Below are 44,672 nucleotides of genomic sequence, written 5' to 3'. Positions count from 1 at the left end.
TTGATTTATGACGGAAGTCTAGTACGCTAATGCTAATCCATAAATATGCTGATTCTTTACGGTAAATAATCCAGACCATAATGTAAAAAATACCGACAATAATATTGATGAGAAAACCAATAGTAATTAATGTCCGTTGATTAAATTGATATTTATTAAAAAGAGGTAACACTTGATTATAGGTGTCAAGATGAATTCGACCTAGATTCGCTTCTTGAATAGGAGAGCTTGCAACATAAATCCAAAGCGTATTATTTTTCTGTTGTATTTCTGATCGAGGAAGTGACCAAATACGAGGTACATTCCAACTGCGAGATAAAGGTTCAATTAAAGATTGATCTTGCCAAAGTAAGTCATTATTTAAATATACTTTGCCAGCCATATTGATGTGACTAATAACCAGACCAAGAGGTTCTTTTGCATCTGGACATTGATCAGACCAGTGTATTTGATACCAAATATCACCTTTATAATTTGGCCAATGAAACTTTGTGAAATCTGGAAATTTGTGTACATTTACCCATCCAGTTGAAGGGCGTATATCTTGATTTTGTGGAAGCGCTTTAGCTGTTTGAACTGAGGTGATTTGAGGTTTGCAAATTTGTTTAATATTTTTTGTATTTGCATGTATTTGGCAACTAAAAGATATTAGACACAGTATTACTAAGCTAATAAGCCTAAATTGCGTGCAGTATGAATGGCTTTTGATCTGTTGCTTACAGACAATTTTCGATAAATATTCTTTATATGGCATTCGATTGTATATTTTGAGAGAAATAGCGATTCGGCAATTTCTCTATTACTCATCCCCAAGGATACTAAATTTAAAATTTCTTTTTCTCTTTTAGAGAGTAAATCATTCTGAACCGTATTAGTATCTTTTTCTATTGATTGAAAAGAAATTTTTTCTAAAATTCGTTGAGCAATAAATGGATCTATTGGTGCTCCACCACGAATTACACTACGGATAGAGAGTAAAATTTCAAAGTCATCACGCTCTTTTAAAAAATAGCCTGTAGCACCATTTTTGATTGCGTGCAAAATCGTTTCTTGAGTATTGCATGTTGATATAATTAAAGATGGAATATCAGGATTAAGTTGGTTGAGTAGACTAATAATTTCTAGACCAGATCCATCTGGTAACCCCAAATCTATTAAGGCGAGTCCAATTTGATGCTGTGAAATTTGGTATTTAGCATCTTGAATTGACTGAGAGAAAATAAAGTCCTTTTTTTTATAACCCAATTCAATCAATAGATTTTCCGCGCGTTGTTGCATGGAAATATCATCTTCTAAGACTAAGACAGGTGTTGGTAAGATCATTTCATGTTGTTCCATAAAATATATTCCTTTTCCTGTAGTTTATTTAAGAGAAAATCAGATAGTAGAGACTAAGTATTAGTGTGTTTTATTTTTCACTGTAGCTCAGTTACTTATAAAAAGACAAATCATATTTATAAGGATCTATTTGTGAGTTTATACACGATATTTCAACATATAGTTACAGTTTTTAAGAAATAGAAAAAGATTTGAAAAACTTTAATTTGCAAAAATAAACTTAATTTATTTTATATAAGATGTTGTATTTAATATTAAATTTATGAATTTTAATGTGAATAACCAATTAAAAAATTATGTGATTAGGTATTAAAAATACCAAATTGTAGTGATATGTAAATTTATATGTCTGTAGTGTAATTCAAACTAGGGAAAACCATGTGCTTTTGTAGATAAAGTATTGGTTTAGTTAATTAGGAATACGTTGCTATCTCGTTAAATTTTTCAATATAAATAATTGTTTACATATTACTAGTTTTTTATTGGATACGGGACAAGCGCTCTTACTTGAGGTAAGGACATGAATCACATTTATCATATTATTTGGAGTGAAACTCTAGGGACTTGGGTTGCAGTTGCTGAAAATGTAAAACGTAAAGGAAAGCGTAGCTCTAAGCTCGTAATGGGTGGGGTTCTAATTGCGACAGTTCAAAGTTTATTTTCTGTAAATGCTGGAGTCGACTGTACAAATGGTAATGGTGTTTCATGTCAATCAAATTCAAATGGATTTACTCGTACTATTTCGATTAATACAGGTGTACTTAATAATAAATCTGTAGGTGCTATTATTTCAGGTTCAAATGGTAGTAATGGTAGTAATGGAGCTTTATTTGTGCCACCTGGTGGTGGTGGTAAGGGTGAATCTATTAATGGGGTTGAATATAATATTGAAAAACCTGACTTTGATCCAGATACAAATATTTTAAAAGTGACTTATAAGGCTTCAAACTCAACAGATGCATATGAGGTTACATTTACACCTATTAATACATCAGGTGATACATCTTATATTTTTGACTCTTCGAAAACTATGGCTGTAAGTAAACAATATGGCAAATATGAGAATGGAGTTTTTACTGCGAATAGTGATCCAGCGATAAGCGAAAGTATTGTTGTAAATATCGTTGAGTCAAATCCTGACTCAGGTTCTGCTGCAGTAATAATTTCATCTGATAAATATGGTTGGAGTATTCAGGGTGATTTTTCAAATGATGTAGATGCAGCTTCTGGTGATAGCATTACTGTTGATACGGGTAATGGTGTAAGTGCTCCATTTACAACGATTGTTAATGGTAATGGTAAGGAAATAACCTTTAATTCAAGTACAACAAGCACAGCTAATAAAGCAGCGGTTTATTCAATTAGTAAAGGGGGGGATGGTGGACGTGGTGGTAGTTATTACTTAGGTGGAGATGGAAAAAAAGGTGGTAAAGGTGGAGATGCATCAGATGCAGAGATTCAAGTTAATCATTTAAAAATTAATATTGAATCTACTCAAAATAAAGGAAGCATTGGTGTTTTAGCTTTATCACAAGGTGGGAATGGTGGTAAAGGTGGAGGTTCATATACGATTGCTGCTGGTGGTGGAAACGGTGGTGGTGGTGGTTTAGGTAAAAATGCATATGCAGATGTAAAAACAACAGATATTTATATTAAAGATAATAATTCTTCAGGTATTGCCGCAATAAGTGCGGCGGGTAATGGCGGTAATGGCGGTAATGCTGGTGGCATTGTTTCTAGTGGGGGACGAGGCAATACAGCAGGGCAAGCTGGTGCTGTTTCAGTCACAACAGACAATGCAACACGTATTGAAATTGTTGGTCATAACTCGAATGGTATTTTGGCTCAGTCAGTTGCTGGTGCTGGTGGTAATGGTGGATCAAGTATTGGACTTGCTGCACTTGGTGGTAATGGTGGTATGGGGGGAAATGCAAATACATCAACTGTAAATTCTGAAGCTGAAATTATTATTACAGGTAATAACTCGTACGCTATAACAGCACAATCGATTGGTGGTGGTGGTGGTAATGGTGGTTCGACGGTTGGTGCTGTTAGCCTTGGTGCAGCAGGTAAAGCTGGTGGAGATGGTAGTACTGTAACTGTTGTAAATCAGGGTAAATTACAAATCAAAGGGGATAGCTCTTACGGAATTTTAGCTCAATCGATTGGTGGTGGTGGTGGTAATGCAGGTTTAAGTGCAGGTTTAGTTGGGATTGGTGGACGCGGTGGAAGTGGTGGAACAGCGGGAGAAGTTGAGGTTAGAAATACTTCTTCTGGTGACATTACAACTTTAGGCAAAAATGGGCATGGCATTGTTGCACAATCAATTGGTGGTGGTGGTGGTAATGGTGGTTTAACTATTGGTGCTGGTTTAGTTGGTGTAGCTATTGGTGGTGATGGTGGGGCTGGGAATGATTCAGATAAGGTTAAAGTTGAAAATGATGCGAACATTACAACAGGCAAAGAAAACAATAAGACTCTGTCAGATAATTCCGTAGCTATTTTAGCTCAATCAATTGGTGGCGGTGGTGGTAACGGAAGTCTAGCAATAAGTGGGGGAGCTGGTTTCAGCTTAGCAGTCGGTGGTAGTGGTGCCGGCGGTGGAAAAGCTGGAGTCGTTGAAGTCGAAGTTGGTAAAAATGCGACTACTGAACATAAAACTGAACTTACAACTTGGGGAAATAACTCTTCAGCAATTAAAGCTCAATCGATTGGTGGCGGAGGTGGTAATGGTGGTGTAGCTATCTCTGCAAATATAGGTGTGACTGGGGTTGGCGCTTCAATTGCATTGGGTGGTAGCGGTGGCACAGGGGCTGAATCAAGTAAAGTAAATGTGACAACCTCTAAGAATACAATTATTTCTACTCATGGTGACCGTTCTACGGGTATTACAGCTCAATCTATAGGTGGTGCTGGTGGTGATGGTGGAATGGCAATTGCTGCGGGTGTATCTGTAGGGACTGCGATAAATATAGGTTTAGGTGGTTCTGGTGGTAGCGGTGCGAAATCAGGCAATGTGGAAGTAAAGAATGATGCAATTATTACAACAGAAGGTCTAGATTCCACAGGTATCTTAGCGCAATCCATTGGCGGTAGTGGTGGTACAGGTGGACTGTCTGTGGCTATAGGTGCTGGAGCAACGAGTGCATCATTTGCATTAGGTGGCAATGGTGCTGTAGGTGGAACAAGTAAAGAAGCGAAGATTACGAATACTGCTGGCATTTTGACAAAAGGTGATGGTTCTTCTGCAATTGTGAGTCAATCTATTGGTGGTGAGGGTGGTAATGCTGGTGGTTCAATAGCGGGCAGTATTGGTGGTATTAGTTTGGCACTTGGGCCTGGGGCACTTGGTGGTGTTGGTGGCAACGCTGGGAATGTCATCATCGACTCAAAAGCAAATTTAGAAACCCGAGGTCATAATGCAACAGCTGTAATTGCTCAGTCGATTGGTGGGGCTGGTGGTAATGGTGGTTTTAGTGTAGCTGCATCTGCTTCTGGTATTGCTGGAGCTTCTTTGGCATTAGGTGGAAAAGGCGGGGGCGGTGGTTCATCTAGTACAGTAGATGTGACATTGTTATCAGATGAAAGTCGAGCACTAATTGAAGAAAATACAAGGATATTAACTGAAAGTAATAACTTATCCGAAGCAGATAAGAAGCGTTTGATTACAACAACTAATCAGTCTATCGCTCAGTTGGTGAATCCGAAGTTAATTACTACCATTGGAGATAACTCTTCAGGTGTGCTTGCACAATCTATAGGGGGTTCTGGAGGGAATGGAGGTACATCAATTGCTGCTTCAGCAAATGGTAATATTACAGGTGGTGGCGCACTGAGTCTTGCATTTGGTGGAAAAGGTGGTACTGGAGGAACTGCAGGGAAAGTTAATTTAATTTCTGATCACAAAATTCAGACCCTAGGACAAAGCTCGTCAGCAATTGTTGCACAATCGATTGGTGGTTCAGGGGGGAATGGTGGGACTTCAGTTGCAGCAGCTGCATCAGGTTCTTCAGGCCCAGTATCTGTGAGTGCTTCAATTGCTATAGGTGGGCAAGCAGGTGCAGGTGCGATTGCAAATACTGTAAGTGTAACAAACTATGGTGATTTATTTACACAGGGTGATCATTCTAAAGGTATTGTTGCACAGTCCATTGGTGGTAACGGTGGTAATGGTGGTTTAGCAATTGGTGCAAGTGTTGCAGGCGGGGCGACAGGTGCTGTTGCATTGTCTTCCGCTGTTGGTGGGGATGGTGGTGCAGCAAACGTTGCAGATTCTGTAACGGTAGATAATTTCGGTGATATTACAACACAAGGTGACTTTGCACATGGTATTTTAGCTCAGTCTATCAATGGTAATGGTGGTGCTGGTGGTATTTCCGTAGGTGCTTCTATTGCGGGATCTGGAGATAAGGCGCTTGTAGCAACTGTAACTTTAGGTGGTAAAGGTGGTGATATTGCTTCTCAAACAGAATATAAAAATAAAGTAACGGTAAATAATTCAAATAATAGTATTAAAACAACAGGTAATTTTTCCGATGGTATTAGTGCACAGTCAATAGGTGGTAATGGCGGTGTCGGTGGTCTAACTGTTGGCGCTGCTGCAGCGGGTAGCGCCAATATGGCAGCAGGTATTGCTGTTGGTCTTGGCGGAGAAGGTGGTACTGGCGGAGTTGCAGGCACTGTAACTGTCCAGAATATAAATGCACTTATACAGACAGTAGGTACGTCATCACATGGTATCAATGCTCAATCGATTGGTGGTAATGGTGGCAATGGTGGTTTAGCTGTTGCGGGTAGCATTGCCATTTCAAAAGACACAGCGGCAGCATTAAGTGCAAGTGTCGGTGGTTCTGGAGGTTCTGGGAATAAAGCTTCGGACGTTACAGTTATTTCAGACAATATAAAACATGTTCAAAATAGCGTTTCTATTGCGGAACATGAAAAAGATTTAACAGCAAAGTATATATCTTCGATATTGACTCAAAATGACTCATCTAACGGTATTAATGCCCAATCGATTGGTGGTGGTGGTGGTAATGGTGGTTTAGCTGGAAGTTTTTCTATTGCTGGATCGCTTAATAATGCTGTAACAGCTGCGGTTGCAATTGGTGGTTCTGGTGGTTCTGGTGGATCGGCGAGTAATGTGAAAGTCGAAAGTTCTGACAACATCACTACATTAGGGCAAGATTCAAATGCAATTTTAGCGCAATCGATTGGTGGTGGTGGTGGTAATGGAGGTACTGCTGTAGCTGGTACCTTGACTGTGAGTGCCGGTGCTGAAGGTGGTGCATACAGCGCCAATGTAAGCTTAGGTGGTCAAGGTGGTTCAGGAAACTCAGCAGGCACCGTGAATGTTGATTCTTTAGGAACACTAATCACATTTGGTGATTCATCACATGGTGTATTGGCACAGTCTATTGGTGGTGGTGGCGGTAATGGTGGTATGAGTATTGCTGCAACACTTACTGCAAGTAGAGATTCATCAATGCAAGCGAGTATTGCAATTGGTGGAAAAGGTGGTGTCGGTGGAATGGCGAATACAGTGACTGTTTTACGTGAAGCCGAAGGTGAAATATATACATTTGGCGATTCTGCAACAGGTATAACAGCACAGTCTATTGGTGGTGGTAATGGTGGTAGTGCTATTTCATTAACAGGATCACTTTTAGATACAACATCGGTTGCATTTGCATTAGGTGGATCTGGTGGTAGAGGAAATGAAGCTGGTGAAGTTAATGTATTAAATAAATCAAATATTTATACATTGGGTGACCAAGCGCAAGCAATCAAAGCACAGTCTATTGGTGGCGGTGGTGGTAACGGTGGTTCATCGGTTGCTATTAGTGCGACTGCATTCACAAAAGACTCGGCAACTAATGTAGCAGCAAGCGTCGGTGGTTTTGGTGGAACAGGCAACCTATCTAAACTCGTTGATGTAAAAAACCAAGCTAACCTATTTACCAAAGGATATGGTTCCCAAGGCATATTGGCACAATCGATTGGTGGTGGTGGTGGTAATGGTGGTTCGAGTTATTCAGGGACATTTAATCCAGGTGGTTTCTTAAATAATGAAAGTTCTGCAACCACATTAGCAGCCTCTGTAGGTGGATTTGGTGGTTCTGGAAATAATTCAGGAGTTGTGAAGGTTGAAAGTACAGGTGAGTATATTTACACCTTAGGTGAATTTTCGAGTGCAATCCAAGCACAGTCGATAGGCGGTGGTGGTGGTAACGGTGGGAATTCAACAACTAAAGCACTTTCTCTCCAATGCGACAGTGGTTGTGATATTGATGATCCTAATGCTGAGTCTGATACAAATATTTCACTTAGTGTTGGTGGTTTTGGTGGTAATGCCAATATAGGTAATAAAGTAGAAGTTACGAACTCTTCAGAGTTACGAACCAAAGGGGATGGTTCGAATGGTATTTATGCGCAATCCATTGGTGGTGGTGGTGGAGATGGAGGTAATGCACTTGTAGATGCAAGTTCTTTCAATATCAATAGTCGCGAATCTAATTCACATTCAATGACATTGGCTGTGGGGGGCTATAAGGGAACAGCTGCAAATGCAGATGAAGTGAAAATTACCAATTCGGCATCTATTTACACTGAAGGTCTTAATGCAAAAGGTATTTTAGCGCAATCGATTGGTGGTGGCGGTGGTAATGGTGGTAATGCATTCGGTGCTACGGTTGGTGTTGGTGGTGGTGCTTTACAGCAAGAGATTGCAGTAGGTGTGAGTGCTATTGCTGGGTTATTAGGTGAAACTGTTGATACCTCGGGGATAACAGGCTCAGCAGGTGATGCTGGCACGGTAGAAATTACGACTCGACGTAGCGTATTAGCAGATGAAATTTTTAGCATTATCACCAAAGGAGCATATTCAGATGCCATCTTTGCCCAGTCTATTGGTGGCGGTGGTGGTATTGGCGGGAGTGCTTCAGGAAAATTAGCAATAGGTGGTGGAGCTGGAGCTGGAGCTGGAGGTGATGCTAAAGCTGTCACTATCAATAACCAAATTGATTTAATGACCTTAGGCGAAAGCTCACGAGGCATTATTGCCCAATCAATTGGTGGTGGTGGTGGTGCTGGAGGTAACGTTACTGGTGAATCAACGGTAGGTATTGGTGGTTCTGGTAGTAGTGCAGGTCATGGTGGAACAGTTAAGGTTATTAATGATGCCATCATAGTCACAAAAGGATATGGATCAGAAGGGATTTTGGCACAGTCTATTGGTGGCGGTGGTGGTATTGGTGGAAGTGTAGAACAAGCTACTGTCGCAATTGGTGGTGGTGCACTTGAAAATATTTTGAATCGAATTGGTGTTCCAACATTTACAGCGAATGGTGGTCATAGTGACAAGGTTACTGTGAATAATTTAGAAAATGCTGTAATTCAGACTGAATCGAATGATTCCGCAGCGATTGTTGCACAATCGATTTCTGGTGGTGGTGGTAAAGGTGGTAATGCTACAGGGACACTATCATTAGGTGGTTTTGGTTCAAATGCTGGCGAAAGTGGCGAAGTTTTCGTGACCAATGAAGCAAATTTAAAAACTAAAGGTACAAACTCAGCAGGTATTATCGCTCAATCGATAGGTGGTGGTGGTGGTATTGGTGGACATGCATCTGGAACATTAGGCATTGGTGGCTTTGGTAGTTTAGGTGGTAAATCGGGTGTCGTAACCGTACAGAACTCGGGTCAAATTTCGACTTCAAAAGTTGATTCAACAGCTATACTAGCCCAGTCTATTGCTGGTGGTGGTGGTTTAGGTGGTGGAGCTTCAGCTTCCGTTGCTATTGGTGGATTTGGTGGAGATGGTGCAGATAGTGGCAATGTAAATGTACAAAATGCCGGTAATCTATTCACCAAAGGAAGAAATGCATCTGCAATTGTTGCACAATCGATTTCAGGTGGTGGCGGTAAGGGGGGTTCTAGCGATGGTGGTGTTGTAACTAAAGAAGCCAATACTACAACCATTGAAAGTGCATATGTTGCTATTGGTGGAAATGGAGCAGGTGCAGGTGATGCAGGCGACGTGAAAGTCAATAACACTGCAGACTATATCGTGACTAATGATCATCAATCGAAAGGTATTGTTGCTCAATCGATCGCTGGTGGCGGTGGTATGGGTGGAGAAGCTAATGGTATTGATGTATCAGATATTATTAATGACAATACTCAAAATGTTTTAGCAACCTTTGATCAAGGTGCAGCAGCAGCGGGCTTAGGTAATGGTGCTATTTACAGTGTGCATAATTTATCGAATAAATTAGCATCAGGTTTGAGTAGTGCAGCAAATACAATTATTGGTGTACTTTCAACACCTTTAGAATTGTATTATAAGAATTTAGCTTCGCCTTCAAATGGTGGTTCATCAGGTAAAGTCGTACTAACGAATGCTGCTAACAGTATTATCCGTACCTCTGGAAATGGTTCTGAAGCAATGGTTGCTCAGTCTATCGCAGGTGGTGGTGGTACAACGGGCAGTGCAAAAGGATTGTTAGTGTCAGGTGCTTATAATGGTGGTGCAGGTGATTCAGACTTAATTACTGCATCTAATAGTGGAATATTACTTACAGAGGGGGAGCATTCTTCTGCCATTGTTGCACAATCAATTTCTGGCGGTGGTGGCCTAACTAGCGGTTTAGATAATATTTCATCATATGCTGTTTTAGGTGGGGAAGGTGCTTCAGGCCAGAGCGGTAAAGTCAAAGTAAACAATGACAATATTTTGTATACAGCGGGCAAATTATCATCTGCTATTGTTGCGCAATCTATTACTGGCGGTGGCGGTATTATAGGTTTAAGTCATTATCTCGAATTTGGTAATGTGGTTGATGCAAGCATAAATGATGCTGGACAAGCGAATGATGTTGAAGCAATTAGCACAGGATTTATAACCACTGAAGGTGATGGTGCAGTCGCAATCGTTGCGCAATCGATTGGCGGAGGTGGAGGTTATGCTGCTGGTGTGGATCAAGACAACTCTCCAAATAATAATGTAAGTAATACTGCGAAAGGCGATGCTGGTGATGTGATTATCAAGCTTGGCCCAATGCCAGTAGTGGCACTATCTCGGCAAACTCAACCAAACAACGATCCAGATGATGATTCCAATGATGACTCTGTTGCAATTACGCCAATTAAAAAAGTAGCCTCTATTTATACAGCGGGTAATTATGCTCACGGTATTATTGCGCAATCGCTTGCTGGCGGTGGTGGTTATGCGAACTTAATAGATAGTGATGGCAATATTAGTGGCTTTTTCTCGGGTACAGTGGGCGGTCAAGGTGAAGCAGGAAATGTTTCTATAGCACTTGATGGTCGTATCATTACATCGGGTGAAGGCTCAATAGGCGTCTTAGCTCAAAGTGCTGGTAGTCAAAATGGTAATATTGAAATAGATATTGCGAAAGATACTGTCATTATTGGTGGTAGTGGTAATGGTGCTGCCTTGGCATTATATGATGGTAAAGACAATACAGTTCTTAATAAAGGTTATCTGACAGGTACAGGAACAATTAACAGCCATTATGTAAATGATGATATTCGTTTAGAGCGAGTAGGCTATTCAGATTCATTTGCAATTATTGGTGATAACAGTAGCAATACCATTACCAATGATGGTGGTTTTATTACAGGAAGCATCTATTTACCTGATGGTTCGAGTACGTTGATCAATCAAAATAATGGTTGGGTGCTTACTGGACAACTTATGCAGTTTTCAAATGAACCAAATCCAACGTCACGTATAATGTTTAGAAATACTACACCACAAGTTGGTCAAGTTATTAATGATGCAAACTGGTCAATTGGAGGGGTGGATGAAATCAGTTCAACCCATGTGGTTGGTGATTTTACGCAGTTATCTTCAGGGGTATTCTATCTTGATTATAATGCAGATCGTAATAGCGGTAATGCTGGCGATTTAGGTCGTATGATGACGATGTCGAGTACAAATTCAACTATTGGAACATACGATACGATGGATGTGTCTGGTTCAGTGAATTTGGACGGAACAATTGCGATTAATGTGATGAATTCTGGTTTGGTTACACCAGGTGATTTTAATCTGGGTTTCATTAATGCTAATGAATTGAATCTATCAAATAGCTTGCAATTGGTGTTCTTACCATCTGCAATTTCTCGCTACAACTTGCAGAATAATGGTAATGGTGGCATGTCGCTACTATCTAACTATAATTACATTCAAGATGGTTTAACACCGAATGGTGTTCGTATGGGCGATGTTATTAATAGAATTCAAACGGTGCAAAATACACCTGCATTTGAAAGCATTGCTAATGTGATTTACTACAGCCCAGATTTAGAAACACTACAAGCTAATTATAATGCAATATCTGGTGAAGGTTCTGCTGCAATCCATCAATCAGCATTTACATTAGCAAATGATTCTGTCAATGATATTTCAACTCAAATGGATTTTTGGCGTTCTAAGTCTAACTTAGTGAAAACCAATAGTTCAGTGGCATTAACTTGTTCTAGTGAAGATGCTTTAGGTTCATCTCGTGCAGATGTGAAAAATTGCCAAGATAGCAACAAATGGCGTTTATGGGTAGCTGGTAATGATGGGCACCAAACACTGAGTGGGAAATCAAGAGATGGAATTGCAGATGTAACCTCAAATTCAAATCGTTTAATGGTCGCATTAGACTATGAAATAGATCCAAGCACTTTAATTGGTGCGGCATTTGTTGATGGTAAAGCACGTTATGAAATTAAAGATCGAGCATCAACGGGTACGGTAGATAGTACGGGTGTAACGTTCTTTGGTATTAAAGACTTTGAACAATACTACGTTAAAGGTATGTTGGGATATGACTGGTTAAAAGCAACCACAACGCGTGACATTTATCTAAAAGGGAATGATCAAGCAACTCCTCCTGTAGCAGACATTCAAAATAGAGTGGAAGTAGATTTCAAAGGTGGAATGCTGACGACGCGTTTAGAGGCTGGTTACAAATACCTTGTAGATGGTATTAATGTGACACCATTTGTGGGTGCACAATTTGCTATGACGCAATACGATGGAACAACAGAAAAAGAAACAACAGGTGCGAGTACTGATATTGGTTTGAAATATGAACGTAACCGTAACTATTCTGCTCCATTATTTGTAGGTGTTCAGTTCGATAAGAATTACGAATTGAATATGGGGGTATTACAACCGTATGCACGTTTCAGTCTAAATCATGATTTATCGACAGATCGTGAAGTTGAAGCAAGTTTTGTTTCTGCACCAGGTTACTTATTTACGATAAATGGTGGTGAGCCACAAAAAACAAGTGTAGATGTGAACTTAGGCTTTAAGATGAATACAAAAGCCAATGTATCGCTGTTTGGTCAATACAATGGCAAGTTCTCTTCATCAAGCTCAAAAACAGATCATGTGAATTTTGGTCTTGAATACACATGGTAAATTTTTTGATTTAAGCATATTGAAAAACCAGCTTCGGCTGGTTTTTTTATGTTGAATAAAACCAAGCTAAATATGAGTAAAGTTCCCCATAGTTACTATTGATGAATGAAATTAACAAAATATTGAATTGCTGTATGCCGAGCGACCTTTGCCTGAATGTGGCATTGCAAATATCCAACCTAAATAAATTCGGCACTGCACATTCAACACAAATGCTTATTCAATGGGCTGAGAGTGGACGTAATTTTTCTGTATTACTAGATTAGGTGGTCAATGAAATATTATGATTAAACTAATATTTTAGATTGGGTATGAAATATTTAAACTTTGGTATAATTAACTGTATATTTTATAAGTATTTACTGTATCTTGATAGCTCTTTTTTTTGTTTAATAATATTTGGTAATTATATGAAAAAGTTAGTTTTAGCTGGGGTAGTAGGTTTGGTTTCAGCAACAGCATTTGCAGACAAGCCATTAATCATTCAAAGCAGCACACCTGCGACTTTAGGTACTTCTCCAAATTATGTATCTAGCCAATCTCAAGTAGATGAAAACAAGTTTTCGGTAAAACTAGGTTATGCAGGAACTAAACTTGATTCTTCAAATTTAGGCAAAGCACGTCTAAATGGTTTTGAAGTTGCAGGTGCATATGACTTCAATGATTTTGGTATTTGGGCTAAATATGAAAACCAAGATGATGGTGCTGTAGATACAGATCAATATTCTGCAGGTGCTCAATACAAATTTTATAACCAAAATAATGTATATGTTTTAGGTGCAGCCGGTCTAGGTTATGCAAATATAAAAGAATCTGGTGTTGATAATGCAGTGAGCTATAAGTTTGATGCAGATTACTTATTTATTCCTGTAAGTGTTGAAGCTGGTTATATGTTTACAAATAATATAGGCGCATATGCTTCGCTTGGCTATAAATGGTTCTATAACCGTGATGTTGAATATTATGAAAATGGTGTGAAATTAGTTGATGGAAAAGAAGGTTCTGCTGATATCAATGGCGTATCTTATGGTTTTGGTGTTCGTGTAGCATTCTAATTTATTGCTTTAATAAAAAAACCGCCAATTAGGCGGTTTTTTTTATTTGGAAATATTATTGAATAGTCCAACGTCTATTTACAGATTCGCCTGCATTATTGTAATTAATGACTTTTGCATAATTTCCAACAGCAGTTGCATTTTCAGGAATATCTTTGGTCACAACGCTGCCAGCACCAATGGTTGCATTATTACCAATATTCACATGATCAATAATACAAACATTTGGACCAATATAAACATTATCGCCAATTACAGCGGCTTGTTTTCCACCATTTGCACCAATGGTTGTGAATTGAGATAAGTTCACATTGTTACCAATAATAGTTGTTGGATTCACGACCAAAGGGCCACCATGACCAATATATAAGCCATAGCCAATTTGAGTTGAGCAATGAATATCAATACCGTATTTTTTCTTTTTATAATAAAAAATTGGATAAGCTAATTTCCCCATCCACGATTTAGAACTCGCAATACGCAACCAAAAACTGAAATTAAAACCTCGATTAAAGAAGTAATTTTTAATAAAAGATTGAAGTGATGTGTTACCGCAGTATCTATAAAGATCACTAAGAATATATTGGAAGATCATTAAGTTTTCCGAAAAAGGGCAGGTACTTTTTGAATACCTATGGAAAGTTTGCCAATTTTAGAACAAATACAGATAGAATTAAAAACAAAGTACTTAAAATATAAAGAAATTTAAATTTGTATAAATATTCCACGTAATATTCTGAACTTTTTCTAGAAAAACTCAAGATGATTCTATGAGGGATGATGTTTAGAAATGTGTTGAAGACTTGTCGATTTAAGCATCAGGTTTTATATTGAATTTACAGTAGGTCGTGTATAGACGCTACAAAGAAGTTGGACGGATCATTGACAGCTCATTGCGTTTAATTAATTTAAACAAGAAATTAGCACTAGCCTTCCAACCTAAAGCTCGCAGAAATGCGAGCTTTTTTTATTTTTGAGATTTTCACATGAAGTACAACAGAGGTTAGCTTTAAAATTAGGTAGATGATGAATGTATGCATGAATTTTATTGTTAAACACATAAAAATATAGAAGTAGACTGGAGGAGGATCTACTTCTATTATTTTAATTATCATTATGAATCGGCTTAAATATAAAAGCTCTAAATTATTTGTTAGCAATTTTTACAAGAGAACCGTTTATTTACTTTAAATGAAAAATTCTCTTGTAAGTAATAACGGTCTTTAAATAGATGTAAATCTATTAAGGTGTTGAAATGGTTTTATTTTCTAAAGCTTTACGAAGATAAGGATCTAGGTCATCTTGACGCATAAGCCATTGAATATAATCGGCAGGTAAATCTGAAATTTGCGTTCCACGATGCTTACCAAAATTGATGGTACGTGGAATACGAGCATCTTCAGAAATTTCAAATAATTCTTCCATGCTGTTAATTTTTAATTGATGAACAACATGCATCAAAATATTCGCAGTTAAAATAATATCCATATCTGCACGATGCGCTTTTTTAATCATATCGCGGGCTTTTTCACTACCTTTGGTAATCATATAAATAAGTGCAGAAATATTATGAGCTTCAGCATCGGGCCAAACTTTTCGAGCTAAAGCAAGTGTGCAAATGGCTTTAATATTTGAACTATCGACACCACATTTTTCTAAGGCACGAATATCGTAATCAATATTGTGACCAATAATGTAAGTGGTGTCGGCAGGTAGTTTAAACGTGGTGTAATGTGGCTGATTGACTAAGTCAGATTCTAAAATATGATGAACTGCCATTGCCGCAAATGAAATTGGTTCATCTACAGAATACAACTGATCAAAAAGTTTAGATTTATCTAAAGTCAGTTTACCATCTTCTATTTGAATAGGTGCGTATGCAATTTCAATGGGTTGACCATTTAATGTGTGTGTTTCTGTATCGAGGATAATGGCTTGCATATCGCATTCCAAAAGAATTAGTAATTCTGTTGAATTTAACATTATCGTTTGTTCAGTGACAATTGAATGAGGGAACATTGAAACGATTTTTTATTTATATGCTGAAATAATGTTTTGATAGTCTATTTTTAATTCTGAACTAGAGATTAAACCTTTATATAGATGTAGCGGAATACCATCTTCTTTATCGACCAATTTAATGGCTTGAGTACCATCTCTATATTCAAAAATGGCACATGGCATTTTGTCTTTGTCTAAAATAATGAATCTTTTTTGTTTAATCGCGACATCAAAATCTATAAAAGTTTGTTTAAGTAATCTTAGGAATGAACTTTCATTGGTGCTGAGTAAATTTAATTCACGAATTCTATCGCTATCTGTTTGGTGAAAGCTTTTGAGTTGTAATTTTTGTTGATGAGTTAGTGGGCGATAATATGAGCGCTTCTTTTGCTGATAGGTAGGTTTGCTGATTAAGCCTCTTGTGAAAAAGCCCAATATAAAACCGAGTATTAACAGAATAAGCGCATACATGATTTTTTAATCAAAGTAAAAATTAGAATATAGCTTATGAAAACAATGACTTCAATTTTATGTTTGAATCTTTGGTCTAAACTAGAATTTTTGTCTTAAAATTGAATTTGTTTAATAAATATCTAAACAGAATAAAGCCGTTTGGGTGATTGCTCATCATTATGTTTTTTTGCAAAATTATATTTTGATGATTTAAATCAATATTTCAAAACTTCAATATCATTTCAATAAGTTGTTTTTACTTAAAATGAGATTTTTTTTGAAAACATACGTAAATTTTATGTAAAAGTGAGCAAAGTTCATTCTCAAAATTTATAAACTTCATGCTACACTATGCGCCAATCTTAGCACGGCTTAAAAGCCCTAATTTAATAGGACCTCGCTAATGTTTGCCAATATCTCAGTTGCTGAATTTGATCCAGAAATCGCGAAAGCTATTACTCAAGAAGATGCTCGCCAAGAAGCGCACATCGAGTTAATTGCTTCAGAAAACTATTGCTCACCAGCAGTAATGGAAGCTCAAGGATCAAAACTTACAAACAAATACGCAGAAGGCTACCCAGGCAAACGCTACTATGGCGGTTGTGAATACGTAGACGTTATCGAACAATTGGCAATTGACCGTGCTAAAGAACTCTTTGGTGCAGATTACGCTAACGTTCAACCACATGCAGGTTCACAAGCGAACTCGGCAGTTTACTTAGCGCTTCTTAACCCAGGCGACACAGTTTTGGGTATGAGCCTTGCTCACGGTGGTCACTTGACTCACGGTGCAAAAGTAAGCTTCTCTGGTAAAACTTACAACGCAATTCAATACGGTTTAAACCCAGAAACAGGTGAAATCGATTATGAAGAAGTTGAACGTTTAGCTGTAGAACACAAGCCACGTATGATTGTTGCAGGTTTCTCTGCGTACAGCCAAATTGTTGATTGGCAACGTTTCCGTGATATCGCGGACAAAGTTGGCGCTTACCTATTTGTAGATATGGCTCACGTAGCTGGTCTAGTTGCTGCTGGCGTTTACCCAAGCCCAGTTCAAATTGCTGACGTAACGACAACGACAACGCATAAAACGCTTCGTGGTCCACGTTCTGGTTTAATCCTTGCGAAAGCAAACGAAGAAATCGAGAAAAAATTACAGTCTGCTGTATTCCCAGGTAACCAAGGCGGTCCATTAGTACACGCTGTTGCTGCTAAAGCAATTTGCTTCAAAGAAGCAATGGCACCTGAATATAAAGCTTACCAACAACAAGTTGTTATTAATGCTCAAGCGATGGCTGAAGTATTAATTGCACGTGGTTATGAAGTTGTTTCTGGTGGTACGAAAAACCATTTATTCTTATTGTCTTTAATTAAACAAGACATTACAGGTAAAGAAGCTGATGCTTGGTTAGGTGCTGCTCACATCACTGTGAACAAAAACTCTGTACCAAACGATCCACGTTCTCCGTTTGTGACTTCAGGTATCCGTATTGGTACACCTGCTGTGACAACTCGTGGTTTTGGTGAAGCAGAAGTACGTGACCTTGCAGGTTGGATCGCTGACATCTTAGATGCGAAAGGCGATGAAGCTGTAATTAACGCTGTTAAAGCGAAAGTTGAAACTGTTTGCGCTAAATTCCCAGTTTACGCTAACTAATTTCTACTTGAGAAAAGCCCCCTCAAGGGGGCTTTTTTTATTGCTATTAAAAAATGAAAAGTTAACTCATCTTTGTTATTTCTGATATAAAAGAATGAGAGATAACAATAAATTTATTGGCTGTTATGAATTTAGCTTTATAAAATTATAGGAACATATTCAATGTCAAAACCCAATATTATTCTTTCAGAACAAGATTTACATCGTTTAGAAACCATGTTGGAACATCAAAATGAACTAACGCCAACCATGAAACATCTAGAAGATGAATTAGCACGTGCTGAAGTTGTTGCACCAAAAGATGTACCTGCCAATGTGGTGAGTATGAATGCTAAGGTTTTGATTACGCTTGCAGCATCAACAGAAGCAACCGAAGTTACTTTGGTTTACCCACATGACTTTAACGGTGAAAAAGGTCAGTTGAATGTTATTGCACCTGTAGGTGCTGCAATTTTAGGATTATCGGAAGGTCAAGAAATAGAATGGCCTCAACCAGATGGTCACATTATGAAAGTAAAAATTGAAAAAATTCTTTATCAACCTGAGCGTGAAGGTGATTATTTATAATCTGCTTTTCGGATATGTGATTAAGCCATGAAAGATCATGGCTTTTTTATGCAAAGAATATATGCAATAAAAGTATGAAGTTAAATAGAATATTTAATTGCAAAAACGCCACAAACTCATATGATAGATTCAGTACTATAAAGTGATGTATTTATGAGCATTTTGAATCATGTCGCAAATTGATATCTTAGTTCCAATAAAAGAAATTAGGGTTGATCGAAATGATGTGTTATTAATTAAGCGCAATGATTTAGTGCCACTTTTAAATGATCAATATAAACTGAATCATTATGCAGACTCGATTATTCAAGCTCAATCTGTACTATTAAACGGTGTGGATCCAGAGTTAACCTATCAACTGAGCCAAACGATTGAACAATTAATTCAGATTTTAGCGAGTTCTAAAAAGCATTTAAATAAACGTAAATTTAATGCATTGCAAAAATGGTTGGGTATAGATATAGAGTATGGTTCAAGCCAAATTGAATATTATAAAAATCTCGATTCATTGCTGGATCGAGCAAATCATTTAAGTCAAAAATTACAACTTGAAATTCAAAAATCACAAGCACGTTTTCAGCAGTTGATTGGTTTACGTGAGCAAATGTCGAAATATATTGTTGCTGCCGAAGAATTTCTAGTGGAATATCCTAGTTTTGTGACTCATGTACATCCTTTGGATCATTTTTCTGAACGATTGTCTAAGAAAATTAATACCTTGCAAACACTTCAAGTTAGTAATGATATTGCAATTACACAAATGCAATTATCACAACAGCTTTCATTTGGTTTATTAGATCGTTTTAAAGAAGCACAGCAAGTCTTAATTCCTGCTTGGCAATATCATGTCAAACAAAGCCAACAAAGTAACTCGACAATTGAACTAGAAAAGCTTGATAATAGTCGAGAAATTTTAATTAAAAACTTAAAAAAATCATTAGAGAAACCCTCTAATTCATAATGTTATTAGGTGAAATATGACAAATTCTGAAAATAAAGTTGTTGCTGTCGAAATGCCAATTGAACAAGTTGAACAAAAATTTCAGCAATTGAATTTGCAAGAAATTGGTTTACAAGTTACAGATTTCAACGAGGTACTTGCAGCGCAAAAAGAACTTTCAGATTTAAGTCACAATTCTGTTGCTGAATATGGGAAGAATATTGCAACTAAAACATCAACATATACTGATGAATTACTCAATCTTGTGCAAAATAAAGATTTAGATGCAACAGGGCAAAAGTTGAATCAAGTGGTTCAAGTTGCACAGCAATTAAATACATCGAGCATTCTAAATAAAGCTAAAAGTTCAGGCTTTTTAGGCAGTATCTTTAATAAATTGAAAGGTGCTAAACAAAATTTCGATCATCATTTTAATAGTACCAAAGAACAAATTGATGCTTTGGTCAAGGAAATTGAAACTTCACAAAATGGTTTGAAAGCACGTGTAAGCACTTTGGATAAAATGTTTGATGGTGTTCAAGATGAATATAAGCAACTTGGTATTTATGTTGCTGCGGGGAAATTGAAGGAACAAGAACTTCAACAGGAAATTGCAACGTTAACCAACCAAACTCAAAACCAAACGACCACGCAAAAAATTTATGACCTCAATCATATTGCGAATAATTTAGAAAAGCGTGTCAGTGATTTACAAATTTTACAGCAATCTGCAATGCAAACTTTGCCGATGATTCGTATTATTCAGTCGAATAACTTAATGTTGGTCGACAAGTTTTATGCAATAAAAAACATTACTTTACCTGCATGGAAAAACCAAATTAGTTTGGCAATTTCATTGCAAGAGCAAAAAAATAGCGTACAACTTGCCAATACAATTGATGATGCGACTAATGATTTACTAAAACGTAATGCAGACTTATTACATCAAAATTCTGTAGATACCGCAAAAGCGAATCAACGTTCAGTCATTGATATTGAAACGCTTGAACATGTACAAAATACGCTGATTAAAACCGTAAATGACGTGATTCAAATTCAGAAAGAAGGTGTGCAAAAACGTGAGGAAGCAAGTGATCGTTTACGTACTTTGCAGAATAATTTGAATCAATTGGTTCTTGAATCGAGTTCAAGTGACTCTAAAAAGTCTTAAAACTGTGTATTCTAAAATTGAGTTTAAGTGGTTTTTAGGGATCGGTTTTAGAATGTTTTTAGCTTGATGTTTTATAGGTCACTTTAGGAGTTTAATTTGCCTCCCTTAGATGAATATGCTTTAAATCCTCAACAGATTGAACAAGGTGTTGCTGTACTCAAAAAACGTCAAAGAAACTTGATGTTACTTACCATGGTTTCATCGACCATTTTTATTGCATCTGTTCTTTCAGTATTTGTGCAACACGATTTAATGTATGGTTTTTTAGGCTTATCGACTGAAATAAAGCAACTTCATCTTGTACCTAGTTTGAACGTAAATACTGACCATTCAACAGATTATTTCTTGAGTTTATTGTCTTGGTTTGGTTGGTTTGTACTGAAAGTTTTCGTTTCGTTTATTGGATCTTTTTTCGTTATTCATTTTTTGAAAAAAATTAGATTTTTTTATGTTCGCTTTCAATCTTTTATTTTGAAGTTTGTAGGATGGCTCATTGCATTCATTTTACTTTGGTCAAGTTTGACTTATGTGCAATACGATGGTGGCAATCAACAAGCAAATGCTATCGAAAAAATGGTTAAATATGAAAGTCATATTCAAGAAAGTGAGATTGCACAATATTTAAAAAATGCTGAACTTCCTCAAGCTGTGAATGATTATTTATTGGCGCAAACTGCTTTATTACATAAACCTGCCGATAAAGCATTGGCGATGGTTCATACGCAAAGATTAGTGAATGCTGAAAAAAGTGATAGCAAATTTTTAGAATATGGTTTTAAGCCAGAACAACTGTGGACATTGCAAAATCAGCTGTATGGAAAAACGATAACACCACTTGCAAAAAGTGTAGATCAAGAAGCGCATAAGGCTGAAATTTTTTCTAAATATGCTCAAATTTATATATATGTCATTATGAGTCTTTCATTTATTGTTAGTTTAATTTTATATGCTTTGGCATCTAGATTAAAAAAACGTACCCTTAGAATTGAACATAGAATGTTTTAATCTAAGTATTAAAAAAGCCCCGAAAGGGGCTTTTTCTTAGCTAATTTTGAGTAAATTTTGTAAGGCTGATGTTGAGCCATCAAGTTCATAAATTTCATCATCGACTAAATAATAAGGCGTAGGATGACTGGGTAAAAGGGCGATGCGCTGTTGAATATCTTGCAGTTGTTGCACGGTATCTTTGGTATGAATGTTGCGCAAAATTTTAGTTGCATCTAAGCCTGCACCATCAATGATTTCTTTCATAATTTCAGGTTTAGATATATCTAAACCACGGACGAAATTTGCGTGAAATATCGCTTGAGTGAGTGCAAATTGATCGAAGCGATGGTCAACGGCTAAAATTGCCTGATGAGCAAGTGTGCTATTTGGCATATGTTTCATATGTTCTAAATCAATCACTAAATCTTGCTCATATGCCGCAAATTTCACTTCATCAAATTTTTTGGAACTTGCATCAGTACCATATTTATCTTTCAAATATTTAAGAATATCTAAGCCATCATTTGAAATTTCTGGAAGCATTTTTACAGGTAGCAATTCAACTTGATGTAAATTTGGTTGATCCCATGTTTTTTTCAGTTGTTGAAATGCGATATAGCTAAAAGGGTAGACGACATCAAATACAAATTCAATTTTCATGATGTTCATGCTCCTTATGAAATAATCACAACTAACTTGCCAGATAAACGTCCCGATTCACTTTTTACATGTGCATCTGCGACATTTTGAAAATCATAGACTTGATCAATTACGGCTTTAATTTTTCCTGCTTCAATGAGTTGATGTACTTCATTCGTTGAGTTTTTTTGAACGCCACGCATAAAATTAAATGTTCGATTTTGCATTACACTTTGAAATTGAGCACTTTCATCTGAAACAAGCGAAACTAATGTACCGTCAGATTTTAATAAATCCCAAGAATCAATTTGAGTTTGTCCGCCAATGCTGTCAAGAATCAGGTCAAAATCTTTTGTTAATGTTGTCAGTGCTGTTTTGCTGTAATCAACAACTTCATCTGCACCTAATTGTTTTGCTAATTCAACATTACGTGTAGATACCGTTGTGGTGACATGCGCACCAAAGCTTTTTGCAATTTGTATGGCTGCTGTACCCACACCACCAGCACCTGCATGTATTAAAACTTTTTGATTATTTTGAATATTACCTACAGTTTTTAAAGCGGAATAAGCAACTTGAGAACCACTTGGTAAACTTGCTGCTTCTCTAAAGTTTAAAAATTCAGGAATGATTTGTGCGTTGTCTGCATCTATTAGGTCATATTCTGCATATGCATGTTGTGTTCGACCATATACTTTATCGCCAACTTTTAAATGTTTAACGTCATTGGCTACTTCAGTCACAATGCCCGAAAGTTCTGAACCTAAAATGAAAGGAAGTGGTAGGGGAATAAATGCTTTCATTGCACCGCTACGTAATTTCCAATCGATTGGGTTAATACCAAATGCTTTCACTTGTACAAGCACTTGTCCTGCTTGAATTTTAGGCTGATCAACATCTTGAATTTGTAGAACATCTGCTGCGCCATATTGGCTGAATTGTATTGCTTTCATTTTATTTTTTCACTCAAGGATTTAAATTTACTTTAGCTTTTACCTTTGCTGAAAGACAGGTTCAGCAATGCAAAGGACTGTTGCAAAAAAGATACTGAGTGAAAATAGATGATTTAAATTTACTATCCAAAAAACCGATTATTAGCATAAAAACAAACTGTTTCACCTATTTAATGGTTTGTTCTATGATTCTCTCATCAAATAAACATTTACTCCTTTGGAGACGTTAGCAATGTTAGATCAAAATACTTCAGCTCAATTAAAAACACTTCTTGAACGCCTTGAAAGTCCTATCGAAATTGTCGCTACTTTAAATGGCTCTGACAAATCAGACAAAATTAAAGAATTGGTTTCAGAAATCGCTGCGCTTTCTGATCAAGTGACTGCTCGTTTTGACGGTACGAATGCTCGTGCGCCAAGTTTTGGTATTGCAAAAGTAGGTGAACAACCACGTGTAAACTTTGCAGGTTTACCGATGGGTCATGAGTTCACATCTTTGATCTTGGCATTGCTACAAGTTTCAGGTTATGCACCAAAAGTATCTGACGATGTTTTAGCTTCTATCAAAGCTTTAAACTTAACAGCTGACTTTGATGTATTTGTATCTTTAAGCTGCCATAACTGCCCTGATGTTGTTCAAGCGCTTAACTTAATCGCGATCAACAACCCAGGTACAACAGCAACCATGATTGATGGTGCATTCTTCCAAGACGAAGTTGAAGAACGCAAAATCATGGCTGTTCCAATGTTATTCCAAAACGGTGAACACATTGGTCAAGGTCGTATGACTTTAGAAGAGATCATTGCAAAATTAGATACAAACTCTGCTGCAAAAGATGCTGAAAAATTAAATGCCAAAGAAGCGTTTGATGTATTGGTGATTGGTGGTGGCCCTGCAGGTAACACATCTGCAATCTATGCTGCTCGTAAAGGCATTCGTACTGGTATCGTGGCTGAACGTATGGGCGGTCAAGTGATGGATACGATGGATATCGAAAACTTCACGTCAGTTCAAAAAACACAAGGTCCTAAGTTTGCTGCTGAAATGGAAGCACACGTTCGTGAATATGGTGTAGACATCATGAACCTACAACGTGTATCTGACATTAAAGGTGCAGATCAAACAGCGAATGGCTTAGTTGAAGTCACTTTAGAAAATGGTGCCAAACTTGAATCTAAAACTGTGATTCTTTCAACAGGTGCTCGTTGGAGAGAAATGAACGTTCCGGGTGAACAAGAATATCGTACACGTGGTGTAGCTTACTGCCCACACTGTGATGGTCCATTGTTCAAAGGTAAACGTGTTGCTGTGATTGGTGGTGGTAACTCAGGTGTTGAAGCTGCGATTGACCTTGCAGGTATTGTTGAACATGTAACACTTGTTGAGTTTGATACAAAACTTCGTGCTGACCAAGTGCTTCAAGATAAATTGAACAGTTTGCCAAACACCACTGTGATTAAAAATGCATTATCTACAGAAGTGGTTGGTGATGGTTCACAAGTGACTGCACTTAAATACAAAGACCGTGCAACAGATGAAATTAAAACGGTTGAGCTTGCAGGGATCTTCGTACAAATTGGTTTGTTACCAAACACCGATTTCTTAAAAGAAACAGCTGTTGAGCTTTCAAACCGTGGTGAGATCGTGATTAACGAACGCAACGAAACCAATGTACAAGGTGTGTTTGCTGCAGGTGACTGTACAACAGTTCCGTACAAACAAATCATCATTGCAACAGGTGAAGGCGCGAAAGCATCGTTATCTGCTTTTGATTACATTATTCGTAGTGGTCTTTAAGTTTTGAAATAGGAGAGGTCAAAGCGTCCCCAAACACTTTGACCTCTTAACTGCTTAAACATATTTTTCTGTTTTGGGAACTTTGGATGCTAACACCAAAGTTCCCTTTTTTTATTTTAAGTTAGAAATTCAAGGTGTTCCCCAAACACCTTGAATTAATCCCTTATATCTTTTTGTTCTTTTGCTTTTAGTTGTTTTCCCTCTGGTTATTATCTTTTAAAGCAATATATATGCCATGCATTAAATTTATGGTGTACTGAATAAATTCAATGCCTTAAACTTAATTTCTAACTGTTCTTGTGTTTCTATATGCTCAGGATGAGGAATAATGCACTCAATTGGACATACAGAAACACAAGTTTGATGATCATAAAAACCAACACATTCAGTGCAACGATCTACATCAATTTCATAGACCTTTGAACCTTCATAAATGGCATCATTGGGACATTCGGGTAAGCACATGTCGCAATTGATACATTTGTCAGTTATGAGCAACGCCATGTTAAAATCCTAAACCGCTTGATAAGCCAAAGACGACGCTGAAATATCAGCAGTTGAATTTGGTAGGTTGCGAATAAGAAGGGCGAAGTTCATATCAACATCTGCAGGTACAGGAATATCTACGATATGACCTGAACCTTTTGCATCTTCAATGGAGTTGCCTTTCTTGTCTAAAATTTCAGTGAGGGTAAATGTAATATTGCCCGATGTTGTCATCAGCTCTAAAGAATCACCCACAACAAAGCGGTTCTTCACATCAATTTTGATGTAATTACCATTGCGTTCTAAAACTTCACCACAGAATATTTGATGATCGAAACTTGAAGAACCATTTTCATAGTTTTGATATTCAGTATGCACATGGCGACGCAAGAAACCTTCGGTATAACCACGATTTGCCAAACCTTCAAGTTGTGTCATAAGCGCAGGATCAAATGCTTTGCCTGATAGTGCATCATCAATTGCTTTGCGATAAATTTGTGCGGTACGTGCGCAGTAGAAATATGATTTTGTGCGACCTTCAATTTTTAATGAATGAATGCCCATTTTTGCTAAGCGATCAACATGTTGAACTGCACGTAAATCTTTCGAGTTCATGAAATATGTGCCGTGTTCATCTTCTTCTGCGGCAAACATATCTTCTTCATTACGTTGTAAAAGCACAGGTTCATTAAATTGATTTTGTGCCATCATGTGTTGTTCATCGGCATCTGCTTGAGAACCCGAACATCCACAACCTGAATTTTCTTCAATTTGTTTTACAGGAATCACATCACCTGTTTCATCTTCTTTAGCATCGTGAATTTGATACTCCCAACGGCATGCATTTGTACATGCGCCTTGGTTAGCATCACGTTTATTCATGTAGCCTGAAAGTAGGCAACGACCTGAATATGCCATACATAATGCGCCATGTACGAAAACTTCAATTTCCATATCGGGTACATTATTTTTAATTTCTTCAATTTCTTCGATAGATAATTCACGTGACAAAATAACGCGAGTTAAACCCATATTTTTCCAAAACTTTACTGTTGCCCAGTTTACGGCATTGGCTTGTACAGAAAGGTGAATATCAACATCTGGAAAATTTTCACGAGCCATCATAATTAAGCCAGGATCGGACATAATTAAGGCATCGGGTTGCATAGCCACAACAGGTTCTAAGTCACGAATGAAGTTTTTTAATTTTGAATTATGTGGCTGAATATTGACAACAACATAGAATTTTTTACCTAATTCATGTGCCTCTTTAATACCAATGGCTAAATTGTCATGGTCAAAAGCATTATTTCGAACACGTAGGCTGTAACGGGGTTGTCCTGCATAAACAGCATCTGCTCCATAGGCAAAAGCGTAGCGCATATTTTTAAGTGAGCCAGCAGGAGAAAGTAGTTCAGTTACGTGGGAAATGGTCATGTCTAAAAAAGGCATATAAGTAATATGGCTTAATTGTATGAATTTAGAAAAAAGATTCAACCTAGTAAAAAGCTCGGATTTATATCTTTTTAAATCATATTCTTAATTTAGTTTAAGTTTTTATTTATAGAAAATTAAAATGATTCAATGTAACATATATGGATATACGGATATTCATATATGTTGCTCATGACTCAAATAGAATTTTTTAAGTGTCTGTCAGATGAAACACGGTTATATATTCTTTTGCTCATCATTAAGCAAGGGGAAAGATGTGTGTGTGATTTGACCGCAGCTTTAGATTTAAGCCAACCTAAAATTTCGCGGCATCTTGCACTATTAAGAAGTACGAAAATTTTGCAAGATCGACGAGAAGGACAGTGGGTTTACTATCGTTTACATGACAATTTACCGACATGGTGTTTTGAAATTTTAAACATTATTTCAGCACAGAATCCGCAATTTAATAATGCAGATTTATTTAAATCGAATGTAAATAGTTGCTGTAATTAAGTGAGGTAAATACATGAATATATTGTTTTTATGTACAGGAAATAGTTGTCGAAGTATTTTGTCTGAAGCGCTATTTAATGCTCAAGCACCTGTAGGGTATTGCGCATGTAGTGCAGGGAGTCAGCCTTCTGGAAAAGTACATCCTCTTACGATTAAAACTTTAGAAAATTTGCATATAAATACTCAAAATTTAAGGAGTAAAAGTATGCAGGATTGTGAGCCGTTTAATCCTGAAATTGTGATTACAGTATGTAGTTCTGCTGCTCAAGAGACTTGCCCATTATATTTAGGGAAAGCGTTAAAAGTGCATTGGGGATTGGATGATCCTTCACATTTAGATTTACCTGAACAAGAAAAACTACAAGCATTTCAAATGACGGTTGCTCATATTCAACGACGTTTTAATGCTTTTTTTGCCCTAGATTTAGCAAAATTATCTCGTGAAGAATTGAGTAAAGAAATGCAGAAAATTGCAGAAATGATTTAACTTAAAATTAAAAATATGATGACTACAAAAAAGCTTTCGTTCTTAGATCGGTATTTAACACTTTGGATTTTTATTGCGATGGCAGTTGGTGTCGCTATTGCTGTTTTCTTTCCAAAAATATCTGGGCAAATGCAAAATATGCATGCAGGATCGGTCAATTTGCCAATAGCGATTGGTTTGATACTCATGATGTATCCGCCACTTGCGAAAGTAGATTATAAATCTTTGCCAAAAGTCTTTGAAGATAAAAGAACATTGATACTTTCACTGGTGCAAAATTGGCTTATTGCACCGTGTTTAATGTTTGCTTTGGCACTTATTTTTCTACAAAACTATCCTGAATATATGACAGGACTAATTCTTATTGGTCTTGCACGCTGTATTGCAATGGTATTGGTGTGGAATGATTTGGCATGTGGAGATAATCAATATGTTGCAGCCTTAGTCGCATTTAATAGTATCTTTCAAATTCTATTTTTTAGTAGTTATGCATGGCTTTTCTTAAGTTTTTTACCCCCGTATTTTGGTGTTGATGGTCAAATTATTCGCATTAATTTTTGGACAATTTCTAATGCAGTTTTAATCTATTTAGGGATTCCATTTTTACTTGGTTTTATTACACGATTCATTCTTGTAAAAGAAAAAGGGCTTCAATGGTACCAAGACAGCTTTATTCCTAAAATTAGTCCCATCAGTTTAATTGCATTGTTATTTACTATTGTTGCGATGTTTAGTTTAAAGGGTGCAGATGTAATTGGCTTGCCTTTTGATGTAATGCGCATTGCAATTCCCTTAACACTCTACTTTGTCATTATGTTCTTAATGAGTTTCTTTATGAGTCGGTGGATGGGGAATAATTATGCAAAAACCACCGCTATTTCATTTACTGCCGCAGGAAATAATTTCGAGCTGGCATTAGCTGTTGCCATTGCTACATTTGGCATTGCATCGCCTGTTGCATTTACCACAATTATTGGACCATTGGTTGAAGTTCCTGTGCTTATTTTATTGGTAAGCGTGTCTTTGTTATTAAAAAAGAAATATTTTTCTGAGGTTTAAATGTCATTTGAAAATATAGACTTAGATTTGCTTGAAACACCAAAATTTGAACAAATTCAAGCGAAAGTGTTGGAACATCCTCCTCGAATATTATTGCTTTATGGTTCAAACCGAGAGCGTTCATATAGTCGTTTAGCAGTACTTGAGGCAGGAAAAATTCTTGAGCATTTTGGCGCAGAAGTGAAAATTTTCCATCCTAAAGGTTTGCCTTTACCTGAAGATGCGGAAATAACACATCCAAAAGTTCAAGAGTTACATGAATTATTGGCTTGGGCAGAGGGGATGGTCTGGTGTTCTCCAGAACGTCATGGTGCAATGAGTTCCATCTTTAAAGCACAAATAGATTGGATTCCATTAGCCGCAGGTGCAATTCGTGCGACACAAGGGAAAACATTAGCACTTATGCAGGTGTGTGGTGGCTCTCAATCGTTTAATAGTTTAAATCAGATGCGTGTTTTAGGACGTTGGATGCGGATGATCACCATCCCCAATCAATCATCTATTCCAAAAGCATTTTTAGAGTTTGAGGAAGATGGACGAATGAAAGCATCTAGCTTTTATGATCGGATTGTTGATGTGATGGAAGAGTTATATAAGTTTACTTTGCTGACACGTGGTCAAACAGATTATTTAACAAATCGTTATTCTGAGCGTAAGGAATCTGCTGAAGAGTTATCGAAGCGTGTTAATCAGAAATCGATCTAACGAATTCAAGCATATCGTTATTTGTCGTATTTAGGCATTTGAAGTATCTGCTTCAAGTTGCTTTAAAATTTGACAATCATCTACGGTGGTTTGTGTAGAGCAAGATTGTCTGAGTTGTTGTAGTTGCATTTGAAATTTTTGTAATTCGGCAATTTTGCTTTCTACATGATGTAGATGTTCATCAATTAAATTATTCACTACGCAGCAATCTTGTTTTGGGTTTTGCTCAAGTTCTATTAAATAATCTATTTCTTTTAATGTCATATCTAAGGCGCGACAGCGTTTAATAAAAACAAGTCGTTTTAGGGCATCATCATGATAATAGCGATAATTATTGTCGCCACGAAAACTAGGCTGAACTAAATTTTTCTTTTCATAAAAGCGAATAGTATCTGCACTTAGTCCTGTTTTTTGGACTAAATCTTTCATTAAATATTCATTCGCAGAATTTATTGTGTTCATAGGCTTGACCTTGGAGTTACTCCATAGTTTTGAATCAGCATAATACAAAATATCTGAATATTTATAGGGGTTGTGTAAATGGCATGTTCTTGCAGTTGTGAGCCAGCACCGCAAAAGCCAAATAGTAAATTCCGTACCGCATTATGGATTGCTCTTATTATTAATGCAGCAATGTTCTTTGTTGAGTTGGCGGGTGGGGCATATGCACATTCATCTTCACTTTGGGCAGATTCCTTAGATTTCTTTGGTGATGCTGTGAATTATGGTGTATCGCTTGCTGTATTGAGTGCAAGCTTGTATTGGCGCGCAACAGTGGCTTTGGTAAAAGGCATTGTGATGGCGACTTTTGGTTTTGTTGTTATTGGTAAAGTAATTTACGCCTACGTGCTTGGAATTCCACCTGAAGCAATTACTATGGGTGCAATTGGTATTTTAGCCTTAGTTGCAAACGTGATTTCAGCTATTGTTTTATATGCGTTCAGAGATGGCGACTCGAATATGCAGTCAGTTTGGTTGTGTAGCCGTAACGATGCTATTGGTAATGTCGCAGTTATTTTAGCGGCTGTTGGTGTATTTGGTACAGGTAGCATGTTGCCCGATTTAATTGTTGCGGTCATTATGGCAGGACTTGGTTTGGTTGGTGGTTATCAGGTGATTACACGAGCGCAAAATGAAAGAAAAATGAATCAGCGCTTAGAAGTAAATTAAATTTATATTTGATGATCTAAGAAATAAAAAACCGAGCTAAAACGCTCGGTTTTTAGTTATAAAACTGTAGGCGGAAGATAAATTGTGAATTCATTTATCGGCTCAATAAGTACACTATAAGGTTCGAGTTGATCTTCAAAACTGACCAAACCCAAACGTTCCAATAGCTCAAATTTTGCATGTATAAGTTTTGCAGGTTTTGGTTTTAAACGATCGTGCCAGACTCTATAAGTTCCTAATTTGCCATCTAAGCGATGATAAAATCCTGCAAGAGGATGTGTTAAAAACACTTGATAGGTTTCTTGAGTTGGAAAGCCTTCGAATTGCCATGGATCTGTTTCAGCTTGTTCTAAATGAACTTCAGATGCAGCCCAATCGCATAACGTTTTCATTTTGTATTGCGAATAAAGACCTTTATTATTTTGAATACAGTCGAACTTAATAGATGCTTTATACCAAGGCAATTGCCATATGTATCGAGGGACAGCAACTGTCCATGAATCTAAAGTTGTGCCAATAAACCAAACACATCGTTCCTGTGTTGTTTGATCTATCACATAAACACGATAATTTGTTTGTCCCATTGTAAAATTGGGAAAAGGATAAACTGCCGAAGTAAAATCAATATCTATAAAGGGTACAACAGACATGAGCGCACAAGTTTTACCTTGGTATTCAATAGTGTCTAATTTAAAGCGCTTAGGAATGATATTTTCAAAACGAAGAGGATCAATGGCATAAGTAACTAAAGCAAAATGTTGAAGGCTACAATTCACATCTATGCCCTTAGGTTTTGGACGAGGATGTAAGTAATGTTCAAAACTAAGCGTTGGAAATGTCATGATGTCTTATATTCTTTCTATTTGTGTATTTTTCATTCTATGCAAAAACAAAAATATCGTCCAATAAAAAACCGAGCAATTCAGCTCGGTTTTCAGATTCTAAAGAATTTTATTTTTCAACGAATGCACGTTCAATCACGTAATCGCCTAGAACACCCATCTTCGGTGATTCTTTAAGACCGTGTTGGTCAAGAAGCGCAGCAACGTCATCAAGGAAAGCAGGGCTACCACAAAGCATTGCACGGTCAGTTTCAGGGTTAAAACGAGGTAAACCAATTTTCTCGAATAAATCACCTGTTTCAATAGCCGTTGTTACACGTCCTTGCGTATGGAAATCTTCACGGGTAACCGTTGGGTAGTACACTAATTTTTCTTTAGCGCCCAATTCACCAAAGAATTCGTGATTTGGGATTTCATTTTCAATTAAATCTTGATAAGCCAATTCTGAAACAAAACGCGTACCGTGAACAACAATGATTTTTTCAAAGCGTTCATAGGTTTCAGGGTCACGAATTGTAGAAAGGAAAGGCGCAAGACCAGTACCTGAAGAAAGAAGGTACAAGTTTTTACCTGGGTTTAAGTCATCTAGAACCAAAGTACCTGTAGGTTTTTTAGAAACTAAGATTTCATCGCCCACTTTAACTTTTTGTAAAATAGATGTTAAAGGACCATCTGGCACTTTAATAGAGAAGAATTCGAGTTCTTCTTCATAGTTGGCACTAGCAATAGAATAAGCACGCATTAAAGGCTTGCCATTTACTTCAAGACCAATCATTACAAATTGTCCGTTTTTAAAACGCAATGCAACATCACGAGTCGTTTTAAAAGAGAATAAAGTGTCATTCCAGTGGTGGACGTGAGTAATCTTTTCGACGTTGAAAGCAGCCATTAAAGGTCTCAATAATTATCAAATTAGAACAGCTTGCTATTCTAATCTAAAATCATTCTCGATAAACTGAATATATTTAATTGAGCTTATCAGAAAAAGTGATTATGACTGGTCTAAAAATGCCAATAATTGGTTATATGAAGTCTCCCTACACAGAAAAATTTGGTATTCCACGTCAGCCAAATTTGGTTCAAATCGAATCTTATGTAGAAATGATCGCGCCTTATAATGATTTATTGGCGTTTGAGGGGATTGAAGAATTTAGTCATCTTTGGCTCATTTGGCAGTTTCATGATAATAAAAATCAACAAGATAGCGAAAAATTTAGACCACAAGTGCGTCCACCACGCTTAGGCGGAAATAAGAAAATTGGCGTGTTTGCAACGCGGAGTATGTACAGACCTTCACCTATGGGACTGTCTGTAGTCAAACTGAATAAAGTAGAAAAAGTAGGGAAGTCCGTTCGTGTATATGTCACAGGAAGTGATTTACTCAATGACACACCTATTATAGATATTAAACCTTATATTCAATATTCAGATGCGGTTTTAGATGCAAAAAGTGGTTATGCGCAAGATGAGCCTCAACGTAAAACTGTAATTTGGAGTGCTGATGCAAAAAATCAGCAAGAAAATGCGTTAAAACAAAACAAAATTACACTGCAATTGATCAATGAGTTAGAACAAGTTCTAAGTTTAGACCCACGACCTGCATATCAGGAAGATCCAACTCGAATTTATAAAATGCGTTTTGCAACATTTGATGTGTCTTTTCAAGTCAATGATGAGCACATCATGGTCTTAAAAATTGATTGTGAGTCGACGTAAAACAAATGAAAAGCATCTGTAGAGTTTAAGAATTTGCTATAGTGGTCGCAGTTTTGGGGAAAACGTTATGACATTTAACTTTGAAATTGATACCACTTGGTGCTTAGAACAATTATTAAAAGATGGACGGATTACAGAGCGTGATCGTGGCTTAATTCAAACCACACATCGTCAAAGAAATCAGTTGAAGTGGCATGCTTTACAATGGATTGCCAATTTTAATTTGAACGATCAGGTGCATCCCCAATCAGCTTTAACGCTGAATCGTTTATGTCAGTGGCTTTCGGAAAAATCTGCACTGCCTTTTTATATTATCGATCCGCTTAAAGCAGATGTAACAGCATTAACAGCAGTGATGTCGCAAGAGTTTGCATTACGAAATCGTATTCTTGCGGTTGAAGTGAGTGCAAATGAAGTCTTAATTGCAACCGATCAGCCTTATCAAAAAGAATGGATTTCCAATTTAGAAAGCAGTTTATCACCCAAAAAAATCAAACGTGTTTTATTAAACCCAGAACAACTACAACGCTACATTATTGAATATTATCAAGTGAGCCGTGCTGTTTCAGGTTCACAAAAATCATCAGCTTATGAACGTGATAACAAAGGCGTAGAAGCACTTTTACAATTGGGCGATACACAAAACCCCGATGCAAATGATCAACACATTGTGAAATTGGTCGATTGGGTTTTACAGTTTGCTTTTGAACAAGGTGCAAGCGATATTCATTTGGAGCCACGTAAAGGCGAGGGGAAAATTCGTTTTCGTATAGATGGCGTGTTACATACGGTTTATAACATGCCTGCAAATACGCTTATGGCAGTTATTTCTCGGATTAAAATTTTAGGTCGAATGAATGTTGCGGAAAAGCGTAAACCGCAAGATGGACGCCTAAAAACTCGTACCCCAAAAGGGCAAGAAACAGAATTACGTTTAGCAACTTTACCCACTGCATTTGGTGAAAAGCTTGTTATGCGTATTTTTGACCCAGATGTTTTGGTGCGTAATTTCAAACAGCTTGGTTTTGAAGGGCATTTGCTTGAAAGTTGGAAAGCGTTAACCACACATAGTCACGGTATTATTTTAGTCACAGGACCTACAGGTTCGGGTAAAACCACCACCTTATATTCGACCTTAAAACAGCTTGCAACCGATCAAGTCAATGTATGTACTATTGAAGATCCCATTGAAATGTTAGAACCAAGTTTCAATCAAATGCAGGTGAATACAGGAATCGATTTAGGCTTCGCAGATGGTGTGCGTGCTTTAATGCGTCAAGATCCTGACATTATTATGGTTGGGGAAATACGCGACCACGATACTGCAAATATGGCAATTCAGGCGGCATTAACAGGTCATTTGGTTTTATCTACATTACATACAAACGATGCGCCATCAAGCTTAACGCGTTTGCACGATTTAGGTGTTCAGCCCTTTTTAACAGCTGCAACTATTCTAGGCGTTTTAGCACAGCGTTTAGTGCGAACACTTTGTCCACATTGTAAAACTGAAACTTTTATCAATGATCAAGAATGGAAGCATCTTGTTGCAGATTATCCAATTGCTATGCCTGAATTTGTTTTTAAAGCTGTAGGCTGTGAAGAATGTCGTCATACAGGCTATAAAGGACGAGTAGGTATTTATGAGTTCTTGCCTTTAAGCTTAGATATGAAGCATTTAATTGGTACAAATGCCACCTTAAATGATGTTCGTGCCCAAGCGAAAAAAGAGGGAATTGAACCTTTACGTGTTGCAGGTGCTAGAAAAGTGATGGCGGGTTTAACCACATTAGAAGAAGTACTTCGCGTTGTACCCTTAAATTAAAATATTTTTAATCTTAAGATTCACCTCATATTGGTTTGTTTTAATGACTTCATTGAAAAGACACAACAACATATGAGGTTGAAGATGAAAACATTAGCGAAAACAATTTTAATGGTTGCTGCAATGAGCGGTGCATCGGTTGCAATGGCGAATACAGCAGTTAATCAGCAAGCATTTAATAAAGCCGTAACAGTAAAACAAGCATTAAGTATGAAAGATGATGCAAAAGTGCAATTGAAAGGTTATGTGGTTAAATCTGTTGGTGATGAAAAATACGAATTTCGTGATCAAACAGGTTTAATTACAGTCGATATTGATGATGAACTTTGGATGGGTAAAGCAATTTCTGCGAAAACACCTGTTGTTATTATTGGTGAGATAGATATTGACTACAAACCGATGAAACGCGTTGAAATTGATGTAGATGCTGTGAAATTTTAATTTCATATATACAATAAAAAACCACATGAACGCATGTGGTTTTTTCATATAAGCTGTAACCATAAGGACATCTACTCAAACACGGCACATTTAAAATTTTATAGGGTGATTTATGCGAATTTTATTGGCGGAAGATGATCATTCACAAGCTGAAAGCATAAAAACATGGTTAGAGATGGATGGTTATACTGTCGATTGGGTAGAGCGCGGTGATTATGCAATTTTGGCAATAGAACAATATGAATATGATTGTTTGTTATTAGATCGAGGTTTACCTCAAGCAACGGGCGATGAAATTTTAAAAGTAACGCGGCAGAAAAAGTCGAATATTCCTGTGATTTTTTTAACAGCTAAAGACAGTATTCAAGACCGTGTAGATGGGTTAGATTTAGGTGCAAATGACTATTTGGTTAAACCTTTTAGTCTTGAAGAATTGTCCGCACGAGTAAGAAGCCAATTACGTCAAAAGCAAACAGTTGCAACATCGACTATTCAATTTGCAAATTTAGAACTCGATGTACAAGCTAAGCAGTTAAAACAAGATGATTGTGTCATTGATTTAACCGCGAAAGAATTTCAAATATTAAATAAACTCATGCAGAACCCAACTCATATTGTCACTCGTGAACAATTAGAGGAATCTTTATATGCATGGGGGGATGAAATAGAAAGTAATGCAATTGAAGTATTTATCTACCAAATTCGTAAAAAAATAGGCAGTCATTACATTAAAACTGTACGTGGTTTGGGCTATAGAATGAGTCAGGACGTATAAGCATGGCAACAGTACAGCGCACCGTTTCTTTGCAAAAAAAATTAGTCAAAAGCTCAATTTTAGGCTCAGTTATTGCGGGACTTATTGCGTTCTTATTATTGCTTGGTATATCAATTTATCAAACCATGAGCGTACAAGATGAGATTATGGATGAAATCTCAGATATGCTTTTAATTACAGACATCTCCAATGTTTCAGGTTCTCAGCTTGATGAACTAAGTGAAGAATTTGAAACTCAATATCAATTGAAACATCAAAATCAATTGCTCACACAATCTGAAGATTTTAATTCGGCATTTTCTAATTTATCGCAAAGCAATAAAAATAAAGATTACGATTTTATTTGGCATGACCATCAATTGTGGCGTACGTATATTCAGTCCGATCATGATATGGTGAGCTTTGTTATTCAGCCTATAAAATATCGCCTGAAAGATTTATTGAATACTTTCGTTATTTATTTAGCAATTCTTTTGTTGTTATGGGCTATTCAGTGGATTTTTATTCATTTTACGATCAAGCATCAGTTTAAAAGTTTTAACTTACTGACCAAGCAGATTTCTGAAAAAAGTGCAGATGATTTAGCACCTATTCAGCATAGACCTGTTGAATTTCAAGAACTACAACCGATGATTCATCAATTGAATCAATTATTGGCGCGCTTGCAACAATCTTTAGCCGCAGAGCAACGTTTTACCGCAGATGCTTCACATGAGTTACGTTCACCCTTATCTGCCATTCAAATGCGCTTGCAGCTTTTAAATCGAAAATATGCAGCAGATGAAGTCATTCAAAAAGACTTAAAACAAATTCAGCAAGATGTAAGTCGAGGGACTTTGGTTTTAGAAAACTTATTATTACTTGCACGCTTAGACCCGAGCAAGACCAATGATTTGCCAAAATCTAAAACAAATTTAAAGACACTCATTGAAGATGTCATTCATGCGTTAAAACCATTTATAGATGAAAAACAGATAAAAATTCACGCGGATATTTCATCTAATATTCAGCCGAACATGAATAAAGAACTTATTTTTACGTGTATTCGAAATATTGTAGACAATGCTATTCGTTATATTCCTGTGAATGGTAAAATTAATATTCAAATGAATGAGCTTAGTCATCAAGTTGAAATTATCATTATAGACAATGGAAATAGCGTTACCGATGAAACAATTCAGCGTTTAGGTGAACGGTTTTATCGCGCATTGGGAACAAAAACCACTGGCTCAGGTTTGGGGCTTTCAATTTGTCAGAAAATTATAGAGCTGCATCAAGGTCATATTGAATTTATTAAAAATGAACATTGTGGCTTAACGGTGAAAATTTACTTATCGACTTCATGAGTAATTTCACTAAATATTTATAATTTATGACTTTGTTGTATCAATCATTATTTTGAGTATGTATAAATTAAAAAAGCAGTATGCGCTGATACATACTGCTTGTTCCCACGCTTATTATTATTTTGGTGTTTATTATTTTGTGAGAATTAGACGATTATTACGTGTTAAGCGTAAGCGGTATTCTTCCCCAGCATGCATAATTCTAATTTCACGGCCTAAAGAAAATAAGTTATTTGAATGTAACATTGGTAGTGAATGAGCTGTTTCGTTACGAGTGAATAAGCTAAATGGTGCGTTCATTTTGTCAACTCCGTGGTGTGTGGTGAACGATTTAAATGATAATCATTATCGAATAGGCCTGTCAATGTATATTTAAAAAATTTATGAAATACTTTAAATCGCTTACACTTCATTACCTGAAATATAGGAAAGGATAAATTCATGTCAAAGCCTAATCTTGATGTTGCAATTGGTATTCTGGTGAATCAAAACCAAATTTTGGTTGGATGGAGAGCAGCAAATCAGCATCAAGGAAATAAACATGAATTTCCTGGTGGAAAGGTTGAAGCAGGGGAAACGCCTGTGGAAGCGTGTCGTCGTGAAATTTTTGAAGAAGTAGGCTTAAATATAAAAAGTTGGAGCCAATTCGATTTTATTCGTCATGAATATGATGATGTGATCGTGCAGCTACATTTTTTTATTAGTGATGTATCTACAGAACAAAGCCAAAAAATTGCAGCGCCGTGGATGTGGGTATCACGTGAAAAATTAGTTGAATTAAATTTCCCTAAAGCCAATGCGACCATTGTAAAGCGCCTTTATTGGCAACGCTTTATTAAAATTAGTGAAGATTTATCTGTTTTAAATGATTTGGCGAGTGATCGTTTATTGTATTGGCGTACCAATACAACAGAAAATATGAATGAGGCTTTGGCTGAATATAGCGTTGAAAAACTGGCTAAACTCATCGTGAATGTTGAGGTTTGGAATACATTGACAGATCTACATCAAAATGCAATTCAGACCATTCATCTCAAGCAAAATCAACTTTTACAGTTACATCAGAAAGATTTAATTCGCTCAAAAAGATATATTGTGGCCTGTCATAATTTAGAAGCTTTACAGCATGCAGCGCAAATTGGTTGCGATGCTGCATTTTTAAGCCCGGTATTGGCAACCCAAACACATCCCGATGCACAAGGCTTAGGATGGCAAACTTTCGCTGATATGGCGTCTCAGGTGAATATGGTGGTATATGCACTAGGTGGATTATCACCAAATCATTTAGATGAAGCCATCAAACATCATGCTTATGGTGTTGCGGGAATTAGAAGTTTTTAATCTGTATTTTTATGATTCGAAAATTGAAAATGCATTAAAGTCTAAAGTGACTTTAATGCATTTTTTGCCTCTAAAACGGCTTTTGTATTATTTTGCTTTTGCGCAGCACGTTTAATAGTCAACCAAAGTTGGCGCTTCATTGTGTTGGTTTGCGCAAAGCTCAGACCACGTCTTGCCAAAGATTCTGCATTTTTCGCATTATTTTTTTCTAAAGAAATGAGCGATAAATACAAATAAGTATCGGCAGATTGTGGGGCAAGGCGTTGAGCTTGAAGAATAAGACCTTCAGCTTTATTGAATTGACCTGCGTTATAGCTTGTTTTTGCTTGACTCATTAAACTTTTATAAGCAGGTAATGACTCACCATCTTCCAACTTTTGTTTGTTATTCGATGAGGGAGGGGCTGTATGTAATTTCTCCCGTTTAATTTCATCTAGCTCATACGTTTTAATAACGACGCCATGCTCATTTCGGTATTCTTTGACCTGAGGCTTAGATGCAGATTCAGCTTTTTTAGGCTCAGGTTTAGACGGTAAATTTTGACAACCGACTAAACCTAGAACAACACATGTAGCAATCGAAAATTTATACATTGAACAACCTTTAATTTAAAAATCCACCGCTAGAAATAACACGTCCACCATTTTCATCCGTGCTATCACTCTCGCGAATGAGATTTTCAATACTGTCAGATTCTTCAGTATTTTCATCGTTCATTTGCGTATTAGAGTTGTAAGATGCGCCCGTATCATAATAAGGCAATCCACATTCAGTTGCCTGACTTGGCGCTTTATTTCGTAGAACAGGAACATGCATTGCACCTTCGCAATTTGGTGCAGATAAATAACCCGAATAGCGATCTAACCATAACCATTGAACATCGTCAGGTTGGCGTAAATTCACAGGTTTTTGACGAAGCTGTTTCATTACATTTGACCACACAGGAAGTGCGCCTGTAGAGCCTGTTAATCCTGTAACTGCATTGTCATCTAAACCTAGCCAAACGACAGTGGCATAATTACCTGAATAGCCTGCAAACCAAGAGTCGCGGGTATCGTTTGTTGTGCCAGATTTACCTGCAAGTTTTAAAGCAGGCGATAAAGATGCATTTGCAGAACGGCCCGTACCTGAGGCAATAACTTGTTGTAAACCGTAATTCAACATATATGCAGAAGACGGATTCATGGTTTGTTGAACCGTTAAGCTGTAACGATCTAGTAAACGACCTTTTGCATCCACAACCGTACGAATAGACCTCACAGGATATTGGAAACCGCCAGTTGCGAAGTTGTTATAAATACCAAGAACTTCTAAAGGTGATAAATCTACAGCACCTAAGAACGTTGATGGATAACTTGGAATTTTATTACCATCGATACCAAATTTCATGAGTTGGTTGCGGAAACTACTTACACCAAATTCTTGACCTAAACGAACCGCAGAAAGGTTGTAAGAGTTTGCAAGCGCTTGAACCATAGGAACTACGCCATGTTCACCACCACTATAGTTTTTCGGTGTCCAATTTTTACCATTTGAAGGAATGCTAATGTAGCTGTCTTCAATTTGACTTGCCCAATTATAACGACCCGAGTCTAAAGCATTGAGGTAAATAATAGGCTTTAATAATGAGCCAACTTGGCGTTTCGCATCTAATGCACGGTTAAAGCCAGTAAAGTCTTGAGTTGAACCTACAGCAGCAACAAGTTCTCCATTTTCAGGATGCGTAATGACAACAGCACCTTGAAGATCTTTTAAGCGTTTAGGATTTCCGTTTGCTAAACGAGCAACAGAAGATTTAAACGCATTTTGAACATTGGTCTGAGCAACAGGGTCTAGCGTGGTGAAAATACGAAGACCTTGATTGGTTAAATCGCTTTCTTGGTATTCTGCACGTAATTGGCGACGCACGATGTCCATGAAATCTGGGAAGCGAGAAGGCCCTAAAGTTGGCTTATCAATGACATTGAGTGGGCGAGCAACTTCAGTTTCATATTGATCTTCGGTTAAATAGCCCATCACTAGCATATTATTTAGAACAATATTACGACGTTTAAGCGCACCTTCAGGGTTTTTCCATGGGTTAAATAAACTTGGTCCCTGAACTAAACCGACTAAATACGCTTGTTGGGCAATATTCAATTCACGAAGGGGCATACCAAAGTAAAATTGTGCTGCCAAACCATAACCATTAATAGAATAGCTACCATTTTGACCTAAATTCACTTCATTTAAGTAGGCTTCTAAAATTTCATTTTTGTCGTAGTGAAGCTCAATGAGAATAGCCATTAATGCTTCATTTACTTTACGCTTTAACGTTCTTTCAGGAGATAAATAGAAGTTTTTAACCAATTGCTGAGTGAGCGTTGATCCGCCCTGACGTTTACCACCCGTCACATTACTCACAAGTGCGCGAGCTGTACCACGAATAGAAATACCGTGATGGCTATAGAAATTGCGATCTTCTGTTGCAATTAATGCTTGAATCAGTGGTTTTGGTACTTTGTCTAATTTTGTAAGTACACGATCTTCATTGTGCTGAGGGTAAATACCACCAATGAGCATAGGCTCTAAACGTGCAATACCTGTTGAAGAGGGTTTTGTTGCACTCACTTCAGAAATATTATTTTCATTAAATGAAATTTTTAAAATTTGCTCAGGTTCAACACTATCGCCAAAATCGAAGCCACGCGTATGTACATAAACAGAATTACCTGAATTTGTGTAATTACCTGTTTTTGTATAGTTATCTGAGTTTTTATAACCCAAGAAATTTAATTCTTGAAGAAGGTCTTGCTGGCTAACGGGGGCATTGCTATAAATTTCTAAAGGACGAGCAAAAACCTTTGCAGGAATATCCCATCGATTTCCTTCGAATTTGTCACGAACAATGTTATCCATACGAATCAAGTAGATACTGAAAGCTACAAATAAGCCGATAACAACAATACAAAAAAGAAGGGCAAATATGCCAATGCCACGTTCAGACTTCATATATCAGAATTAAATATTAGTAAATTACGCTAATCATGCGAAGCTTTTAATCAATTTGCAATGATTAATATGTTTATAAACACAAAAAACTCATGTATTACTGAGATAAATTTCTCGTCCTAATTTTTTTAAATCTTCTGTGATAGTGATATTATAGATAACGAATCGTAGTGGAGCGATATCGCTGGTGCAAATTTCACATAAGAATTTTCGTAACATTGGTTTAATTGGACGTCCCGATAAATCTTCAGTTGTAGAAACTATTAGTCTTATTCATGACCATTTAATTAGTATTGGTCTACATCCAGTTTTTGACTCGGAAACTGCCGAGCTTGTATCGTATAAAAATACGCAAACTGTGAGTCGTGCTTTACTTGGTGAAGTGGTTGATTTGGTGATTGTGGTTGGTGGTGATGGTTCATTACTACATGCTGCACGTGCTTTAGTAAAATTTAATACGCCTGTGATAGGTGTAAACCGTGGTCGTTTAGGCTTTCTAACCGACATCAAACCTACTGAAGTGATCTTTAAACTCGATCAGGTTTTAAAGGGTCAATTTCAGTTAGATCGTCGTTTCCTTTTTGAAATGGAAGTGCGTTCAAAGGGTGAAATTATTTATGAAGCCATTGCACTGAATGATGTTGTTTTGCACGGTAAAACCGTACATATGATTGATTTCGATTTAAGTATCGATGGTCAGCATGTGTATCGTCAGCATAGCGATGGTTTAATTGTTTCTACGCCAACAGGTTCAACCGCATATGCTTTATCGGGCGGTGGACCAATTTTACATCCGAGTATGGATGCAATTGCACTTGTACCTATGCATCCGCATACATTGTCTTCTCGCCCCATTGTAGTGGGTGGACAAAGCGAAATTAAAATTGAAGTTCGTGAAAACCGTGTGATGCCAATGGTCAGTGCCGATGGTCAACAAAGTGTTTCATTGGGTGTAGGTGATACGTTACATATCCGTAAACATCCTTATAAATTAAATTTACTCCATCCACCAGGATACGACTTTTACATGGCTTGTCGTACCAAGTTAGGATGGAATCAAGATTTTGAATCTTTGCAACAACAGGATGAATCATGAATATTGAACAAATGCTAGCGGTACTCGATCCTGAAATTGTTGGTCGTTTAAAAACTGCAATTGAAATTGGTAAATGGCCAAATGGTGTTGTATTAACGAAAGAACAACGTCAAATTTGTATGCAAGCAGTTTACGCATGGGAAATGAAAAATCTTCCTGAAACAGAGCGTAGTGGTTATATTGATCGTGGTACGAAAGAAGAAGATGAACATTGCGATTCACATGTTGAAGAAGAGTTTAAACCGATTCGTTTTGTTTAATCAAAATCTTTGAATTGATGATTCAATTAAGCAAAAAAGCCCGATATTTAATCGGGCTTTTTTGTGAATGATGGATTTAAAAAGTGATTTTAATTAGAAAAGTAAGTTACCAAGAGTCCAGATTTTTTGCTCTTTTAAAGCGTTCCATTCTATCTTCTGCATCATAGAAATTTCTCATAATACGACCACGTTTGTTTTCTAAACTACTCAAGCTACTTTTATAGGACTTTTTAAGATCTTCTTTAATATCTTTGTTTTCTAGTAATTTTTCATAACGATCAATTTCTTTAAGTAATGATTTTTTTTCATCCTTTGCTTTGTAGTAAGCATAACTAACATCAGAATATGGTTTTAAGTATGAGTGTTCGTCGGCAGGGCAAATGGTGTAGTTGCCACTCCCGTAAAGACCTCGATCAAAAATATTTTGAGGGGTGCAGTAGAGTTTTAATCCTGCATCATAACCTGTGTCATAACGGCTTTGATTTGGGACAATATTTCCTTTGGCACATGCTTTGGTATAACGTGCAAATCTTAATTTATCGTATCCGCGTGAAGCATCGTTATAACCAACATCTTCCCAGTGAGCAACCTTACATTCCTCAATACTCATTGCTGAACAACCGCTAAGTAAAAGAATGAAGCTGAATAAAGTAATTAATTTCATTTTAAATATATAAATACGTTTTTATGAGTTTCGTTAATTATTTTAAATGTTATGTGAATTTCATAGTGATATTGATGGGCGGTTTCTACAATTTAAAAAATTAAACAAACATAATGATCGTTGAAAAATCATGCACTTTCCATTAAGGAGATTGAAAATCATTTGCATTTAATTTGAGTGATTTTCAATCCTTTTATGATTCAGTCATTCAAATAATGTATTCATTACTTAATAAAACGACTATTCCAAAGTTCTTTTGCTTTATCCATTGCATCTCCAAAATTTGAACAAGCTTGCATGGTATATAAAGCAATGCCCATGGTTTCTACAACAGCAATTTCGCCATATTCATGATGTTGTTTGCCATCCCAAACCGCTTTAAAGATATCTAAATTCAGCTCTTCTTCGGTTGGGCTACGGTTATCTGTTAATTTTGGTAATTCGTATTCGTATAATTCACCATTATGAATGCCACAAATTAAAGTTTTCGCATCTGGATTACGCTCAAACTCACCA

37 protein-coding genes and 1 pseudogene (1 of these 38 only partly in view) are annotated in these 44,672 nt (G+C 36.9%); 21 read left to right on the top strand and 17 right to left on the bottom strand.

The window, feature by feature from the left end:
- Together A6M14_RS14285 and A6M14_RS11520 are read right to left on the bottom strand one after the other, a co-directional pair.
- Nucleotides 1-754, bottom strand: a pseudogene (locus A6M14_RS14285) (hypothetical protein); the annotation flags it as partial.
- Nucleotides 664-1,338, bottom strand: coding sequence for a response regulator transcription factor (locus A6M14_RS11520; protein WP_152875172.1), 675 nt, complete (start codon nt 1,336-1,338; stop codon nt 664-666). The gene A6M14_RS11520 and the pseudogene A6M14_RS14285, both read right to left, overlap by 91 nt.
- 520 nt (nt 1,339-1,858) lie before the next feature.
- Here A6M14_RS11520 and A6M14_RS11515 point away from each other — a divergent pair.
- Together A6M14_RS11515 and A6M14_RS11510 are read left to right on the top strand one after the other, a co-directional pair.
- On the top strand, nt 1,859-12,781 hold the full coding sequence (locus tag A6M14_RS11515; RefSeq protein WP_152875170.1) for an ESPR-type extended signal peptide-containing protein: 10,923 nt from the start codon (nt 1,859-1,861) through the stop codon (nt 12,779-12,781).
- A gap of 410 nt (nt 12,782-13,191) precedes the next feature.
- The gene (locus tag A6M14_RS11510) at nt 13,192-13,836 is read left to right on the top strand and encodes an outer membrane beta-barrel protein (protein ID WP_152875168.1); all 645 of its coding nucleotides are present in this window, start codon (nt 13,192-13,194) and stop codon (nt 13,834-13,836) included.
- A gap of 55 nt (nt 13,837-13,891) precedes the next feature.
- Here A6M14_RS11510 and A6M14_RS11505 read toward each other — a convergent pair whose 3' ends face one another.
- The 3 genes from A6M14_RS11505 to A6M14_RS11495 all read right to left on the bottom strand — a co-directional run bounded on the left by A6M14_RS11505 (nt 13,892) and on the right by A6M14_RS11495 (nt 16,308).
- Nucleotides 13,892-14,431, bottom strand: coding sequence for a serine O-acetyltransferase (locus A6M14_RS11505; protein ID WP_152875166.1), 540 nt, complete (start codon nt 14,429-14,431; stop codon nt 13,892-13,894).
- A 647-nt stretch (nt 14,432-15,078) separates the two neighbouring features.
- Entirely contained in the window at nt 15,079-15,777 is a 699-nt protein-coding gene (locus A6M14_RS11500) for a putative quorum-sensing-regulated virulence factor (RefSeq protein WP_152875165.1), read from the bottom strand.
- 90 nt (nt 15,778-15,867) lie between these two features.
- On the bottom strand, nt 15,868-16,308 hold the full coding sequence (locus A6M14_RS11495) for a hypothetical protein (protein ID WP_152875163.1): 441 nt from the start codon (nt 16,306-16,308) through the stop codon (nt 15,868-15,870).
- A 385-nt stretch (nt 16,309-16,693) separates the two neighbouring features.
- On the opposite strand from A6M14_RS11495, the gene glyA reads away from it, so the two are divergent.
- From glyA to A6M14_RS11470, 5 genes are all read left to right on the top strand, one after another.
- Nucleotides 16,694-17,947 (top strand): serine hydroxymethyltransferase, encoded by a 1,254-nt coding sequence (gene glyA / locus A6M14_RS11490; RefSeq protein ID WP_152875162.1) that lies wholly within the window; start codon nt 16,694-16,696, stop codon nt 17,945-17,947.
- Nucleotides 17,948-18,109: 162 nt separating this feature from the next.
- A complete protein-coding gene (gene rnk / locus A6M14_RS11485; protein ID WP_152875160.1) occupies nt 18,110-18,514 on the top strand; it encodes a nucleoside diphosphate kinase regulator in 405 nt (134 codons plus the stop codon).
- A 169-nt stretch (nt 18,515-18,683) separates the two neighbouring features.
- Nucleotides 18,684-19,475 (top strand): tellurium resistance protein, encoded by a 792-nt coding sequence (locus tag A6M14_RS11480; RefSeq protein WP_152875158.1) that lies wholly within the window; start codon nt 18,684-18,686, stop codon nt 19,473-19,475.
- Between the two features lie 16 nt (nt 19,476-19,491).
- On the top strand, nt 19,492-20,625 hold the full coding sequence (locus A6M14_RS11475; protein ID WP_152875156.1) for a toxic anion resistance protein: 1,134 nt from the start codon (nt 19,492-19,494) through the stop codon (nt 20,623-20,625).
- A 96-nt stretch (nt 20,626-20,721) separates the two neighbouring features.
- Entirely contained in the window at nt 20,722-21,630 is a 909-nt protein-coding gene (locus A6M14_RS11470; RefSeq protein WP_152875154.1) for a hypothetical protein, read from the top strand.
- 36 nt (nt 21,631-21,666) lie between these two features.
- Here the strand turns inward: A6M14_RS11470 and A6M14_RS11465 are convergent, their stop codons facing one another.
- Together A6M14_RS11465 and A6M14_RS11460 are read right to left on the bottom strand one after the other, a co-directional pair.
- Nucleotides 21,667-22,272: a DsbA family oxidoreductase gene (locus A6M14_RS11465; RefSeq protein WP_152875153.1), complete on the bottom strand. Its 606-nt coding sequence runs from the start codon at nt 22,270-22,272 to the stop codon at nt 21,667-21,669.
- A 14-nt stretch (nt 22,273-22,286) separates the two neighbouring features.
- Nucleotides 22,287-23,204, bottom strand: a complete 918-nt coding sequence (locus A6M14_RS11460; RefSeq protein WP_152875151.1) for an NADP-dependent oxidoreductase — start codon at nt 23,202-23,204, stop codon at nt 22,287-22,289.
- Between the two features lie 232 nt (nt 23,205-23,436).
- Here A6M14_RS11460 and ahpF point away from each other — a divergent pair, with 232 nt between their 5' ends.
- The gene (ahpF, locus tag A6M14_RS11455) at nt 23,437-25,002 is read left to right on the top strand and encodes an alkyl hydroperoxide reductase subunit F (protein ID WP_152874402.1); all 1,566 of its coding nucleotides are present in this window, start codon (nt 23,437-23,439) and stop codon (nt 25,000-25,002) included.
- 246 nt (nt 25,003-25,248) lie between these two features.
- Here ahpF and A6M14_RS11450 read toward each other — a convergent pair whose 3' ends face one another.
- On the bottom strand, nt 25,249-25,506 hold the full coding sequence (locus A6M14_RS11450; protein WP_152875149.1) for a YfhL family 4Fe-4S dicluster ferredoxin: 258 nt from the start codon (nt 25,504-25,506) through the stop codon (nt 25,249-25,251).
- A 9-nt stretch (nt 25,507-25,515) separates the two neighbouring features.
- Entirely contained in the window at nt 25,516-26,925 is a 1,410-nt protein-coding gene (gene trhP, locus A6M14_RS11445) for a prephenate-dependent tRNA uridine(34) hydroxylase TrhP (protein ID WP_152875179.1), read from the bottom strand.
- Between the two features lie 189 nt (nt 26,926-27,114).
- On the opposite strand from trhP, the gene A6M14_RS11440 reads away from it, so the two are divergent.
- Genes A6M14_RS11440 through arsH form a run of 4 tightly spaced genes read left to right on the top strand, consistent with a single transcriptional unit; the run spans nt 27,115 to nt 29,689 of the window.
- Nucleotides 27,115-27,438, top strand: coding sequence for a metalloregulator ArsR/SmtB family transcription factor (locus A6M14_RS11440; protein ID WP_152875178.1), 324 nt, complete (start codon nt 27,115-27,117; stop codon nt 27,436-27,438).
- A 13-nt stretch (nt 27,439-27,451) separates the two neighbouring features.
- Complete coding sequence (locus A6M14_RS11435; RefSeq protein ID WP_152875147.1) at nt 27,452-27,925, top strand: arsenate reductase ArsC; 474 nt, start codon at nt 27,452-27,454, stop codon at nt 27,923-27,925.
- Nucleotides 27,926-27,943: 18 nt separating this feature from the next.
- Entirely contained in the window at nt 27,944-28,984 is a 1,041-nt protein-coding gene (gene arsB / locus A6M14_RS11430; RefSeq protein WP_152875177.1) for an ACR3 family arsenite efflux transporter, read from the top strand.
- Nucleotides 28,985-29,689 (top strand): arsenical resistance protein ArsH, encoded by a 705-nt coding sequence (gene arsH / locus A6M14_RS11425; protein ID WP_152875145.1) that lies wholly within the window; start codon nt 28,985-28,987, stop codon nt 29,687-29,689.
- 30 nt (nt 29,690-29,719) lie between these two features.
- Here arsH and A6M14_RS11420 read toward each other — a convergent pair whose 3' ends face one another.
- On the bottom strand, nt 29,720-30,151 hold the full coding sequence (locus A6M14_RS11420; RefSeq protein ID WP_152875143.1) for a Cd(II)/Pb(II)-responsive transcriptional regulator: 432 nt from the start codon (nt 30,149-30,151) through the stop codon (nt 29,720-29,722).
- A 78-nt stretch (nt 30,152-30,229) separates the two neighbouring features.
- Here A6M14_RS11420 and A6M14_RS11415 point away from each other — a divergent pair, with 78 nt between their 5' ends.
- Complete coding sequence (locus A6M14_RS11415; protein WP_152875142.1) at nt 30,230-30,859, top strand: cation efflux transmembrane domain-containing protein; 630 nt, start codon at nt 30,230-30,232, stop codon at nt 30,857-30,859.
- A gap of 56 nt (nt 30,860-30,915) precedes the next feature.
- On the opposite strand, the gene A6M14_RS11410 is transcribed toward A6M14_RS11415, so the two are convergent.
- Together A6M14_RS11410 and A6M14_RS11405 are read right to left on the bottom strand one after the other, a co-directional pair.
- Nucleotides 30,916-31,701: a DUF2071 domain-containing protein gene (locus tag A6M14_RS11410; protein WP_152875141.1), complete on the bottom strand. Its 786-nt coding sequence runs from the start codon at nt 31,699-31,701 to the stop codon at nt 30,916-30,918.
- Nucleotides 31,702-31,810: 109 nt separating this feature from the next.
- Nucleotides 31,811-32,590, bottom strand: coding sequence for a ferredoxin--NADP reductase (locus A6M14_RS11405; protein ID WP_152875140.1), 780 nt, complete (start codon nt 32,588-32,590; stop codon nt 31,811-31,813).
- A gap of 104 nt (nt 32,591-32,694) precedes the next feature.
- Here A6M14_RS11405 and tsaA point away from each other — a divergent pair, with 104 nt between their 5' ends.
- The 5 genes from tsaA to A6M14_RS11380 all read left to right on the top strand — a co-directional run bounded on the left by tsaA (nt 32,695) and on the right by A6M14_RS11380 (nt 37,804).
- The gene (gene tsaA / locus A6M14_RS11400; RefSeq protein ID WP_152875176.1) at nt 32,695-33,417 is read left to right on the top strand and encodes a tRNA (N6-threonylcarbamoyladenosine(37)-N6)-methyltransferase TrmO; all 723 of its coding nucleotides are present in this window, start codon (nt 32,695-32,697) and stop codon (nt 33,415-33,417) included.
- A 67-nt stretch (nt 33,418-33,484) separates the two neighbouring features.
- Entirely contained in the window at nt 33,485-35,242 is a 1,758-nt protein-coding gene (gene tfpB, locus A6M14_RS11395) for a type IV pilus assembly ATPase TfpB (RefSeq protein ID WP_152875139.1), read from the top strand.
- Nucleotides 35,243-35,326: 84 nt separating this feature from the next.
- Nucleotides 35,327-35,683, top strand: a complete 357-nt coding sequence (locus A6M14_RS11390) for a NirD/YgiW/YdeI family stress tolerance protein (RefSeq protein WP_152875138.1) — start codon at nt 35,327-35,329, stop codon at nt 35,681-35,683.
- Between the two features lie 112 nt (nt 35,684-35,795).
- Nucleotides 35,796-36,458 (top strand): response regulator transcription factor, encoded by a 663-nt coding sequence (locus A6M14_RS11385; RefSeq protein WP_152875137.1) that lies wholly within the window; start codon nt 35,796-35,798, stop codon nt 36,456-36,458.
- A gap of 2 nt (nt 36,459-36,460) precedes the next feature.
- On the top strand, nt 36,461-37,804 hold the full coding sequence (locus A6M14_RS11380; RefSeq protein ID WP_152875136.1) for a sensor histidine kinase: 1,344 nt from the start codon (nt 36,461-36,463) through the stop codon (nt 37,802-37,804).
- Between the two features lie 132 nt (nt 37,805-37,936).
- Here A6M14_RS11380 and hemP read toward each other — a convergent pair whose 3' ends face one another.
- Nucleotides 37,937-38,104 (bottom strand): hemin uptake protein HemP, encoded by a 168-nt coding sequence (hemP, locus tag A6M14_RS11375; RefSeq protein ID WP_152875135.1) that lies wholly within the window; start codon nt 38,102-38,104, stop codon nt 37,937-37,939.
- A gap of 141 nt (nt 38,105-38,245) precedes the next feature.
- Between hemP and A6M14_RS11370 the strand changes: the two genes are divergently transcribed.
- Nucleotides 38,246-39,145, top strand: coding sequence for an NUDIX domain-containing protein (locus A6M14_RS11370; RefSeq protein WP_152875133.1), 900 nt, complete (start codon nt 38,246-38,248; stop codon nt 39,143-39,145).
- Between the two features lie 41 nt (nt 39,146-39,186).
- On the opposite strand, the gene A6M14_RS11365 is transcribed toward A6M14_RS11370, so the two are convergent.
- Both A6M14_RS11365 and mrcB read right to left on the bottom strand, forming a co-directional pair.
- Nucleotides 39,187-39,738 (bottom strand): tetratricopeptide repeat protein, encoded by a 552-nt coding sequence (locus tag A6M14_RS11365; RefSeq protein WP_152875131.1) that lies wholly within the window; start codon nt 39,736-39,738, stop codon nt 39,187-39,189.
- 10 nt (nt 39,739-39,748) lie between these two features.
- Complete coding sequence (mrcB, locus tag A6M14_RS11360; protein WP_152875130.1) at nt 39,749-42,136, bottom strand: penicillin-binding protein 1B; 2,388 nt, start codon at nt 42,134-42,136, stop codon at nt 39,749-39,751.
- A gap of 187 nt (nt 42,137-42,323) precedes the next feature.
- Here mrcB and A6M14_RS11355 point away from each other — a divergent pair, with 187 nt between their 5' ends.
- Nucleotides 42,324-43,232 (top strand): NAD(+) kinase, encoded by a 909-nt coding sequence (locus A6M14_RS11355; protein ID WP_338325178.1) that lies wholly within the window; start codon nt 42,324-42,326, stop codon nt 43,230-43,232.
- The gene (locus A6M14_RS11350) at nt 43,229-43,492 is read left to right on the top strand and encodes a YeaC family protein (protein WP_152875126.1); all 264 of its coding nucleotides are present in this window, start codon (nt 43,229-43,231) and stop codon (nt 43,490-43,492) included. Before A6M14_RS11355 ends, A6M14_RS11350 begins: the two co-directional genes overlap by 4 nt.
- 106 nt (nt 43,493-43,598) lie before the next feature.
- Here A6M14_RS11350 and A6M14_RS11345 read toward each other — a convergent pair whose 3' ends face one another.
- Both A6M14_RS11345 and A6M14_RS11340 read right to left on the bottom strand, forming a co-directional pair.
- On the bottom strand, nt 43,599-44,102 hold the full coding sequence (locus A6M14_RS11345) for a DUF2799 domain-containing protein (RefSeq protein WP_171500284.1): 504 nt from the start codon (nt 44,100-44,102) through the stop codon (nt 43,599-43,601).
- A 278-nt stretch (nt 44,103-44,380) separates the two neighbouring features.
- Nucleotides 44,381-44,672, bottom strand: partial view of a glycosyl transferase family protein gene (locus tag A6M14_RS11340; protein WP_152875124.1) — the 3' end only. It continues 710 nt past the right edge of the window; the window shows 292 of its 1,002 coding nt (coding positions 711-1,002); the start codon falls outside the window, past its right edge — the gene reads right to left on this strand; the stop codon is at nt 44,381-44,383.

Origin of the sequence: Acinetobacter portensis, from assembly GCF_009372215.1 — a bacterium.
Classification (GTDB): Bacteria; Pseudomonadota; Gammaproteobacteria; order Pseudomonadales; family Moraxellaceae; genus Acinetobacter; species Acinetobacter portensis.
This window is presented reverse-complemented; position numbering and strand designations above follow the sequence as displayed.

Coding starts and splice junctions, on each gene's coding strand:
- A6M14_RS11370 (WP_152875133.1), top strand. CDS start 38,246: ATGTCAAAGCCTAATCTTGATGTTGCAATTGGTATTCTGGTGAATCAA.
- A6M14_RS11465 (WP_152875153.1), bottom strand. CDS start 22,272: ATGAAAATTGAATTTGTATTTGATGTCGTCTACCCTTTTAGCTATATC.
- rnk (WP_152875160.1), top strand. CDS start 18,110: ATGTCAAAACCCAATATTATTCTTTCAGAACAAGATTTACATCGTTTA.
- A6M14_RS11520 (WP_152875172.1), bottom strand. CDS start 1,338: ATGGAACAACATGAAATGATCTTACCAACACCTGTCTTAGTCTTAGAA.
- A6M14_RS11435 (WP_152875147.1), top strand. CDS start 27,452: ATGAATATATTGTTTTTATGTACAGGAAATAGTTGTCGAAGTATTTTG.
- A6M14_RS11495 (WP_152875163.1), bottom strand. CDS start 16,308: ATGTATGCGCTTATTCTGTTAATACTCGGTTTTATATTGGGCTTTTTC.
- glyA (WP_152875162.1), top strand. CDS start 16,694: ATGTTTGCCAATATCTCAGTTGCTGAATTTGATCCAGAAATCGCGAAA.
- arsB (WP_152875177.1), top strand. CDS start 27,944: ATGACTACAAAAAAGCTTTCGTTCTTAGATCGGTATTTAACACTTTGG.
- A6M14_RS11365 (WP_152875131.1), bottom strand. CDS start 39,738: ATGTATAAATTTTCGATTGCTACATGTGTTGTTCTAGGTTTAGTCGGT.
- arsH (WP_152875145.1), top strand. CDS start 28,985: ATGTCATTTGAAAATATAGACTTAGATTTGCTTGAAACACCAAAATTT.
- A6M14_RS11510 (WP_152875168.1), top strand. CDS start 13,192: ATGAAAAAGTTAGTTTTAGCTGGGGTAGTAGGTTTGGTTTCAGCAACA.
- A6M14_RS11500 (WP_152875165.1), bottom strand. CDS start 15,777: ATGCAAGCCATTATCCTCGATACAGAAACACACACATTAAATGGTCAA.
- trhP (WP_152875179.1), bottom strand. CDS start 26,925: ATGACCATTTCCCACGTAACTGAACTACTTTCTCCTGCTGGCTCACTT.
- A6M14_RS11440 (WP_152875178.1), top strand. CDS start 27,115: ATGACTCAAATAGAATTTTTTAAGTGTCTGTCAGATGAAACACGGTTA.
- A6M14_RS11380 (WP_152875136.1), top strand. CDS start 36,461: ATGGCAACAGTACAGCGCACCGTTTCTTTGCAAAAAAAATTAGTCAAA.
- A6M14_RS11460 (WP_152875151.1), bottom strand. CDS start 23,204: ATGAAAGCAATACAATTCAGCCAATATGGCGCAGCAGATGTTCTACAA.
- A6M14_RS11505 (WP_152875166.1), bottom strand. CDS start 14,431: ATGATCTTCCAATATATTCTTAGTGATCTTTATAGATACTGCGGTAAC.
- A6M14_RS11390 (WP_152875138.1), top strand. CDS start 35,327: ATGAAAACATTAGCGAAAACAATTTTAATGGTTGCTGCAATGAGCGGT.
- A6M14_RS11350 (WP_152875126.1), top strand. CDS start 43,229: ATGAATATTGAACAAATGCTAGCGGTACTCGATCCTGAAATTGTTGGT.
- tfpB (WP_152875139.1), top strand. CDS start 33,485: ATGACATTTAACTTTGAAATTGATACCACTTGGTGCTTAGAACAATTA.
- A6M14_RS11475 (WP_152875156.1), top strand. CDS start 19,492: ATGACAAATTCTGAAAATAAAGTTGTTGCTGTCGAAATGCCAATTGAA.
- A6M14_RS11410 (WP_152875141.1), bottom strand. CDS start 31,701: ATGACATTTCCAACGCTTAGTTTTGAACATTACTTACATCCTCGTCCA.
- A6M14_RS11385 (WP_152875137.1), top strand. CDS start 35,796: ATGCGAATTTTATTGGCGGAAGATGATCATTCACAAGCTGAAAGCATA.
- ahpF (WP_152874402.1), top strand. CDS start 23,437: ATGTTAGATCAAAATACTTCAGCTCAATTAAAAACACTTCTTGAACGC.
- A6M14_RS11420 (WP_152875143.1), bottom strand. CDS start 30,151: ATGAACACAATAAATTCTGCGAATGAATATTTAATGAAAGATTTAGTC.
- mrcB (WP_152875130.1), bottom strand. CDS start 42,136: ATGAAGTCTGAACGTGGCATTGGCATATTTGCCCTTCTTTTTTGTATT.
- hemP (WP_152875135.1), bottom strand. CDS start 38,104: ATGAACGCACCATTTAGCTTATTCACTCGTAACGAAACAGCTCATTCA.
- A6M14_RS11345 (WP_171500284.1), bottom strand. CDS start 44,102: ATGAGTATTGAGGAATGTAAGGTTGCTCACTGGGAAGATGTTGGTTAT.
- A6M14_RS11415 (WP_152875142.1), top strand. CDS start 30,230: ATGGCATGTTCTTGCAGTTGTGAGCCAGCACCGCAAAAGCCAAATAGT.
- A6M14_RS11450 (WP_152875149.1), bottom strand. CDS start 25,506: ATGGCGTTGCTCATAACTGACAAATGTATCAATTGCGACATGTGCTTA.
- tsaA (WP_152875176.1), top strand. CDS start 32,695: ATGACTGGTCTAAAAATGCCAATAATTGGTTATATGAAGTCTCCCTAC.
- A6M14_RS11480 (WP_152875158.1), top strand. CDS start 18,684: ATGTCGCAAATTGATATCTTAGTTCCAATAAAAGAAATTAGGGTTGAT.
- A6M14_RS11405 (WP_152875140.1), bottom strand. CDS start 32,590: ATGGCTGCTTTCAACGTCGAAAAGATTACTCACGTCCACCACTGGAAT.
- A6M14_RS11515 (WP_152875170.1), top strand. CDS start 1,859: ATGAATCACATTTATCATATTATTTGGAGTGAAACTCTAGGGACTTGG.